Source organism: Fluctibacter corallii, assembly GCF_025751585.1.
Taxonomy (GTDB): Bacteria; Pseudomonadota; Gammaproteobacteria; order Enterobacterales; family Alteromonadaceae; genus Fluctibacter_A; species Fluctibacter_A corallii.
The window spans coordinates 57,672-115,342 of the sequence record NZ_JAOWKX010000003.1; the positions used below are offsets into that span (position 1 = coordinate 57,672).

Annotated in this window: 52 protein-coding genes (2 of these 52 cut by a window edge); 20 read left to right on the forward strand and 32 right to left on the reverse strand. The window is 44.5% G+C overall.

Annotated features, from left to right (window positions below):
- From glsB to OE749_RS06515, 4 genes are all read left to right on the forward strand, one after another.
- Positions 1–774: the 3' portion of a glutaminase B gene (gene glsB, locus OE749_RS06500; RefSeq protein WP_404828138.1), read on the forward strand. Its footprint begins 135 nt before the window's first position; only the last 774 of its 909 coding nucleotides appear in the window; its start codon lies beyond the left edge, outside the window; the stop codon is at positions 772–774.
- 155 nt (positions 775–929) lie between these two features.
- On the forward strand, positions 930–2,459 hold the full coding sequence (locus OE749_RS06505) for a S10 family peptidase (RefSeq protein WP_263711574.1): 1,530 nt from the start codon (positions 930–932) through the stop codon (positions 2,457–2,459).
- A gap of 167 nt (positions 2,460–2,626) precedes the next feature.
- Positions 2,627–3,937: a GGDEF domain-containing response regulator gene (locus OE749_RS06510; RefSeq protein ID WP_263711575.1), complete on the forward strand. Its 1,311-nt coding sequence runs from the start codon at positions 2,627–2,629 to the stop codon at positions 3,935–3,937.
- A 143-nt stretch (positions 3,938–4,080) separates the two neighbouring features.
- Positions 4,081–4,662: a hypothetical protein gene (locus tag OE749_RS06515; protein ID WP_263711576.1), complete on the forward strand. Its 582-nt coding sequence runs from the start codon at positions 4,081–4,083 to the stop codon at positions 4,660–4,662.
- Here OE749_RS06515 and purU read toward each other — a convergent pair.
- Positions 4,659–5,513: a formyltetrahydrofolate deformylase gene (gene purU, locus OE749_RS06520; protein ID WP_263711577.1), complete on the reverse strand. Its 855-nt coding sequence runs from the start codon at positions 5,511–5,513 to the stop codon at positions 4,659–4,661. The two genes, OE749_RS06515 and purU, sit on opposite strands and share 4 nt — an antisense overlap.
- Positions 5,514–5,700: 187 nt before the next feature.
- Positions 5,701–6,213: an RNA 2',3'-cyclic phosphodiesterase gene (gene thpR / locus OE749_RS06525; protein WP_263711579.1), complete on the reverse strand. Its 513-nt coding sequence runs from the start codon at positions 6,211–6,213 to the stop codon at positions 5,701–5,703.
- Positions 6,214–6,272: 59 nt separating this feature from the next.
- Here thpR and hrpB point away from each other — a divergent pair, with 59 nt between their 5' ends.
- On the forward strand, positions 6,273–8,735 hold the full coding sequence (gene hrpB / locus OE749_RS06530; RefSeq protein WP_263711580.1) for an ATP-dependent helicase HrpB: 2,463 nt from the start codon (positions 6,273–6,275) through the stop codon (positions 8,733–8,735).
- Positions 8,736–8,879: 144 nt separating this feature from the next.
- Here the strand turns inward: hrpB and OE749_RS06535 are convergent, their stop codons facing one another.
- On the reverse strand, positions 8,880–9,995 hold the full coding sequence (locus tag OE749_RS06535) for a serine hydrolase domain-containing protein (protein ID WP_263711581.1): 1,116 nt from the start codon (positions 9,993–9,995) through the stop codon (positions 8,880–8,882).
- Positions 9,996–10,229: 234 nt separating this feature from the next.
- Here OE749_RS06535 and mrcB point away from each other — a divergent pair, with 234 nt between their 5' ends.
- From mrcB to OE749_RS06550, 3 genes are all read left to right on the forward strand, one after another.
- Complete coding sequence (gene mrcB / locus OE749_RS06540; RefSeq protein WP_263711582.1) at positions 10,230–12,542, forward strand: penicillin-binding protein 1B; 2,313 nt, start codon at positions 10,230–10,232, stop codon at positions 12,540–12,542.
- A 58-nt stretch (positions 12,543–12,600) separates the two neighbouring features.
- The gene (locus OE749_RS06545) at positions 12,601–12,831 is read left to right on the forward strand and encodes a hypothetical protein (protein ID WP_263711583.1); all 231 of its coding nucleotides are present in this window, start codon (positions 12,601–12,603) and stop codon (positions 12,829–12,831) included.
- A gap of 224 nt (positions 12,832–13,055) precedes the next feature.
- Positions 13,056–13,532, forward strand: coding sequence for a restriction endonuclease (locus OE749_RS06550; protein ID WP_263711585.1), 477 nt, complete (start codon positions 13,056–13,058; stop codon positions 13,530–13,532).
- Positions 13,533–13,701: 169 nt separating this feature from the next.
- Here OE749_RS06550 and OE749_RS06555 read toward each other — a convergent pair whose 3' ends face one another.
- Positions 13,702–13,980, reverse strand: a complete 279-nt coding sequence (locus OE749_RS06555) for a peptidylprolyl isomerase (protein WP_263711586.1) — start codon at positions 13,978–13,980, stop codon at positions 13,702–13,704.
- A 341-nt stretch (positions 13,981–14,321) separates the two neighbouring features.
- Between OE749_RS06555 and OE749_RS06560 the strand changes: the two genes are divergently transcribed.
- Positions 14,322–14,858, forward strand: coding sequence for a dihydrofolate reductase family protein (locus OE749_RS06560; protein WP_263711587.1), 537 nt, complete (start codon positions 14,322–14,324; stop codon positions 14,856–14,858).
- A gap of 93 nt (positions 14,859–14,951) precedes the next feature.
- Here OE749_RS06560 and OE749_RS06565 read toward each other — a convergent pair whose 3' ends face one another.
- Positions 14,952–15,731 (reverse strand): hypothetical protein, encoded by a 780-nt coding sequence (locus OE749_RS06565; protein ID WP_263711588.1) that lies wholly within the window; start codon positions 15,729–15,731, stop codon positions 14,952–14,954.
- Positions 15,732–15,957: 226 nt separating this feature from the next.
- Between OE749_RS06565 and glnK the strand changes: the two genes are divergently transcribed.
- The 5 genes from glnK (at position 15,958) to OE749_RS06590 (ending at position 22,432) form a co-directional block, all read left to right on the forward strand.
- Complete coding sequence (glnK, locus tag OE749_RS06570; protein ID WP_263711589.1) at positions 15,958–16,296, forward strand: P-II family nitrogen regulator; 339 nt, start codon at positions 15,958–15,960, stop codon at positions 16,294–16,296.
- Positions 16,297–16,319: 23 nt separating this feature from the next.
- Positions 16,320–17,579 carry an ammonium transporter gene (locus OE749_RS06575; protein ID WP_263711590.1) on the forward strand — a complete coding sequence of 420 codons (1,260 nt, stop codon included), beginning with the start codon at positions 16,320–16,322 and terminating at the stop codon, positions 17,577–17,579.
- A 257-nt stretch (positions 17,580–17,836) separates the two neighbouring features.
- Positions 17,837–19,534 carry a gamma-glutamyltransferase gene (gene ggt, locus OE749_RS06580; RefSeq protein ID WP_404828139.1) on the forward strand — a complete coding sequence of 566 codons (1,698 nt, stop codon included), beginning with the start codon at positions 17,837–17,839 and terminating at the stop codon, positions 19,532–19,534.
- Between the two features lie 27 nt (positions 19,535–19,561).
- The gene (locus OE749_RS06585) at positions 19,562–20,488 is read left to right on the forward strand and encodes a Dyp-type peroxidase (RefSeq protein ID WP_263711593.1); all 927 of its coding nucleotides are present in this window, start codon (positions 19,562–19,564) and stop codon (positions 20,486–20,488) included.
- Positions 20,489–20,539: 51 nt separating this feature from the next.
- Positions 20,540–22,432 (forward strand): diguanylate cyclase domain-containing protein, encoded by a 1,893-nt coding sequence (locus OE749_RS06590; RefSeq protein ID WP_263711594.1) that lies wholly within the window; start codon positions 20,540–20,542, stop codon positions 22,430–22,432.
- A 21-nt stretch (positions 22,433–22,453) separates the two neighbouring features.
- Here OE749_RS06590 and OE749_RS06595 read toward each other — a convergent pair whose 3' ends face one another.
- From OE749_RS06595 to rpe, 9 genes are all read right to left on the reverse strand, one after another.
- A complete protein-coding gene (locus OE749_RS06595; RefSeq protein WP_263711596.1) occupies positions 22,454–23,212 on the reverse strand; it encodes a substrate-binding periplasmic protein in 759 nt (252 codons plus the stop codon).
- Between the two features lie 119 nt (positions 23,213–23,331).
- Entirely contained in the window at positions 23,332–24,138 is an 807-nt protein-coding gene (locus OE749_RS06600; protein WP_263711598.1) for a DUF1338 domain-containing protein, read from the reverse strand.
- A gap of 105 nt (positions 24,139–24,243) precedes the next feature.
- The gene (gene astD / locus OE749_RS06605; RefSeq protein WP_263711600.1) at positions 24,244–25,722 is read right to left on the reverse strand and encodes a succinylglutamate-semialdehyde dehydrogenase; all 1,479 of its coding nucleotides are present in this window, start codon (positions 25,720–25,722) and stop codon (positions 24,244–24,246) included.
- Positions 25,723–25,840: 118 nt separating this feature from the next.
- The gene (gene astA, locus OE749_RS06610; RefSeq protein WP_263711601.1) at positions 25,841–26,878 is read right to left on the reverse strand and encodes an arginine N-succinyltransferase; all 1,038 of its coding nucleotides are present in this window, start codon (positions 26,876–26,878) and stop codon (positions 25,841–25,843) included.
- 29 nt (positions 26,879–26,907) lie between these two features.
- Complete coding sequence (locus OE749_RS06615; RefSeq protein WP_263711602.1) at positions 26,908–28,113, reverse strand: aspartate aminotransferase family protein; 1,206 nt, start codon at positions 28,111–28,113, stop codon at positions 26,908–26,910.
- Positions 28,114–28,418: 305 nt separating this feature from the next.
- A complete protein-coding gene (locus tag OE749_RS06620; RefSeq protein ID WP_263711603.1) occupies positions 28,419–29,576 on the reverse strand; it encodes an HDOD domain-containing protein in 1,158 nt (385 codons plus the stop codon).
- Positions 29,577–29,673: 97 nt separating this feature from the next.
- Complete coding sequence (locus tag OE749_RS06625; protein WP_263711604.1) at positions 29,674–30,249, reverse strand: anthranilate synthase component II; 576 nt, start codon at positions 30,247–30,249, stop codon at positions 29,674–29,676.
- A 15-nt stretch (positions 30,250–30,264) separates the two neighbouring features.
- Positions 30,265–31,272: a tryptophan--tRNA ligase gene (gene trpS, locus OE749_RS06630; RefSeq protein ID WP_263711605.1), complete on the reverse strand. Its 1,008-nt coding sequence runs from the start codon at positions 31,270–31,272 to the stop codon at positions 30,265–30,267.
- A gap of 36 nt (positions 31,273–31,308) precedes the next feature.
- A complete protein-coding gene (gene rpe, locus OE749_RS06635; RefSeq protein ID WP_263711607.1) occupies positions 31,309–31,986 on the reverse strand; it encodes a ribulose-phosphate 3-epimerase in 678 nt (225 codons plus the stop codon).
- A 507-nt stretch (positions 31,987–32,493) separates the two neighbouring features.
- On the opposite strand from rpe, the gene OE749_RS06640 reads away from it, so the two are divergent.
- The 3 genes from OE749_RS06640 (at position 32,494) to OE749_RS06650 (ending at position 33,875) form a co-directional block, all read left to right on the forward strand.
- Positions 32,494–33,123, forward strand: a complete 630-nt coding sequence (locus OE749_RS06640) for a TorF family putative porin (RefSeq protein WP_263711608.1) — start codon at positions 32,494–32,496, stop codon at positions 33,121–33,123.
- A 240-nt stretch (positions 33,124–33,363) separates the two neighbouring features.
- A complete protein-coding gene (locus tag OE749_RS06645; protein ID WP_263711610.1) occupies positions 33,364–33,660 on the forward strand; it encodes a hypothetical protein in 297 nt (98 codons plus the stop codon).
- Positions 33,661–33,692: 32 nt separating this feature from the next.
- A complete protein-coding gene (locus OE749_RS06650; RefSeq protein ID WP_263711611.1) occupies positions 33,693–33,875 on the forward strand; it encodes a DUF2970 domain-containing protein in 183 nt (60 codons plus the stop codon).
- Positions 33,876–33,955: 80 nt separating this feature from the next.
- On the opposite strand, the gene OE749_RS06655 is transcribed toward OE749_RS06650, so the two are convergent.
- From OE749_RS06655 to pilM, 11 genes are all read right to left on the reverse strand, one after another.
- A complete protein-coding gene (locus OE749_RS06655; protein WP_263711613.1) occupies positions 33,956–34,804 on the reverse strand; it encodes a Dam family site-specific DNA-(adenine-N6)-methyltransferase in 849 nt (282 codons plus the stop codon).
- A gap of 208 nt (positions 34,805–35,012) precedes the next feature.
- The gene (locus tag OE749_RS06660) at positions 35,013–35,765 is read right to left on the reverse strand and encodes a zinc-dependent metalloprotease family protein (RefSeq protein WP_263711614.1); all 753 of its coding nucleotides are present in this window, start codon (positions 35,763–35,765) and stop codon (positions 35,013–35,015) included.
- A 35-nt stretch (positions 35,766–35,800) separates the two neighbouring features.
- A complete protein-coding gene (locus OE749_RS06665) occupies positions 35,801–36,520 on the reverse strand; it encodes a hypothetical protein (RefSeq protein WP_263711615.1) in 720 nt (239 codons plus the stop codon).
- Positions 36,521–36,755: 235 nt separating this feature from the next.
- On the reverse strand, positions 36,756–38,507 hold the full coding sequence (locus tag OE749_RS06670) for an SPOR domain-containing protein (protein WP_263711617.1): 1,752 nt from the start codon (positions 38,505–38,507) through the stop codon (positions 36,756–36,758).
- 26 nt (positions 38,508–38,533) lie between these two features.
- On the reverse strand, positions 38,534–39,610 hold the full coding sequence (gene aroB, locus OE749_RS06675) for a 3-dehydroquinate synthase (RefSeq protein ID WP_263711618.1): 1,077 nt from the start codon (positions 39,608–39,610) through the stop codon (positions 38,534–38,536).
- Between the two features lie 36 nt (positions 39,611–39,646).
- Positions 39,647–40,162 (reverse strand): shikimate kinase AroK, encoded by a 516-nt coding sequence (gene aroK, locus OE749_RS06680; protein ID WP_263711619.1) that lies wholly within the window; start codon positions 40,160–40,162, stop codon positions 39,647–39,649.
- A gap of 395 nt (positions 40,163–40,557) precedes the next feature.
- Positions 40,558–42,318, reverse strand: coding sequence for a type IV pilus secretin PilQ (locus tag OE749_RS06685; RefSeq protein ID WP_263711620.1), 1,761 nt, complete (start codon positions 42,316–42,318; stop codon positions 40,558–40,560).
- Positions 42,311–42,853 (reverse strand): pilus assembly protein PilP, encoded by a 543-nt coding sequence (locus tag OE749_RS06690; protein ID WP_263711621.1) that lies wholly within the window; start codon positions 42,851–42,853, stop codon positions 42,311–42,313. Before OE749_RS06690 ends, OE749_RS06685 begins: the two co-directional genes overlap by 8 nt.
- Complete coding sequence (gene pilO, locus OE749_RS06695; RefSeq protein ID WP_263711622.1) at positions 42,850–43,461, reverse strand: type IV pilus inner membrane component PilO; 612 nt, start codon at positions 43,459–43,461, stop codon at positions 42,850–42,852. Before pilO ends, OE749_RS06690 begins: the two co-directional genes overlap by 4 nt.
- Positions 43,458–44,042 carry a PilN domain-containing protein gene (locus OE749_RS06700; protein WP_263711623.1) on the reverse strand — a complete coding sequence of 195 codons (585 nt, stop codon included), beginning with the start codon at positions 44,040–44,042 and terminating at the stop codon, positions 43,458–43,460. The genes pilO and OE749_RS06700 overlap by 4 nt, the downstream gene beginning before the upstream one ends.
- On the reverse strand, positions 44,030–45,094 hold the full coding sequence (gene pilM, locus OE749_RS06705) for a type IV pilus biogenesis protein PilM (RefSeq protein WP_263712003.1): 1,065 nt from the start codon (positions 45,092–45,094) through the stop codon (positions 44,030–44,032). Before pilM ends, OE749_RS06700 begins: the two co-directional genes overlap by 13 nt.
- 136 nt (positions 45,095–45,230) lie before the next feature.
- Between pilM and OE749_RS06710 the strand changes: the two genes are divergently transcribed.
- Both OE749_RS06710 and OE749_RS06715 read left to right on the forward strand, forming a co-directional pair.
- Positions 45,231–47,867: a penicillin-binding protein 1A gene (locus OE749_RS06710; protein WP_263711624.1), complete on the forward strand. Its 2,637-nt coding sequence runs from the start codon at positions 45,231–45,233 to the stop codon at positions 47,865–47,867.
- Positions 47,868–47,954: 87 nt separating this feature from the next.
- Positions 47,955–49,643 (forward strand): NAD-dependent malic enzyme, encoded by a 1,689-nt coding sequence (locus tag OE749_RS06715; protein WP_263711625.1) that lies wholly within the window; start codon positions 47,955–47,957, stop codon positions 49,641–49,643.
- 193 nt (positions 49,644–49,836) lie between these two features.
- Here the strand turns inward: OE749_RS06715 and OE749_RS06720 are convergent, their stop codons facing one another.
- From OE749_RS06720 to argC, 7 genes are all read right to left on the reverse strand, one after another.
- Positions 49,837–49,980 carry a hypothetical protein gene (locus OE749_RS06720; protein WP_263711626.1) on the reverse strand — a complete coding sequence of 48 codons (144 nt, stop codon included), beginning with the start codon at positions 49,978–49,980 and terminating at the stop codon, positions 49,837–49,839.
- 266 nt (positions 49,981–50,246) lie between these two features.
- Positions 50,247–51,569, reverse strand: a complete 1,323-nt coding sequence (gene argA / locus OE749_RS06725; protein WP_263711627.1) for an amino-acid N-acetyltransferase — start codon at positions 51,567–51,569, stop codon at positions 50,247–50,249.
- Positions 51,562–52,938, reverse strand: a complete 1,377-nt coding sequence (gene argH, locus OE749_RS06730) for an argininosuccinate lyase (RefSeq protein WP_263711628.1) — start codon at positions 52,936–52,938, stop codon at positions 51,562–51,564. The genes argA and argH overlap by 8 nt, the downstream gene beginning before the upstream one ends.
- A complete protein-coding gene (locus tag OE749_RS06735) occupies positions 52,935–54,152 on the reverse strand; it encodes an argininosuccinate synthase (RefSeq protein ID WP_263711629.1) in 1,218 nt (405 codons plus the stop codon). The genes argH and OE749_RS06735 overlap by 4 nt, the downstream gene beginning before the upstream one ends.
- On the reverse strand, positions 54,145–55,080 hold the full coding sequence (locus OE749_RS06740) for an ornithine carbamoyltransferase (RefSeq protein WP_263711630.1): 936 nt from the start codon (positions 55,078–55,080) through the stop codon (positions 54,145–54,147). Before OE749_RS06740 ends, OE749_RS06735 begins: the two co-directional genes overlap by 8 nt.
- A gap of 17 nt (positions 55,081–55,097) precedes the next feature.
- Positions 55,098–55,910: an acetylglutamate kinase gene (gene argB, locus OE749_RS06745; RefSeq protein WP_263711632.1), complete on the reverse strand. Its 813-nt coding sequence runs from the start codon at positions 55,908–55,910 to the stop codon at positions 55,098–55,100.
- Entirely contained in the window at positions 55,901–56,941 is a 1,041-nt protein-coding gene (argC, locus tag OE749_RS06750) for an N-acetyl-gamma-glutamyl-phosphate reductase (protein ID WP_263711633.1), read from the reverse strand. Before argC ends, argB begins: the two co-directional genes overlap by 10 nt.
- 291 nt (positions 56,942–57,232) lie before the next feature.
- On the opposite strand from argC, the gene argE reads away from it, so the two are divergent.
- A protein-coding gene (gene argE, locus OE749_RS06755; protein WP_263711634.1) for an acetylornithine deacetylase crosses the window boundary here: on the forward strand, positions 57,233–57,671 show its beginning. Its footprint extends 707 nt past the window's final position; the window shows 439 of its 1,146 coding nt (coding positions 1–439); it begins with the start codon at positions 57,233–57,235; the stop codon falls past the right edge of the window.

Below are 57,671 nucleotides of genomic sequence, written 5' to 3' on the forward strand. Positions count from 1 at the left end.
AATACCTACACAGCCGGAGATGCAAATACTGCGTTTTCTATTCAGAGTATTTCTAAGTTGCTCACTCTTGTATTGGGAATGGAAATCTATGGCGATGCACTTTGGAAGTGTGTTGATAAGGAACCATCAGGGCAGGCTTTTAATTCTCTTATTCAGTTAGAAATGGAGCATGGTATACCCCGTAACCCGTTTATCAACGCGGGTGCACTGAAGGTGTGCGATATGCTCTATAGCCGCTTAGCTACGCCGAAACAGCGTATGAAAGAAATGATGTGCAAGTTAAGTGGCAATGCTCACGTGACATGTAATCATACGGTAGCCGACTCTGAACGCATGCACGGAGCACGAAGTGCGGCAATGGCCTACCTGATGAAAGCGTTTAAAAACTTTGATAACGATGTAGATGACGTACTTGATGCTTATTATTTTGCTTGTGCATTAGAGATGAACTGTGTTGATTTAGCTAAGGCCTTTTTGTTTTTGGCGAATCAAGGTAAAACGTTGGATGCTAAACATACGATTTTAACCACTACGCAAACCAAGCAGGTTAATGCGCTAATGGCGACGTGTGGTATGTACAATCAGGCTGGAGACTTTGCTTATCGTGTGGGATTACCAGGTAAAAGCGGAGTAGGCGGTGGAATAGTTGCCATTATTCCGAATCACCTTTCTATTTGTGTATGGTCACCAGAGTTAAATGACACAGGTAATTCGTTGATCGGTATTGAGATATTAGAGCGATTTACCGCGCGCATTGGTAAATCAATCTATTAGTCATTGAGAAAAGCCATTATCTTAGTAACCTGAAACGTCACGTAACAAAAGATTCGGGCTAGCTGTATGTGTAAGCGAATGCCGTTTCTGGGAAATGGCTTTAGGCGTGTGGTGTCAGCTTGCCCAAGCGACCAGCTCACAACAAGGATACATTTATGAAGGCCAAAGCAGGCAAACTCTTAACATTGGCAATTAGCTTTGCTGCTATTGCTCTTATCTTTCCGTCACAAGCAGAACAATTACGCGAGGTCGAAGCGAAAAGTCAGGTTGTGACTAAACACAAGTCTACCATCAATGGTGACAGAATTGAGTATTCAGCCACAGCTGGCACACAACCTGTATGGAACGAAGAAGGCGAGGCCATCGCTACCCTTTTTTACACTTACTACCAGCGCACAGATGTGAAAGAAGGACACAAACGCCCATTAGTGTTTTCTTTTAATGGAGGGCCTGGCTCGGCATCGGTGTGGATGCATATAGCTTACACGGGGCCAAAAATACTGAATATTGATGAAGAGGGATATCCGATCCAGCCTTATGGCGTGAAGTCTAATCCCTATTCGATCTTAGATGTGGCAGATATCGTCTACGTTAATCCCGTTAATACGGGCTATAGTCGAGTGCTGAAAGACAAAGATGGCAAGTTGCCAGATAAAGAACAGCAGAAATCATCATTTTTTGGGGTGAATGCAGATGTTAAGTATTTGGCAGAATGGATCAGTGATTTTGTCTCTCAAAACAATCGTTGGTTATCACCCAAATACCTGATTGGTGAGAGTTACGGTACAACGCGGGTATCGGGTTTGGCCAAAGCACTTCAAAGCCAGCAGTGGATGTATCTTAACGGTGTCATTTTAGTGTCGCCAACCGATATTGGCATTAAACGAGATGGCATTGTAAAAGCGGCCAACCGTCTTCCTTATTTTGCAGCTACCGCATGGCACCACAAAAAATTGCCTGAATCATTGCAAAGTAAAGATTTGGTTGACGTTTTGCCAGAAGTGGAAACCTTTACATTACGTGAGTATCTACCTGCGTTGGCGCGGGGCGGTTTTATTGCGCCTGAACGTAAACGAGAGATTGCAAAACGTGTTGCGTATTACTCTGGGTTAACGGAACAAGAAGTGCTTCAAAACAACCTTGAGATTAGCGATCCTTACTTTTGGAAGTCGTTATTGCGTGATGAAGGGAAAATTCTCGGTCGATTAGATAGTCGTTATTTGGGTATAGATAAAAAAGAAGTCGGTGACTCACCCGATTACTGGCCTGAGCTTTCATCGTGGATTCACGCTTTTACGCCCGCAATTAATTACTACCTGCGTGAAGAATTAAATTATAAAACGGATGTGAAATATAACATTTTTGGCTCTGTACATCCGTGGGACAGAAGTAAAAACAATACGGGTGAAAATTTACGAGAAGCCATGGCTGAAAATCCATTCTTACAGGTTCTTATTCAGGCTGGCTACTATGATGGTGGCACCAATTATTTTGATGCGAAGTATACGATGTGGCAGTTGGACCAAAGCGGTAAGATGCGTGATCGCGTGTCGTTTAAAGGCTACCGCAGTGGTCATATGATGTATTTGAGAAAACCAGACTTGAAAGCATCCAACGAGGATGTTCGAGCATTCATTCTGCGTACGTTACCTGCTGAAAATTCACCAGCCCGTTACCCTCGCTAAGCGCCACACAAGACAAACAACGCGGAGGGATTTGTTCGGCCGTGTTGTTTGTTCCTTGTTGCCAGTATTTATATGCATTAAACGCGGTAAAAGACGGCTCTTTGTTTGAAGAGTTGCACGCAATGACCTACGTTTAAAGCAGTCAAATTGCTTTGGAAACGCATTGTGTGAGAAGAGTCAGGCGTAAATATCGGCAATCTCCCTTTGACATGCACACGCCGCTTAATCGGCCAATTTTACTGGTAGAAGACAGCGCGATCGTCAGCGAGTATCTGTCAGCACATATTACTGAGCGTTGGCATGCAGATGTGCATATTGCCAAAACATATGAAGAAGCAAAAAAGCTGCTTCAAGCACACCGTCATCAATACCACTTAGCGATTTGTGATTTAACATTGCCCGATGCGCCATCGGGAGAAGTGGTGGACTTAACTGGAAAAGCCAACCTTAAAACCATTGTGATTACAGGCAGTCAGCCAGAACAATACGAAACCATTGTCAAAAGCGCGCATGTGATTGATTTTGTGATTAAGCAAGAAACGGATTCGCTCGATTACGTTGTAGATTTGGTTGGCAGAATTGCCAGAAATGCCGCGATAAATATTATGATCGTAGAAGACTCATCGCTAATGCGTTCGATTATTGTGTCTCATTTACAACGTCACTGCTATCAGGTGTATGAAGCGCAAGATGCATCAGAGTGTCTCGCCCTGCTTGAAAAAGACATCAATATCAAACTGATCATTACTGACTACACTATGCCCGATATGAATGGTGTCGATTTGACAGCGAAAATCCGAAAGACTTTACCCAAAACCAAGATGGCGATAGTGGGTATTTCTGCGCAATCCCAATCTGACCTTGGTGTGCAATTTATTAAGCGTGGTGCCAACGATTTTTTATCTAAACCCTTTTCTGGGGAAGAGCTATTATGCCGCGTCAATCAGAATATTGAGATGATGCACTACTTAGATACCATCTATCAATTAGCACACCAAGACTCATTAACGGGCTTATCCAATCGACGACACTTTTTCACTCATGGTGAAGCGATGGTAGAGGATGCGCATGTTAAGTCTTTGCCCATTGGCGTCGCCCTACTCGATATTGATCACTTCAAGCGCATTAACGACGATTTTGGCCATGAAGCAGGAGACAAAGTACTTGAAGTTTTTGCTCATTATTTTAAAGAACACTTTCGCGAACACCTAACCGCCAGAATGGGGGGCGAAGAGTTTACGGTGCTATTTGTTGAGCTAGACATAGACCAGATTAAAGATGCACTCGTGGCGTTTATGGAAATGTTCGCGGAACATGTGGTGGATTACAACGGACAAGTGCTACGTGTAACCATCAGTATTGGCCTATGCTTTGGTGAGAAGACCCATTTAGATGGCATGCTAAGGTTAGCTGATGATGCATTGTACTCCGCAAAACAAGCTGGCCGAAACCGATTGAAATTGGCATCAGAACTGTAATCTTTCTGAGATTATGCATGCATGGTTTCTCCCACTCTTCCCTCAGGTATTCATGATAATACGCGTTAATAGACTTAACTACGGAACATTACTTCACATTTGCGTAGAATTTAACCACTGTCGATTGAGTAGCGGAGTCAGTTATGTTTTTACGCACACACACACTTTTCGTTTTGCTGTCTGCATACTCAGTCGGCAGTACAGCATCAGACATTAATTGGGTCGACAACAGTGTTAAGTGGCTTAAAAGTTCACTGCCTGACTCAACGCAATTAGAGTTTCAAAAAAATCGTTTTAAGGGCATTGGTTGTTTGCATGAAGAATATGAACTGACCTTTACCCAGCCCCTTCATTCAGACTGGGATATTGAATTCTCAGTTTCACAGGCTAAAGGCGAGCTGAACTGGGGAATGTACTCTCAAAAAGTGCGCACAGAGCGATTTGGCGTAATGCCTACGTATTCATTAACCGACAGCGTTAAGCTCGGTATTGGATATATCTACCAATCAGCGCCAGATTTTCGTTCGATGCAAGGTGAAGACACGCAACTGGCTGCCAGTCGTCATTGGGTGATAAAAACCGAAATGCCAGGATTTCAGAATGACCATACAATGAATGTCAGTGTGGTATCGTCGTCATGGAATGCGCAAAATTCAGCGGGTAACTGGATGGAGCGTGGTGCGGTAGACACCAAGCTCATGTTGACCTACGAAGTAAAATTTTAAGCGAATACGACCGTTTTATTCTGATGAATAATCACGCGGTCTTCCAGATGGTATCTGACGCCATTTGCTAATGCAGTTTTTTCGCAATCTTTGCCTTTTCTCACCATGTCGGCGGCGCTGTCACTATGACTGATGCGAATAACCTGTTGCTCAATGATGGGGCCTTCGTCTAAATCTTGCGTGACATAATGGCATGTCGCGCCAATCAATTTAACGCCGCGTTCGTAAGCTTGTTGATAGGGCTTTGCACCCGCAAACGAGGGTAAAAAGCTGTGATGAATATTTATTGCTTTGCCAGCCAGTTCATCGCATAGCCAATCAGGCAAGATTTGCATAAAGCGGGCAAGCACGGTGAGATCTGCATCATAATGCGCAAGGAGCTCAGACACTTTCTTAAATGCAGCATTTTTGCCTAGTGCTTTGAAATCAACAAAATGAAAGGGAACTTGATACCATTCGGCAAATTTTTCCATGTGCGCATGATTTGCAATGATGCATGGGATCTCGCAATTAAGTTCGCCAGTGTGCCAGCGATGAAGCAAATCAATAAGGCAATGAGATTCGTGACTGGCCAATATCGCCATTTTGGGTTTTTCAGCCGACGCAGTAAGGTGCCAATTCATTGAAAATTGTTGTGCAATGGGCTCAAATGCGTCGATAAAACTGGCTTTTGTTAAAGCCAAAGAATCGGCATTGATCTCATGTCGCATGAAAAAGTGGCCGAGTTGGAGGTCGGTATGGTGACTTGCTTCGACAATCGTCGCATCGTGTTCAGCCAAGAATTGACTCACCGCTGCGACTAGCCCAACCTGATCTGGGCAGTCGATCACCAATTTAAACGTTTGTTGCATAAATTTCCCTGAAACTTGTCATTGAGTCGCGTGTTGGATGCAGTTAATTGAGTGTAGTTAAATCGCAAGGGCCTGCTATTACTCAGTTGCATCCACTAACGTGAGGGCGTGTTATTGTTATTTTTGTTGAGCCCTCGACAATATCGAATCTGAAGAATGTATGCAACGCTCTCTTTAAACAGATTGTCTAAACGAGCGGCCACGTTTTTAAAATTGGATAACGAACGCCTTTTTCTGTGGAGCAAGATTCAAAAAGGTGGATCGCATCAAATTGGCATGTAAAGTCTGGTGCAATAATGGGCGCGGGCGGCGCATGGGAAGCTTTTCTTTGTATAGTAACATGAGGGATGTAACGTCTATCTTCCACCCTGACAGACAGGCGTTTAGCGATATGGCTTAGTTTGGTCGCAATGTGGGTCAATTCGGAAGACGGTGAAGTTGACGTGAGAAATGTCACTCGTGGTTTCGACCAATAACCCATTTCATTGAGTAGGATCTCAGCCTTTGGTAGAGAAAGGTGATCCACTTCACTACAAATAGCATCCAATACGGGCATGCTCACATCGCCCAAAAACACCGATGTAATATGAAAATTACAAGCAGGAATCTGGCTACGTGTAACAGGCAGCGCTTTGTCACGCCATTGCTCGATGGCGAGTTTTGTCTGTGGTGAAAGATCTAATCCTAAAAAGCAACGCATAAAATGAAAACTCCCGTTAAAATAACCCGCATGTACAGCCTAACGTAGTTTGGATTGCTTTGTCTTTACCTGTTGAATCTATTGTTCCTGACCTTTTAAATGCTCTGCCTGAAGGGAATGTTATTCTTGCTGCACCGCCTGGAGCGGGAAAGTCTACTTATTTGCCGCTGGCTTTACTGAATAGTGATGTTGACTGCACAAAGAAAAAAATCATTATGCTGCAACCTCGTCGCGTGGCGGTAAGAAGCATCGCAGAGTACTTAGCCTCTCAGTTAGGTGAACCTGTTGGGCAAACCGTGGGTTACCGTATTCGTTCAGAACAACGGGTGAGTGATAGTACGCGACTAGAAATTGTAACAGAAGGGCTACTAACTCGGCTTATTCAACATGATCCTGAACTCACCGATATCGGGTTGATCATTTTTGATGAGTTTCATGAACGCAATGTGCATTCTGATTTTTCCTTAGCGCTGAGTATCGATGTTCAGCAAGGGTTGCGGGAAGACCTACGGCTGTTAGTTATGTCAGCTACCCTCGATATTCAGGGCGTGCAGCGTGTATTGCCTCAGGCTAAAGTGATTGAGTCACAAGGGCGAAGCTTTCCCATTGATTACCAATATAGACCTTATTCTCATCAACACTCATTGTCTACTCACGTCGTCAAGGTTATCAATGAAGCGATATCAGCTGATAACGGTAGTATCTTAGTCTTTTTACCTGGCGTAGGGGATATTGAGCAGGTTGCTGAGGGTGTATCTCAAACATTGCCTGCCAATATGTCGTTACATAAATTACATGGCAGCTTGAGCAAAGAGCAGCAGAAAGCGGCGATAATGCCTGCAAAAGCGGGTCATCGTAAAATTGTATTGGCTACCAACGTAGCAGAAACCTCACTCACTATCGAAGGTATCTCCGTTGTTATTGATAGTGGCTTAGAAAAGGTCGCGCAGTTTGACGTTAAACGCGGAATGACTCAGCTTCAAACGCAAATGATTTCACAAGCGTCTGCCACGCAACGAGCAGGGCGTGCCGGACGCACGCAAGCGGGCACATGTATACGTTTGTGGTCGCAAGAACAACAACAACGGTTGATTAAGCAAGCGATACCAGATATTCAGCGTGTGGATGCGGCTCCGTATCTATTAGAATCGCTGGCATGGGGAACCGAACTCGCTTCATTGCCCCTCATTGATATGCCTTCTCAGGCGAACTATCAGGGAGGTATGACGTTACTTGAACGTTTAGGTGCAATTAAAGGCGGAAAGTTAACAGAGCGAGGACAACACATAGCGCAATGGGGTTGTCACCCTCGTTTAGCCAACATGTTGTGTGATGCGAAGGAACGTGCACAAAACAATGACGCGGCCTATTTACAACATGCCGCGATGCTGGTGGCATTATTAGAGTCTAATCAGCCTCTTTTACGTCATGGAGCGTCAGTGACACAGCAGTTGCATGAAATGCAGCGAACACCGGGGCATCCTGTGTCAAAGCAGATGATGCGATGGTGTCGTCGCTTGAATATTTCGTATAACAAGCAAAGTCCCATTTTACCCGAAACCGTCAACTCACTGCTTGCTATCGCCTTTCCCGATTTTTTAGCGAAATCTCGTGGCAATGGCGGATTTTTATTGGCCAATGGCTCTGGTGCTTATCTAGATGAAGCGCATCCTTTGGCACATGTACCTTGGTTGTTAGTGGCTGACGTTATTGTCGGTAAACGGGCAGATGCACGAATTACATTGGCTGAAGCCATACCTCAGTCTGACGTCGACGTATTGTTTGTAAAGCATATATCGACAGATGTTGATTATCAGTGGAATAAACAAACTGAGAGCATACAGGCGAAATCCCGCACGCGAATCGGGGCGATCGAATTAAAAGCTGAAGCGTTACCGAATCCCAATGGTGATGAAATGCGCCGTGTATGGAATCAGTTGTTAGAAAAAGAAGGTTTGCCATTATTAGGTGAGCAACCACAGCTCACAACTCTGCTTAACACGACTCAATTGGCGACGCAGCTTATTGACGATACATTTACATCGCTTAACACCGACGTACTCATGGCAAGACGTGATGAATGGTTTGCGCCTTATCTCGACAATGTAAAAACGTTATCTCAATTACAACAACAAGATTGGTTTAACAGGGTAAAAGGGCTGTTAACTTGGGATGAACAGCACGCGTTGGCGGGCTGGTTTCCGTCTCATTTGCGCGTGCCAACGGGAAATAAACACAAGTTACAGTACCACGCAGACGGGCGCGTAACCCTGTCAGTGCGCATACAGGAAATGTATGGGTTGTCTGACACGCCGACCATTGCTAACGGGCGCATTCCTATTTCAATTGAACTCTTGTCTCCAGCTCAGCGCCCAATTCAGACAACGAAAGACCTCAAAGGATTTTGGAAAGGCAGTTATAAGGAGGTTCAAAAAGAAATGAAAGGACGCTATCCCAAACATTTCTGGCCAGATGACCCCGCTACGGCGGTCGCAACCACAAGAACAAAGAAGGCCATGTAAAACAAGCCGTTTAGCAATCACCTAATTGCAATCAATATTGAGCCGCACGGCGTGTGAATGACCTGATGTGTTAGATACTGTGCATTGCACTTTCGTATTTACTCCTGCGGCTCTTGTTTTTGAATCAAAAAACGTGTGATTGTGCTAGAAGTCTTCCCACTTTTCTGCCTTGCCAATCGCGACTATGATTTCACTGATTATGGCTGGCTGTTCTGCGCTGGTGAGCACCGCAATGCCATATCCTGCGCTATCGTGACCAAGCATCATTGACACATATCCATTGTTGTGGCCCGTGTGGCTGAAATACATGTCGTCAATCACCAGCCCCAATCCTGACATCGAATCTTCAAAAGGCGTCAGCATTTTTTTCGTGGTTTCTGGCGTGAGTATACCTTTCATGCCTTGTTTGGCAGATGTCTGTATACCCACTACTAAACGTGCGACATCAGCCGCATTTGACCACATTCCCGCAGCGGCAAGCTCTGGATAGTTAAAGTATCCTCCAGACTCAGGTAAGCGGCCTGAAGATCCTAGCGCAATTTGTTCTTTCAAATCGCTATCAAGAGGTTGCGCAAAGTGACTCGAATGCATTCCCAGTGGCTTTAATATTGAAGCCTCGACATAGTCCGTGAAGGATTGCTTACTGACATCTTCGATTAGCATCTCAAGAACGGTGTAGCCGCCACCAGAGTATTGATATTGCTGCTTTGGCGCAGAAGTAATATTCACTTTGGGAGAATTAGAGGGCGACTCTCCGTTGAGTATTTGCTCTGTAGTTGGCAGTGGAGTACCCACAGCGTACCCAGCGAAAGAAGGAACATTAATGCCTGCTGTGTGGTTAAGCACATCGGTAATGGCAACGTGGGTATTACCCGTGTTTGACGGTTCTAACTTCCAGCGCGTTAAGTATTTGTTTGGTGAATTTGTTAATTCAATTTGCCCCTCCTCTGCCAATTTTAGCACGGCTAAGGCGGTTATCGGTTTAGAAATAGACGCAACTTGAAACAGCGTAGACGGGTCTACATGACGATTTCTCGTATCTTTGTTGCCGGCTGCAAAAGTGCATGCGACAGAAAAGTCTTTTACCAGCGCTACGCTTAATCCGTTAATGCCTAAATCGTGCATTCTCTCTTTTATGGTCATATTGCCTTTAGGCGTACTTAACGTGAGGTGAGTAAGTGCGTCGCACGTTGGGTATGCGGCGAATCCAGAGAATGGCACTAATAAAACGAGTAAACATCCGATGATATGTTTGTACATACATAATCCCTATGAAATGAAGCTCAATTTGTTGGAGGGTAGTGTGCGTTAAAAATTTATGAAAGTCATGAACAAATATGAACGACCTGTGTCTTATTCACCCCGACTTACTATCGTGGTGGCAGTCGCGAGAACCGTGAGTGGGTGTAAAACAAATAACAAGCCGTACTTTCGTCTTTTCGTTTAATGTTTTAAAGTGCGGCTTCTTCAGGTAATTGAGGTAAATACAGTCTTATGGCGAATAAAGCGAAATCAGCGTCAAAAAATCCGTTCAAATGGCTTTGGCGAAACAAGTGGAAGCTTGGGCTTGCGCTGTTTACTTTGTTTGCAGTGTATTTATTGTATTTGAATATCATCATTCAAAATCGCTTTGAAGGAAATAAATGGCAAGTACCAGCGCAAATTTATGCGCGCCACTTAGTGCTTGAACCTAAACAGCAAATGACAGCGAAAGAGATTAAAGAAGAGCTGTCACTGCTAAATTATCGGAAAGTGAAAAAGGCCTCTAATACAGGCGAGTACCAACAAAATGGTAATAGCTTTATCATCATGCGCAGAGCATTTCATTTTCCTGATGGTTTCCAGCGAGAAGGCGGTTTTAACATTGTGCTCGAAAATAATCGGGTCAAATCCATTGTCTCATTAGCCACGAACACGCCAATTTCTGAGTTTCGCATGGAGCCTTGGCTGGTAACTCGCTTAATTAATAGCGGGCGAGAAGACCGAATGCTGGTGTCGTACGGTGAAGTGCCGCAAGCGCTTAAAGATGCTCTAGTCTTGGTGGAAGACCGCGATTTTTATCAGCATCATGGTGTTGCGCCACTTTCCATTGCCAGAGCATTAATGGCAAATATTGCTGCGGGTAAAGCGGTTCAGGGCGGTAGTACCTTAACTCAGCAGCTAGTGAAGAACTTGTTTCTAACGCGCGAAAAAACCATTACGCGTAAAATTAACGAAGCGCTAATGGCGCTCATTATCGATGCACGCTATACGAAAGAAGACATCCTTGAAGCGTATATCAATGAGGTTTTTCTCGGTCAAAATGGTGCTACGGGCGTACATGGATTTGGTTTAGCGGCACAATTTTATTTTGATCGTCCACTTAGAGAGTTGAATACAGCTGAAGTTGCCACGCTGGTGGGCATGGTAAAAGGGCCGTCGTTTTATAATCCTAGGCGGAATACAGCACGTGCTGAAGAACGACGTAATCTCGTGCTACGTATTTTGTTTGAAGCGAACAAACTCAGTCGCCAACAGTTTGAGCATTATGTGAATACGCCCTTAAAGGTGGTAAATGGTAAGACGCTTCTTTCTGGAAAACATCCGGCCTTCATGGATAGAGTGCGCCGCGAGTTAAGCGATATTCTTGATAATCCTGATATTCGTCAGTCAGGCGTAAAAGTATTTACAACGCTAGATACCACCGCACAACGTAAAGCCGAGAAGACGGTTAGCCAACAACTCTCACGACTAGAAAAAGCAAAAAAAGTCGAAGCGTTAGAGGCTGCTATGGTTGTTACCGATATTCGTAGTGGTGAAGTTCGTGCGATTGTCGGGAGTAAAGAGACTCAATACAGCGGTTTTAACCGGGCCTTAGATGCCAAGCGTTCTATTGGCTCGCTGATCAAGCCTGCCATTTATTTAACGGCGTTAGAGCAAGCCGCTTCTTACAACTTGGCAACGCCGTTGAGAGATCAGCCTATTCGCCTAAAAAGCAGCAAAGGCGCGGTTTGGGAACCAAAAAATAACGATAAGGCATTCCGTGGGCAAGTGCCACTTTATACCGCGCTTACACGCTCTCTTAACGTGCCAACGGTTTCATTAGGTATGGAGTTGGGGCTGTCTACTATTGTTGATAGCATGCGTCGGTTGGGTGTAACGTCTGACATTAAAAGCTACCCAGCGTTAACGCTGGGGGCGGTAGAGCTAGCACCAATTGAAGTCAATCAGATGTATCAGACGATTGCCAACAATGGCAAGCTAATGCCTATTCATACGGTACAAACGATTTTGTCAGCTGATAATGCCCCTATTTGGCAGTTCTCTTCACAAGGACGTCAGCGGTTTGATGAAGATGCAGCCTATCTTTTAAATTACGCGCTGCACAAAGTCACGCTGGAAGGTACGGCCAAATCTTTAAGTAAACGGTTTCCTAATGTGAATATGGCGGGCAAAACAGGTACAACAGACGACTATCGCGATAGCTGGTTCAGTGGCTTTGATAACAACCTCTTGATTACGACATGGATCGGTAAAGACAATAATACACCTACTGGACTAACGGGAACCTCTGGTGCGCTGGCGTTGTTTAGTGATTTTCAGTCTAAACAGTCTCCGAAATCATTAGTCAGACGCTTCCCTGAGGGCTTGGGGATCGCGCATTTTCGGGTAAAAGACGGCATGCAAACCACCGCTGGCTGCAAAGGCGCATTGAGTGTTCCTGCCATACTGGATGCACTGCCGCTTCAAACCGTACCGTGTGATTCAGCTCCTCCTGCGCAACAAAAACAAAAAGCAAAAAGTTGGTGGGAGCGAATATTTGGGTAGTAGAGCCTTGTAGGGTAAACGAATAAGCAGACAGTATAAAACAACATAGGATCGTATTATGGAAGGAATTTTAGAGGGGGTTGGCAGCGGAATAATGCGTTTTCTGCGATGGTTATTCATCGGAGTCGTGTTGGAGTATTTGCTATATTGGCTTGGGCGAATTGTACTGAAAATGGTGTCTTTCGGAAAATATCCAACGTCTTCTGATGAAGCTGATATGCCTTGCGTCCTAGCTGGTCTTGTAACTGTTATAGCAATTCTTGTGATGCTTGCAATTCACTTTAATTAAGTGGAATTAGACATCATTTGAGTTGATGTTTTTAATCTTCACCTCTGTAACTTTAATATCATCCAGTAATTGCTAATACGCTATCAGCGTTTTGGCTACGCAGTATATGTTACCTTCTACATATACTTATTTTATTGAACATTCTAGTGTCCGGAAAAGTTGCGCAAAACATGAAAGGTCTCGGTCGAAAATTGAGATATGGCAAGTTGAGCCTAGATTCTACTATGGAGCTAATAAAAATTGGTTTATCTGATAGTGAATTGGCTATTCGTTATGCTGACCTCAAGCCGTCAGACTGGGGATATATTTATGAGAAATATGTTTCACAATCACTGGCTGAAGACGGTTACACGGTTGCTGAGCATGGGTTAGAGAAGGGCTTCAATGATGGAGGTATTGATTTGATTGCTGAGAAGGGAGGTGAATCGATCTTTATTCAATGCAAATACGCTTATTCATCTAAATTTAGTCGCCAGAAGATTGAGTGGATATTGTACAAGGCATCAAGCTATCTTGCTAAAGTATACACTGGCGAGAAGCTAAATTTTTGGTTGGTAATTCCCTCATTAAACAAGGCGTTTTCTTCCCGAAAAAATAAGTCAGGCAAGAAAGTGTACCCAATGGCAGAATATTTCTTGTCACACAATTTTACGCAATCCAAAGTTCGGCTATGCATTAAAGAAATAGATATGCATCGCTGAGCAACGAGTGAAGGCGAATATCAAACTATGTAACCGAAATTTACGTTAATCGGAGGTTGTCACTCTAGAGAATATATCGCACTGGCCTCTGAATTTCAGTCATTCTCGAAACTGTGCCGGTGTTTACTCTTGTCGATTGTCGTCCGTCAAGTGCGAAAATGCCCCTAAATCAACTTCGATAAATAGTCTTAATCAAATGAAAACCAAATTTGGTTTTTACTGGACCATGTACTTCAAGCAGGTTTTTTTTAAATACAACATCGTCAAAGGCTTTGACCATATCACCGCGGTTAAACTCACCTAAATCCCCTCCGCGTTTACCCGAAGGGCAGATAGAGTGCTTTTTAGCTAACTGTTGAAAGTTAGCGCCTTTGGCCAATTTTTGCTTGAGGTTTTCTGCTTCTTCTTTTGTCTTTACCAGAATGTGGTATGCGCTGGCTCGTGGCATGAGTTTCTCTTTTGACTGTGATTTTGTAAAGTATAAATGAAGCGCCAGCCATACCAAAGCAATACAATTGTAATAAAGGCTTCGGAGTCAATGAAGCCAAAGACGCCGCCGCTACATACGAGAAGGAAACATGCTAAATGAAGCTCGTATGTTTATGTCCACTTCCCCTAAGACTTAATGAATTAATAATTATATGTGCTAATAAATGCATCAGCCGAGCTGTTTTTTCTTTGGAGGAGCGACTTCTTTTTGCTTCGGGTATGCTTCATATACATCTATATACTTTACCTTGTGATTCTACGCTGCTGAATAAAGACAGACTAAGTTAATAGGGGGGAATTATGTCCAATAAAGTATTTATAGCTACAAGCCTTGATGGTTACATTGCTGGAAAGAATCATGAAATCGATTGGCTCGACACTATTCCCAATCCAGATAAAATCGATATGGGTTATCAGGCTCATATGGAAAGTATCGATGCGTTAGTTATGGGGCGTAACACGATGGAGTTGGTGACTGGTATGGATATCGAATGGCCCTACAGCAAACCTGTTTTCGTTTTAAGTAAATCATTGAAGAACGTGCCAGAAAAATTAGAAGGAAAGGTATTTCTAGCGAAAGGGGATATAAAAAGTATCAATAACGAGCTAAAGGAAAAAGGATACAACAACTTATATATAGATGGAGGGTTGACTATTCAGAGCTTTTTAAAAGAAGACTTGGTTGACGAGCTGATAATTACAACAATACCAATATTACTTGGTAGTGGAATCCGATTATTCGGTGAATTAGATCGCGCGTTAGAATTTAGATGCACAAAATCCGAAAGATACTCAAATGGTATTTGTCAAAATCACTTTGAGCGTTACTCTGGTTAAAAATTGGAGAAGTGGACACTATGCTAATGTTAAGGACCTTTTTTGGCACAAACCAGTTTCACAAACATGCAATCAAGAATTTCCGTTTATTGTCTAGCGTTGCCCGTCGGACGGAGCCTTCTTTACGCGTTGATTGATAAATTTATCCACATCAGGGGGATCGGTGCACCTTAGTGTTCCCCCTACAAACGATGAGAGTGACGCTAAGGTTTTGTTAACGCCAGATTCGCAATTGACCCGTGTTTGTACTCTTTTTCGGAGTTTTTCGTCTTCAGTTGTAAAGGTATCATACTCCTGCTTTGGTAATGTCGGTGAGTCCTTGCTTACCTGAAAGTCTTTTGATGCCTGAGTTGCATCGTGTTGATATTGTTGTCGGAAATACTGTTCTAGATGCTGCCTGGCAAGGTTGCGAGAGGACGAATGGTCACCTGTCTGTTTCGTTGACGGTGTTATGGCTTGTTGCGTGCTAGGAATCGGGTTTTCTGACGGGGTTGTCTGCAATTCTGCAGCGGTTTCTTCACTTGGCTTTTCGCTAGGTTGCTCCTCTACTTTTGGCGTTTCGGGTTCGGATTGCTCAGCTTGCACGGAAAGCGCTGCGTTATTTTCTATTTCTGCTACGGGCGGTTCTTTCTTTTCTGCTTCAACAGACGTTGAGGCTTCAGGTATTTGCCACTGCGTTAAATCAATATTCACTAATGTTGCTTTGAGCGGCTCAGTCTTTGGCAGTGGTGCTAATGTAGGCTTACTGTCATGGTGCAGCGATACTAGCCAGACAATCAACACATGAATACCAATGGACACAACTACAAAGCGCCATACTGATTGGGGTGTTTTGGTGTGATTGTTGAAAGAATGACGAGCGTCCAATCTCAAAAAGCTCCTTAGTTTTCCTCCGAGTAAGAACATCAAGCTTAGCTAAAGTTCAATGCACCTAGTTGGTGCATTGTGTGTGCATAGCACCAATCTGGTGCGACCAAATTGTGCATATTAATGGGTGTGGTGAATAAATAACTGAAAATTAAAGATAAATATTTATGGCATGGCTTTTGTTATGTCGATATATCAGCGCAAATAATGATAAGAGATTGGGAGCAATGCGATGAAATTAGTAACGGCAATCATCAAGCCTTTCAAGCTCGATGACGTGAGAGAAGCCATTTCAGATATTGGAATCGATGGCCTTACGGTTACCGAGGTAAAAGGATTTGGTAGACAAAAGGGGCACACCGAATTGTATCGGGGAGCTGAATATCAGGTTGACTTTTTACCTAAGGTAAAGCTTGAAATAGCGGTTCAGGAAGATCAAGTTGATCGGCTTGTTGAAGCCATCGTTGGCGCTGCAAAAACAGGCAAAATTGGTGACGGCAAAGTCTTTGTTTATGACCTAGAGCACGCAGTTCGTATTCGTACGGGTGAAACTGACAGTGAAGCAATTTAGAAGATGTACGGGAGAGTAGGATAATGGAAACAACGTTTCAGCTAAGTTATGCCCTAGATACGTTTTACTTTTTGATGTGCGGAGCGCTAGTCATGTGGATGGCTGCGGGTTTCGCTATGTTGGAAGCCGGTCTAGTAAGAGCAAAAAATACTACCGAAATTTTAACCAAGAACGTCGCTTTATACGCAATTTCATGCACCATGTACATGATCTGTGGGTACGGCATCATGTATGGTGGTGAAGATTTTAGTTTCTTCTTAAAAGATATCGTGGGAGATGGTGCGACTGGGCAAGATGAACCCGCAAGTTATGCTCCCTCTGCTGACTTTTTCTTCCAGGTTGTATTCGTAGCTACTGCGATGTCGATTGTTTCAGGTGCAGTGGCTGAGCGCATGAAGCTGTGGGCATTTCTGAGTTTTGCTGTGATTATGACAGCCTTTATCTACCCTATGGAAGGCGCATGGACATGGGGCGGACAACCCGTGTTTGGCATGTACACCTTGGGTGAATTAGGCTTCTCAGACTTCGCAGGTTCAGGCATTGTGCATATGGCAGGTGCAGCGGCAGCGCTTGCAGGTGTATTAGTACTTGGCCCGCGCAAGGGAAAGTACAGTGCAGACGGACGCATTAACGCGATTCCAGGCTCTAACTTACCCTTGGCGACACTAGGCACTTTCATTTTATGGATGGGCTGGTTTGGATTTAACGGCGGCTCGGTATTGGCAACCGCGTCTGTCGAAAGTGCAAACAGTGTGGCCGTGGTATTTATGAATACTAATGCGGCAGCAGCAGGCGGATTAATCGCTGCGTTATTGCTCGCTAGAGTGATGTTCGGCAAAGCTGATTTGACGATGGCGTTGAATGGCGCGCTTGCTGGTCTGGTTGCGATTACCGCTGAGCCTTCGACACCAACGCCTGCGATTGCAACATTATTCGGAGCGATTGGCGGTATTCTGGTTGTGTTTAGCATTGTCACCTTTGATAAGCTGAAAATTGATGATCCGGTTGGCGCAATCTCTGTTCACGGTGTGGTTGGATTGCTCGGTTTATTGCTTGTGCCAATCACTAATCCACTGACAGAAGATGGTGGTGCATCGTTCGTCGGACAGCTAATTGGTGCAGCCACCATTTTTGTTTGGGTATTCGTGACTAGCATCATTGTTTGGCTAGCATTGAAAACCATTATGGGTATTCGCGTAAGTGAAGAGGAAGAGTTTGAAGGCGTTGATATGAGTGAGTGCGGCCTTGAAGCTTACCCAGACTTCACTGGTGGACGCCAGTAATAACGACAGAGCAAAGGGAAAGACGTACCACTAACAAAAGAATAAAGGTATGTTGATGGAGCCCCAGCATTGCTGGGGTTTCTTTTATGGTTCGTCTTGCTTTACGTGAGCAAGAGTGGTTTTTTCGAACGTAAGCCAGAGTGACAAGCTTAGCTTTATTGGAGCTTCGACGGTAACCAAAGATCCACTTTCTTATTTTACTTCAATGAATTATATAGTCGGGTTATGCTTGTCATCTCACTCGCTTAATCGGTTCAATGACAATGAAAATCTACAGACTTTGTTTCCTGTTCTTATGTGCAATTCACACTTCTGCAGTACATAGCTATGACCGCATTACGGGCGAGATGTTTGCTAGCCGTTCTGAGGTGATAGCAGCAAATGGCATGGCTGCTACTAGCCAACCATTGGCGACTCAGGTAGCGCTCGATATTTTAAAGCAAGGCGGAAATGCAATAGATGCTGCCATTGCAGCGAATGCCATGCTAGGGCTCGTTGAACCCACGGGAAATGGTATTGGTGGTGATCTGTTTGCCATGGTCTGGGATGCTGAAACACAAAAGCTCTATGGTCTCAATGCGTCAGGTCGTTCTCCTAAATCACTCACGATAGATTACTTCAAAGAAAATGGATTATCGCGAATACCCGCATACGGCCCATTGCCGGTTTCTGTACCGGGCGCTGTAGATGGCTGGTTCGAACTTCATAAGAAGTTTGGTAGCTTACCTATGTCGGCTTTACTTGCGCCCGCCATTCAGTATGCAAAGGAAGGGTTTCCGGTGAGTGAACTTATCGCCTACTATATGCAGCGCAGTGTGCCCAAGTTGAGTCAATATAAAGGTTTCAAAGAAACCTTTATGCCAAATGGTAGAGCGCCTGAAAAAGGCCAAATATTCAAAAATCCAGATTTAGCCGCTACCTACGAAAAGATTGCCACGGGCGGGCGAGATGCATTTTATAAAGGCGATATAGCACGCACTATCGCTGCGTATATGAAAGAGCAAGGCGGCTTTTTAACCTACGAAGACTTAGCCTCACACACATCGGATTGGGTTGACCCAGTTTCAGCCAATTATCGAGGTTATGATGTTTGGGAGCTTCCGCCAAACGGCCAGGGTATTGCTGCACTACAAATTCTGAATATTCTTGAACAGTTTGATATAGAAGGCATGGGGTTTGGTTCACCTGAATATGTCCACACCTTTGTTGAGGCCAAAAAGCTGGCGTTCGAAGACAGAGCCAAATATTACGCTGATCCCGAATTTAATAAGATTCCAGTCGATTGGCTAATTTCTAAAGAGTACGCCAAGTCGCGCCGTGCACTGATTGAGCCGAATAAAGCGCTAAAAAGAATTGATGCTGGTATTCATCACGGCGATACGATTTACCTGACGGTGGCTGACAAAGCGGGCAACATGGTGTCACTGATTCAATCAAATTTTCGAGGTATGGGCTCAGGCATGACGCCAGATGGTCTCGGTTTTATCCTGCAAGACAGAGGTGAATTGTTTTCTCTTGAAGAAGGGCATGCGAATCAATATGCGCCAAACAAACGTCCATTTCACACTATTATTCCCGCTTTTGTTACCCGTAATGGAAAGCCTTGGCTGAGCTTTGGCGTGATGGGCGGTGGTGCACAGCCACAAATGCATGCACAGATCATTGTGAATTTGATCGACTTTGGAATGAATCTTCAGGAAGCTGGCGATGCACCGCGTATTCTTCATTCAGGCTCGAGCCAACCAACCGGCGAGCATATGGAGGACGGTGGCTTTGTGAGCTTAGAGAGTGGGTACTCTAAACAGGTTCGCCGAGCATTATTAGAAAAGGGGCACACCATTAAAGATGTGTCTGGTTGGTTTGGTGGTTATCAGGCGATTATGCGAGATACCAAAACAGGTGTATATTACGGCGCATCCGAATCCAGAAAAGATGGTCAGGCTGCGGGTTATTAATGCAGCGTGAAATACAGAGATAGACGTATGGCTCAGCCGCAAAAAGGCATATGCGCAGAACCCAATTTGCACGCTCAATATTTGATGTTCAATGTCGTTGATGATGACGATCAAGCTATTCGCGCAAAACTAGCGCGTATCCTTGATATCTTTGAGTATTACGATAACGAGCACTATGAGGCTATGGTGACCGGGGTTGTCGCAGTAGGTAATAATTATTGGATGGAATTGTACCCTGGGCTGTTACCGATTGAGTTGGCCCCGTTTCCTGATATGCAATGTGATGATCGCTGCGCGCCTGTTGTTGCTTGTGATTTATTTATTCAAATTCGCGCTGATCGTGCTGATATTTGTCATGCTATTGGTATAGAGGTTTATGAGCTTTTACGTCTACATGTTGAATTAGTAGAAGAAGTTCGAGGATTCCGATATCTGGATGGCAGAGATTTAACGGGTTTTATTTATGCGCCAGATAATCCAAGAGGGATGAAAAAACTGGATGCGGCCATCGTTGGTGACAATGATCCTGATTTTTCGGGTGGCAGTTATTTACATGTGCAGCGTTTTCGCTATGACATCGCTAGCTGGAATCGATTATCGCAACAACAGCAAGAGATGATCATGGGGCGAAATAAAGAAACGGGTATGCCGTTAGCGTCGGAATTACTTTTGCCTTCTGCACATCTTGCGCGCACGCAGCTAAAAAATGAGCGTGGAGATCTTATTCCCTTACTTAAACAAAGTATGCCTTATGGTGATATGGCGACACAGGGCTTATATTTTGTTTCCTGCTGTTCGAGCCCTAAGCCGTTTAAAAATATGCTATACAGTATGATTTATGGTGATGAATCGGGTCAATATGATGCCTTCCTAGATTATGCAACAGTTGAAACGGGTGCGGCATTTTTCGCTCCATCTGTTACTTTTATAAAACAACAAGCATTAATAGATTAAGAAAAATATGATTTGGTCTGAAAACAGCAACCTTAAGGTTGTAGGCGTATAGTGTCTCACCCCCTTCCACCTTTCGAACGTGCACTTCCCATTGCATCTGGTGTATTGCTATTTGCTTTATTGGCATTGCTGTTTGTGTCTATTTCTGTGGTGTTGGTTGATGATGTGTTTGAAACACAACATATTAGTGCCAAAAAAGGGCAACTCACTCTTAGTGAATCGATGTTTTCGAATTACCATACGATTCCTTTAAAGGGAGAATGGGAGTTTCATTGGGGGGAAACATTAACACCCGAGAGCTATCACATATATCAAGAGCGATTGTATACGGCGGTACCTCACTCATGGGAAAAAAGCACCTATGGCGATCAGCCTATTCCACAATACGGTGTTGCCTCCTATGTATTGCATGTCAATCTGCCAGATTCTCCTGCTGAATACGGCATGTTGCTTCCACAAATAGGCAATAGCTATCGATTGTTTGTTGATAACCAAGAAATTGCATCTGCCGGAAAAGTGGGGGCGACTGCTGACACTTCTGAACCTGCCTATCGCGCGGGGGTGGTAACCTTTAAGGCGTCAACGCAAGCGCGTATTATTTTGCAAGTTGCGAACTTTGATTATTATTGGGGTGGTATTTGGCATAATATTCACTTTGGCAAACGCAGTGATATTGAGCGTAAAAATCTGTTTGGTGTACTTCGCTCTACCATCATTGTAAGTAGTTTCCTTATACTCGCTATTATAAACTTGATTCATTATTCGCTTCGCCCGTCGGTTTTATTACCGTTCGTGATTGCTCTTAGCTGTTTGTTGCTAGGCGGGAGAGAGTTAGAAGATAGCCAGCTGCTGGGAAGAATTGGCTACCACGATATTGATTGGCACACACATGCACGAGCGAGCTTTCTGACCTTTATACTGGCCACTGCGACGTTGACGGCTTCATTCCACTTAATGTTCAAAGACTCTTTCCAGCGCTGGGTAATGCTCGCTATTTATGCGTTCTGCACTTTCTTTGCCTTGCTCACTGTGTTTTTTGAGCCATTGTTTGCAAGCCAGTATATGTATATTTTTCAGTTTGGCGTACTAATCGGCATCGTTTACGTATTGGCCAGATTAATGGTGAATGTTAGAAAAAGGCAACGAGCAGCGGGCATATTATTGGTCGGAACACTCTTTTTATTTGTGCTGGTCGCGAATGATATCCTGTATAACCTGGGATGGGTGAAAACGGGGCATACCGTGAGTTTTGGCTTGCTCGCTTTCGTATTGTGTCAGTTGTATGTTACCTACACGAAATTTATTCACGCTACGGAAGAAAACCAAACCCTGTATACAGTGCTTGAGACCAGAAATCGGGCGCTTGAAGAGCTCAGCCAAAACCTTGAAGCGAAAGTAGAAAAGCGTACAGAGGAGCTTGCCAGCGCGAACAAGAAGTTGAAAAATTTGGCAAATCAAGACCCACTCACATCGTTACCAAATCGAAGAGGGTTGTTGCAGTATATCAATGAATTTATGTCTGGAAATTTATACACAGCCACACCGATGACACTGCTCGTACTCGATTTTGATAACTTCAAACAATTAAACGACGTGCACGGGCATGATGCTGGCGACAAGGTGCTTTTGATGGGAGCGCAGCTAATGCGCGCAGCGCTGAGAAAAAGCGACAGTATTGCCCGTTGGGGAGGAGAGGAGTTTTTAATCTTTCTTCCTGACACAACGCTTGAAGGCGCGAAAATCTTAGCAGATAAACTCAATCAGCTTGCACAAAATGAATTGAGCGAACGGATCAACATTCCTGTTACCGTAACGATTGGCATTGCTGAGTTTCGGCTAGGAGAAACCTTTGACGAGTGCTTCAAACGTGCTGATGATGCGCTGTATCAAGGTAAATCAGCAGGACGAAATACCGTTGTTTTGGCAAAAAGTGCACTGCGTTAACACTACACGTATTACGTTTGCTTATTCAGCCAACGCCAATTTACGGTGATAGTCGATTAGACGATGCATTTTTCCGCTTTTTATCAATTCGTCGATAATGCGGTTAATCTCTGGCATCAGCGGTGCGCAAGGGCTTTTTTGCGAAAGACTCAAGTGAATACCAAAGCGCTTGAGAGGAGTGTTATGAAGTGACAGCGTCTTATCTTGATTTAGGTGTGGTTGAGCTGCTTCTAACGGTGTAATGAGATAATCTACACGACCTAGCCTGAGCATTTCATACATCTGCGCGTGCTCCCGAACTTCTACCACATCTAATTGCGGACGGAGCGCGTCAAATGCTCGTCCCATTTCCATTCCCATTGGCATAACGCCTCTAAGGGGGATAAGGTCTTCAAGCGATTCGTATTTGAATGATGCGTTTTTTAACGCCAACACATGTACTGATTCGAAAGCAAAGGGGGCCGATATGAGCCACCGTTTTTCTCGCTCTTCGCTCCAGTAGTGCCCTGCTACCATATCAATATCGCCAGTTTCTAATAGGATTTCTAACCTTTTCCAAGGCATTTTGGGAATGCGAGTGACGGGAATATGTAATTCATGCGAGATAATATCGATCAAAGAGTGTGCCACACCTCTTACTTGAGGCCGAGGCGTGTAAGCTACGTAGGAATAAGGACGCCATTGTTCTGCCCCAGCAATAATTAGTTGAGAGCAGGTGTCTGCCTTAGCAGGCGAATGGGAAAAAAAGGCTAACAGCGAGAATAAAAAAAATAACTTCAAAATACTAAAGTACAGCGTAGAAGGTTAACTGCATCATAACGAATTTTAGGAGCAGATCAAATCTGCTCCTAATGGGTTGGCGAGATTTGAGGGCTAGCTTCGAATGCCAACCCCGATCACTACCCTTTAGCGTTAGTGCTCTCAAAGATTTTGTCAGCTGATGCTGCAACAAAGCCTTGATATAGTTCACCGCTAGGCGTATTAAAACGTTGAGCGAATTCATAGAAACAACTAGGAATCACTTTTTTCACGTCTTTGAATTGTACTTCGACTTTGTCGGCCATCGTGGAAGATTGTGCTAAATGCACTTCTTCACCACCTTTAATTTCACCGCCAGACGTATTCAGCACAAAGCCTGCATCTTTCAATTTCTGATTTACATCAGCCAACACTTGGAAGTGCTCCATATGGTTCACACTAACGGTAAAGTGGTTTGCTCTGAAGCCCCATGCGCTCATCCATGCTGCGTATTCAGATGCTGCAAGCAATGTTTCATACTCGTCACTTGTGACTTCCCAATGCGTACCCGAGTACAAGAAGTCACGGTGTTGTGCTGCATCGTCAGCAATGCTATCGACCATTTTGTGAATGATCGTTTGAACTTCATCAGAGAATTCTTCAACAAGTAACTCACTGATAAACACCTTCGGCTTGCTGGTGTCAGCGTGTTCGAAATGCTTTGCAGCAAGCTTTTTAGCTTCAAAGTTGTAGCTGCCTTTTTCCTCATAGCCCAGTGCCAAAAAGTGTGCAGCCAGCTTATCAAGGTTTACTTTTTCAATGTTAAACGTGCGAAACGCTACGTGGTCATTGATGATTTCGTCACCAGAATTGCTGCTTAAAAGCTCATGAACTTTTTCTGCTGACGGAGTAATAGAGATGTAATTCTGCCAAAGGTTGGCAAAAAGCGTGTCGATATTGGTATGCATACTGCCTCTCACTGCACAAACTTGTCGAAGTTGACAAGGTTTGTATTCGCTTACATAAAAACCGCGCGCGTATTATACAAAATACGCGCAAAAAGTGAACAAATATTATTCAGAAAAATCCAACCCTGGACTCAATTGCTCGGGCAGAATTGATGTGTCGAGTTCAACTGACGCAACTGGATACGCGCAGTAATCAGCTGCATAGTAGGCACTCGCTCTGTGGTTACCGCTATCCCCTATGCCACCAAATGGTGCCGCGCTGCTTGCGCCAGTAATAGGACGGTTCCAGTTAACGATTCCTGCACGAATACGCTTAAAGAAGTGATTGTACAGGTCTTCGCTGTCAGACAGTAACCCGGCTGACAAGCCGAAGCTGGTGTTATTTGCCATGCGAATAGCGTCATCAAAATCCGTATAGCGAATGATCTTAAGCAAAGGACCGAAGTGCTCTTCATCAGGCATGGTGTCAGCAATTGCAGTAACATCCAAAATGCCTGGTGTGACGAAGCCTGATTCAGTGTCAGTATGCGTGAGCTCTACTAGCGCTTCTGCACCCATGTCCAACAATTGCTTCTGAGCAGAGGCCATCATTGCCGCTGCGTTTTTAGAAATCATAGCGCCCATAAACGGCTGCTTTTCTGCGTCATATTGACCGACTTCAATACGCTTAGTGACATCAACAAGACGTTGAATCAGCGCATCGCCTTGGCTACCAGCTTCAATAAACAGACGTCTAGCACAGGTACAGCGCTGTCCTGAAGTGATAAATGCCGACTGAACAATATCGTGTACAGCAGCATCAATATTTTGAATATCTTTGACGATAAGCGGATTGTTACCCCCCATTTCCAACGCAAGAATTTTGCCGGGATGCCCTGCAAACTGCTCGTGAAGAATTTTTCCTGTACGCGAACTTCCTGTGAAGAATAAGCCATCTAAATCGGCATGAGAGGCAAGGGCTTTGCCGGTTTCCACTTCACCTTGAACTAGGTTTAGTACGCCTTTAGGAAGGCCGGCTTTTTCCCATAGTTGAACGGTTTTCTCTGCTACTAGCGGCGTTAAGTCGCTTGGCTTAAAGATGATGGTGTTGCCAGCTAATAATGCAGGTACAATGTGACCATTGGGTAAGTGACCTGGGAAGTTATAAGGGCCAAATACAGCCACCACACCATGCGCTTTGTGGCGAATGAATGCCTTGCCTACTGGCATTGGGTTTTCAACTAACCCAGTTCGTTCATGGTAGGCACGCTCTGAAATCGCAATTTTACCAATCATTGCGCCCACTTCAGTGGCCGTTTCCCATAACGGCTTGCCAGTTTCTTGAGCAATGGTTTCAGCCAGTGCTTGTTTATTTTCACCGAGCAATTCAGCGAAGCGCTTTACGATGGCTAAACGCGCATTGAATTCAAGATCACTCCAAGCAATAAATGCATCACGGGCTGCGCGTACAGCTTGATCAACTTGCTCAGACGAAGCTGAGTTTGCTTGCCAAATTACTGCTTTTTTAGCGGGGTCAACAGATTCAATCGGATGGCCATTGCCAGCAACCCAATTGCCACCTATAAAATGTGTATGCGTACTCAAGATATTAACTCCTGATATGTGAGGAAGCTGGGCATGCCCAGCTTCTTGTTCACTAAACTTTCTAAAAACGTGTTACTTGCTTTCTATTGCCAAGTGTAAACACATTAAACGACATGATTTACATGTTACTTAACTTTGCTGGCGAAAATCGAATCGGTTCGCCCTCTTTCACGTTTAATGCTTCAGCTGTTGACGAAGAGATAATTGCAATATGGGATTGCTCTTCTATCACAACAGGTGCAGCTGTAGCTCGGAAATTCTGTACTTCAGTGTTAATAATGTAATGGGTTTCACCTTGTAGTGCCATAGCATCATCAATGTGTACATTCATTTTCAAGCTAGCTTGTGCCGTGCGAATGTGTTGAAGATTAGCTTCGACCGTTGGGCCTGCATCAAAAATATCCACGTAGCCTCGGCTACAAAAGCCTTCTTGTTCTAAAAGCTGCAATGCTGGCTTCGTTTTTTCATGGACTTTGCCAATAACAGCTTGTGCTTCTTTACTCAGTAAACTGACATAAATTGGATATTTCGGCATAAGCTCAGCAATAAATACTTTATTACCAATACCCGTTAAATAATCTGCCGTTGGGAAATCCAGTGAGAAAAAGTGTTCTTCGAGCCATTTCCAAAATGGAGACTCGCCATTTTCGTCACTCACACCGCGCATTTCTGCAATGACGGTTTCTGCAAATCTTTCTTGATGTTCCATCATGAACAAGAAGCGAAACTTTGATAGCAGTTTGCCATTGGTGCCTTCACGGGCTTTTTCTTTTAGAAACAACGTACAGATTTCTGATACCCCAGTGTAATCGTTACACAGGGTGAGAATGTCGACGGTGTTGTGAATGTTAAGTTCACGGGATGCGTGTACAACCGTACCTAAATGGTAATGGTAAAACGCATCGTCCATACCAACTGTAGATTCAATACCGCTGGTGCCCACCACTTCTTTTGTCTCTGTATCTTCCATGACAAACAAGTAGCTCTCAGAACCAGGGGCAGTGACACTTGATTGGAAAGACGCTTCCGCAGAAGCAATCTTTCGTTTCAATAGGTCTTCATTGACAGGCAGTGAAGTGAAGCCGATGCCAGACTCCACTGCAATGGTATGAAGCGCAGAATAGTCACTAGAGCGGATTGGGCGAATGATCTTCATACTCGCTTACTCTCGTTATTTAGTGGCGATTAACCGTTTACGACTTTCTCTACTGCACGCTCAAAACGTGCTAAACCTTCTTTGATGTCTTCATCGGTAACCACAAGAGAAGGTGCGAAGCGTACAACGTTAGCGCCCGCGACTAGACACATCAATTTTTGTTCAGTTGCCGCAACTAGGAAGTCGCGCGCGCGGCCTTTGTACTCTTCTTTAAGGGCTGCGCCTAAAAGCAAACCTTTACCGCGAACCTCTTCAAATACATTGTACTTTTCGTTAATAGCTGCAAGGCCGTCACGGAATAGTTGTTCTTTATGTTTTACGCCGTCTAACACTTCTTTTGTGTTAACGATGTCGAAACAACGTTCTGCTACAGCACAGGCTAGCGGGTTACCGCCGTAAGTACTGCCGTGAGTGCCCGGTTTCAGGCTTTCAGCAATTTTCGCTGTAGTCAGCATTGCACCAATAGGGAAACCGCCGCCTAACGCTTTTGCTGTAGACAAAATGTCAGGAGCAACACCTAAACCCATATAAGCATATAGCTCACCTGTACGGCCAATACCTGACTGTACTTCGTCGAAAATAAGGAGTGCGTTGTATTGATCGCAAAGCTCGCGAACACCTTTAACGAACTCAGGTGTTGGGCTGATAATACCGCCTTCACCCTGTAGTGGCTCCATCATGACTGCACATGTTCTGTCAGACATGATCGCTTTTAGGCCTTCTAAGTCATTGTATTCAGCGTGATCAACCGCGCCTGGCTTAGGGCCGAAACCGTCTGAGTATGCAGTTTGACCACCAACAGTAACTGTAAAGAATGTGCGACCGTGGAAACCTTGCTTGAACGAAATAATTTGGTCTTTGTTCTCACCAAAATGATCAAGAGCATAGCGACGGGCAAGTTTTAGTGCCGCTTCGTTAGATTCTGCGCCTGAGTTGGCGAAATAAACACGATCAGCAAAGGTGGCATCTGTTAGTTTTTTCGCTAAACGAATAGCTGGCTCGTTTGTAAATACATTACTTAGGTGCCACAGTTTCTCGCCTTGCTCTTTAAGCGCAGCAACCAGTTCAGGATGGCAATGGCCAAGTGCGTTTACTGCAATACCGCCAGCTAGGTCGATGTATTCATCACCTTTTTGATCCCAAACGCGAGAGCCTTGGCCCTTCACAGGAATAAAAGCCGCAGGATTGTAATTGGGAACCATTACATCATTAAACATTTCGCGAGTAACTTGCATAGTTGCTACCTCAAAATCAGTCAAAATTTGTACATTTAAGGAGAAAGATTATCCCAGAATTCATTGCGAATGTCTTCTATTTGAGACGCGTGAAGCCTTTAATTTCAAGGGGTTCAAGTAAATTTGCAGTTAAAGTGAATAAGTATGTTTAATGTGAAAAATCCAGTAAACTGAGTAAATACGTGGATTAAGTCAGGGTTTATGCGCGAATAAAAATCATCTTATTTGCGCATAATGTATGCATGTTTATGTGAAAAAAAGTTGTAGAAAAGTTGTTAATTTGAGTGAAGTGAAGCGAAAAGTGCTCAACTTTCCTCCATTTTTAGATTCAGATGCTTCAAATCAATCGACTTTAGGGCTGCCAAAGAGCCGTCTGGAAATCTGAAGTGGCGCAAGTAACTTTTGGCTTCATCCATTGAAATCAGACGATGATTTTTTAACACGCGGTAATTTGTGTAAGCGCGAGCTTGGGTGAGCGTTTGCGCAAGTGGAGACATGTCTTTAAACGATATCTTCTTCGCAAACTCTTCCATAGCATTGGCAATAAATACACGTTCAAAGCCCATTCTTCGAATCAAAGCAAGGGTTAATGGATTACCATATTTTTCAATTAATGAAACTAAAAACGCACACGAAGGCTGAATTTTCGATAACGCGGCATGTTCTTCGCGTTTTTTATCGTTGTGGGCTTCGATTAAGGCTTCTTGCTGAACTTGGTCAAAGATTCTGAAGTACAAACGCATTAATACGATGTGTCCGATGTTGTGAAACAGTCCCAATGTAAACGCATGACCACCATCCACCTTATTATGCTCGGCAATTTTTTTACTGGAAATAGCTGTGCCTAATGCAAACTCCCAAATGCGACTTTTTATTTCAGGATAGGGATCGGTAATTTGAGGTATCCAGCGCCTAAATGCGAGCGAAGGTACGACCATTTTCAAGTTTTCGATACCGAAAAAGCCTAGGGCAACCCGCAATGTGTCAACCGTAATCGCCTTGCCCTTGGCATCAGTGCGTCGGTATTTAGGCATATTAACCATCCGCATCATGTCATCGTATAGCCAAGGCATACTGGCTGCGAGAGGTTCAATTTTAGAGATAGAGCTGGCTCTTACAGACAATGCATCAAGTAAAGGAGACAAATTTGCGTCGTAATTTAGTATCTTGGTGAAAATATGTTCCTGATCGCCAAGGGCCTCGGCAATGCGTTGAGAAATCGCTTCTTCAACCATATCGCGTATGCTGTTTACAAATGTTTGTTCAGATCGCTTATTCAATTCTTTGTCGCGTACGGCCTGTTTTTCAACGCGAAGAAGTTGTCGGTTATCTGATTGGGATACACTAGCAACGTCATCTTGTTGTTCATTGCTAAGTATTAAGGTTTGCGCCTCAGACAAACTGATAGTGAGCGTATCAGCCCGGTGCTGAATAATGTGTGAGAGAGGCTGCGTTAAAGGCATTAGGGTACTCGTTAATTGTTATAGTTTATTTATCGTTTAAAAAACGCAATTAAACAGGAATTCTCACAAAAATAACACGATAAAGAGGTATGACTTATTACCGCGTGACCTTAAGAAAGTTATTCAGTACTTCATAGCCATGTGAGGTGAGCAATGACTCTGGATGAAATTGTACGCCCATAACGGGCAGGGTTTGATGTTCAATTGCCATGATTTCTCTTACACCGTCTTCCTCACACCATGCCGTGACTGCAAATTCCTTTGGCAGCGAATTCTCGTTTAAAACTAATGAATGGTAACGCGTTGCAGTAAAAGGGTCGGGAATATCCTTAAACAACAGAGAGTGGTTGTGACGAATCTCAGACGTTTTGCCGTGTAATACCCGCTGTGCGCGAATGACGTCTGCACCGAATGTCTGCCCAATAGCCTGATAGCCTAAGCAGACACCTAAAATCGGTATTTTACCCGCGAAATGCCGAATTGCAGACAAGGTCACTCCCGCTTCATCAGGTGTGCATGGGCCAGGAGAAAATACTAAGTAATCTGGATCAAGCCCTTCAATGTCTTGGCAGGTAAGGGTGTTTCTTTTTACACATACATCTTGGCCCAGCTCAATAAAGTAGCGGGCCAAGTTGTGGGTAAAAGAATCAAAGTTATCAATCAATAACAGCATGTTGATAACATATCGTTACGGTTTTGGAATAAAACCAACAGCCTTATAAACATTGGATAATGTGACGCTCGCTTTTGCGCTTGCCTTTTCCGCTCCTGCTCGCATTACGCTGTCTAAGTACGCTTTGTCATCGCGAATAGCACGATATTTTTCCTGCATTGGCTCTAGAAAGCTAACAACCGCGTCAGCAACATCTGTTTTTAAATGACCGTACATTTTGTCTTCATATTCTGGAACCAACTCGTCAATGCTACGCCCCGTTGCGCATGAAAGAAGCGTTAGTAAATTAGAGACGCCCGGTTTTTCCTCACGATCAAAGTATATGCGCGCTTGCTCATCAGAGTCGGTAACGGCGCGTTTGATTTTCTTAGCGACTTTTTTCGGCTCTTCTAATAAGCCCACAAAATTATTTGGGTTATCGTCAGATTTTGACATCTTCTTGGTGGGATCTTGAAGGCTCATGATACGGGCACCAAACTCGGGAATAAAAGGATCGGGGATGGTGAACAGGTCGTTGCCATAAATATTGTTCATTCGAGTGGCAATATCACGGGTTAGCTCAAGGTGCTGTTTCTGGTCGTCGCCCACAGGTACTTGGTTCGCCTGATACAACAAGATATCTGCCGCCATCAATGTGGGGTATGCGAATAAGCCAACATTGATATTCGAGACATTTTTCGCAGACTTATCTTTGAATTGCGTCATGCGGTTTAGCTCACCCATTTGGGCGTAGCAATTGAGTATCCATGCTAATTGAGCGTGCTCTGGGACGTGAGATTGTACAAATAGGGTACTTTTCTCAGGATCAATACCGCACGCAATATAGAGTGCTAAACCATCTAAACAAGCTTCATAAAGCGCTTTAGGATCTTGTCTTACGGTAATGGCATGAAGATCAACCAGCATATATAAACAGTCGTGGTCATCTTGCATGTTAACCCATTGGCGAAGTGCTCCCATGTAGTTACCAATGGTGAGTTGTCCTGATGGCTGACAGCCACTTAATACAATGGGTTTAGTCATAATTATGTGTGTCCAATAATGCTTATGTATTGAGAATTAAATTTTCTGCGACGCTGCAAGTTCGTTGCGCATTTGCGTGATGACATCACGATAGTTTTGTTGTCCAAAAATCGCTGAGCCTGCTACAAACATGTCTGCGCCAGCTTCGGCAATGGCGCGAATATTATCGACTTTTACGCCACCGTCAATTTCTATTCGGATATCGCGGCCTGATTCTAAGATTTTTTGTTTAGTTTGACGAATTTTATCCAGCGTGGCTGGAATGAATGACTGTCCGCCAAAACCAGGATTCACTGACATGAGTAGCACATAGTCTAAATTATCTAGGGTGTAGTCTAGATAATGAAGGGGCGTAGCTGGATTAAGAACCAAGCCTGCTTTACATCCATTTTGCTTGATAAGCTGAATACTTCTGTCGATATGTTCTGACGCTTCTGGGTGAAAACTGATATAGCTAGCCCCTGCGTCTGCAAAGCGCTGAATGAGATCGTCAACGGGCTTTACCATTAAATGCACATCAATATCTGCTTTAATGCCATATTTACGTAATGACTCACAAATCATCGGGCCAAAGGTCAGATTAGGTACGTAATGGTTATCCATTACGTCAAAATGTATGACATCTGCGCCAGCACTCAGCACATTTTCAACTTCTTCTCCAAGGCGGGCGAAGTCAGCAGATAGAATTGATGGTGCGATTAAATAAGGTTGCATGGTCATCCTCTTTGTTGGCGAATGCTTTGCGCGTCCTAGCAAAGATCAAGTCTTAACGAAACGCAATCCGGCTATTGTAACAAAGTTGGGCATAATTGGTATGTGAAAGCGATGTTGGTTTTCCGAGTAAAATGCGAGTCAGTCGCGCCAAGCCGACAGCTTAACAAACGAATGTAGCGGTAAGTCTCGTTCATTTATCTGATGAACAACAACGTTAAGCTAGATAATTCGTGCATTCCTCACCAAAACGGTGAGGCTGCTCCAATTTAGTGCGTTCATGCTGCACCAATTCTGTCCAAGCGATAAAAGTAAACACACTTTTGAAATTAAAATAGTGATAAAAAACAATTTGTTAGATTAATTTTTTTATGGTTTTACCGCTTTGGTAAATATCGGCATCTGTTTTGCGTATTATTCGAACAATACGGCAAGTCGATCTAGCCATTGGAACACAATAATAACAACGCATATTGCACATAATAACAAAGCGATTCTAGGGAGAGTCATATGAAAAAATCGGTAAAACTTGGCTTAATCGGCCTTTCGTTTATTGCATGCTCAGGCTCGGTTATGGCTGAACTGAGTGCAAACATTGGCTACGTTTCACAGTACCACTTTCGTGGCATTGAACAAACCTCAAGTGGCTCGGCAAGCGCTGGACTAGACCTAGAAAATCAGGGATTTTACTTAGGTACGTGGGCGGCTGATGTAAAGGATGGATTAGAAGTGGATGTCTATGGGGGCTATGGTTTTGAGCTAGAGAATGGACTTTCTCTAGGAATAGGTGCCACTACTTATCAATATACTGGGGATTTTGATTCTGCCTACAATGAAGTGAACCTTTACGCGGGATTTGGCATGTTTAGCCTTGAATACTCTGTGGGTAAACAAGAAGATGACGCGGATTTAGGTATTACTGAAACCGATTATACCTTTCTTGCGTTGACGCTCGAGCATGAAGGGTTTTCTGCTACGGTGGGAAGTTGGGGGGATGAAACCGACGGCGAGTACTTTGAACTTGGTTATGCTACTGAAGTCGGTGGATTTGATGTGGGTATAGGAGTGCTATTTAGCGGCAGCGACTTAGACGATGATGAGTCGATGTTTTTGTCGATTAGTAAAACCTTTGATCTCTAAAGTGTGTATCTTAGCAAGAGAGTGCCTGCTCTCTTGCTGATTATTTGAAACTAGTAGCGCCCTACATGCTAGGTGTTTTAGCGTACTGATCTAAAATTGAATAGAAGATTTCTGCACAAAATTTTTGCAAAACTAGGTACAGATTGTAGATTAATGCCACAAAAATTACGTTAATCTGTACTTGTTGATTTTTCGTCCAGCTGTATAATCAACCATGTGTTCAACGTGGTGGATTGTTAAATGAACAGGGTATCAAAAGGATTGGTAACAACATGCTTTAGCGCATTTCTTGTGGCGGGAATTTATGCAATGGTTCCGACGTCACAAACATATCCGTTTTGTACGGCACACAATCCCGTTGAGTTTGATAAATCACTCCCTATTAGCCACCCGCATAATGTGTGTGCTCTGCAAACTGAGCACTCCGTAAGTTGGGTCTCTTGGATTTCTGGGTCTACTACCCAATCTGGCTTCCACTACCTAGACTTGCTTGAGCTGCTTACTCGTGGCGTAGAAGACGCATCTAAAAGAGGGTAGGCGTTTCTTAATACACGCAATAAGGCGTTACTATGTCTAATTTGGGTCGAGTATTAAAAAGTGTCGCTGCTAGCGCCTTTGGGGTTCAAAGCCAATCGAATTACGAACGTGATTTTAAAGATACTTCTGTAGTGCCTTATGTTGTCGTTGGCGTACTGTTTGTTGCGATATTTGTGATTGGTTTAGCATTATTGGTAAACTGGCTCGTCGCTTAGATTTTATTGTCTATTTTGGCTTGTTTCGCCTTTGTATACCGCAGACAAATGCACCACCGCTAACTGAGATAGTAAGCAGTTTAAAATCGAGAATGTGCGTTATGACCTCGATAAAGGGCGAATAGCTCGCTTACCTTTTTTCTGGTGTGTCCTTTTTGGCTGATGCTTCGGGTTACTTGCAATTCAGATATTTCAGCACCGTGGTAAAACTCCCTCGTATCAGGCGTATCATGGTTACTGACCAACACGGTAATGCCTCTTTTCTTTGCTGTAGATAAAGCGTGTTCGGCTAGCTCCCTTTGATCGTTTAGACCAAACAGATTCCCCGCATATTGGGTGAAATTGGCGGTTTTGCTGATAGGGGCATAAGGCGGATCGCAGTAAATGACATTGTTTGCTCGTGCGCGCGCAAACGTGCTCTTGTAGTTTTCACACGTAAACACTGCCCGTTGCGCTTTCTCCGCGAAATGATAAAGCTCAGCCTTAGGGAAATAGGGTGCTTTATAACGACCAAAGGGAACGTTAAATTCGCCAGACAAGTTATAGCGACATAGCCCATTGTAGCCATGACGATTCAAATATAGAAACAACAAAGAACGGTGATAGATATCTACCGTCTGATTAAACTCTTTGCGAAGCGCATAGTAGGCTTCAGGCGCATTATTCATTGCGTTGAAATAAGCCTGAGCATCATTTATGTATGTGTCGGGCGCGTCGCGTAAAACGGTATATAAATTGATAAGATCAGCATTTATATCGTTTAGAACGTATTTGGGGTAGTCAGTATTCAAAAACACTGATCCAGCACCCACAAAAGGCTCAAGAAGTTTATTCCCTTCAGGTAGGTGTGCTTTGATTTGCTCAATCAAGCTATATTTGCCGCCAGCCCATTTTAAAAAGGCGCGATGTTTATTTTTGTTCTTTCTCATGAAGGCGACAAAAGCTTCTCAATACCGACCAAAGCGTGAAATTGTAACGCTGACTCAGCATATTACCAAGCGAAAAAGCGATATTGTGGCGTAATTTGTCCTGAATGAAGCATTTATGGTTCAGGCTTTAATTGAGAAAAGCGTCTCTGTTCTACCAATAAGAAAGGCGTCCATTTGGACGCCTTATCCCCCGGAATTTATATTATTATTAGTAGAAAGATGCGATCTTGTCTTTTACGGCCATTACCGTTTTATAAGAGTTAGATACGCCTTGAACACCACATGGGTAGCCAGAACACGCATTCCAATCTGGATCTGAGAAGTAGTCTAGGCGTGTAGCACTACCAAATGCTTGTGGGTAAGCCATGATAGTCGAGAATACGTTGTTTACGCCGTGACCAATACCGTCAGTATATACGCCACCTGTAGAGCCTTGCTTTTGAGAGTGACCAAGGCCCATATTATGGCCTAGCTCATGAACAAATGTCGTTGATGCGCAGTCTACGGCTGTGATGCTGTACATCAATTCTTTAGAAGAGCTGTACATGGTACCGTTGTTACCTTGCCCTACATAGCCAATACCACAAACCGTGCCGTCAGGCATTCTGTCAGCAGTACCTAAGAATACCACCATGTCTGCTTTATAAGTACCTCGACGAGAGTTGATACCACTAGAGTTTTTTACTGCTTCTAAATAGCCTTCAGATGGAACCACTGAACTGCTGGTGTAAGAAGAAGATTGTGTACCTACTTCTCGTAGTTGCAATTCTGCGTAGTTGTTCGCATAAATGCGGTTTGAGTGGTCGATATAGTGATCGATTTTGCCCTGAATATCAGACGTAGCGCTTGCTGCGTTGTCAGAGTAAAGAATCATTACATCAATCACTGTATCGGCTGCTGTAGCTGAGAATGCAATAGCTGTTGTCAATGCAAGTGTGCTTAGTTTTAACACTTTTTTCATTTTATTTTCTCCTGTTTTTACTTCATTTTGGGGGATTAGTTGTCAGCAGGTTCCAAAAAGATGGGCTCTGCTTCAGCACTGTGTGAGTTATTGTTATCAGTGCCAGGGATGATTTCGACGTGGTTTGATTCGAGATCACTTCTGGAGGCAATCCATGCATAGTTGCCTACGCCCTCCATAGAATATGTGTCAGACTGCGTGCCTAAAGTGGCATATATTGCGTTGTCTGTTATGGTTATCACCGCGCTGTATAGACGCCCTGCGCCAGGAATTGCCGCTTCTACAGTACGGTTACCGTTTGGTCGAACGCGTACAGCATCTACTTCGCCAGTGTAGCTGCCGCCAATTTGAGGGATATAGAGATCAATAAAGTCTCCTGCTTCCAACGCAACCAGCTCTGCTCGGTCAATTTCCACATAGGCTTCATTTTTGAGGTCTTTAGTGGTGACGCCGAGCTCCTTCAGAACGCGCTCTGCTTCATCGGATTCCTGCCAGACAATAGAGTCTTTTTCAGTTACCGATGCGATTTCTTCGACCTTTTCAGAAGGTGAATCTTCTTTAAACATGTCCACTCCTGTAGAGAGCGGGTCTTCAGGGTTCGGACCGGGTATATAACGTAGTTCTTGCTTTTGGTGATTGTGTGTTTTGTGCTCAGGCTGTTGCGCAGTTTTAGCGGTATCGTCTTGCAAAAATGACCATGCTATTACACCTGCGAAAAAAGTAATAATTATTAAAATTAGGTACGTCTTATTCATTTACTTCCCACTACGTTTACTTGCTCAATGCTTATCTTAAATGCTTTACTTCTGATCGTTTATTATTCAGAGGGAAATGCAATTTAACCTATTTTTGTGGGATAGGCGAATAAATATTACCTATGGTTAATATTTTCTTTACAACTATCTTATTCCAATAAGGAATTGACTAAATGGTCAAGTTTATAGTTCAGTGGGAAAATATTCTGTAAAGCTGAATAAATATTGGGTTTGGTTATTGAAGCTGAGAGACTTTTTTCGCAAAAGGTGGGCTTTGTGTCATCGTGGCTGGCAGAGATTTTATTGCTTCTCTAGCCTCGATAATTGAAGAGAATTCCTGATTAAGTAACACAAGAAACCATAAGTTCCCATTTCGTTGTGTTGGGTAGATCCAAACCTTATCAATTAAATCATTGTCAATTAAATATTCGTGCAATAATTGTTCATTACTAATGCCAGATATTTGAACAATAAATGAGCTGCTTTTTAATTCTGGCATCAATTTCAAATCAGAATTTTTTAATTGTGGCAATGCATTAGCACGATTTTGTGGCGAAAGCAGAGTCGATGGAACCTCGTCGCCTAGTTGTTCAATTGATACCACATCCTCAACAGGATAATCATCGACTTGTTGGTTAATCGTGTCGTTGCTTACATCTGGTAGAGCTGGAGAGGCAATTTTATCCTGAGTTGAGGAAGGTGATGTAGTCGCTGTCGCGGACGCAGTCGGGGTCGAAGACGCGGTAATATTGTTGCTACCTTGGGAATCGGAACCGGCTTTTGTTATGTTTTCTACTGAAATCGGTGTGTCAGGCAACTTTATATGTGCAACCGCCTCTTCCCAACTTCTGACAAGCCCCTGATTTTCTTGATATTCTGCGGCTAAACGGGGCGTTTCTTTAGAGCTTACCTTTTCTAATGCTTGGTCGTTTAACCTTTCACCCTGTTGAGATTGAGATAAGGTCGGCATGTCTACAGTAGGTGATTGGGTCATCTCTTTTGTTGAATCAGGCTGAACCGTTGATAACGCCGCAAAAGAAGCGACGACAGGTACTGTCGATTCAGGTTTTAAAGCGCCACTATTGATCGCTGTACCAGCCGCCGCACTGGCCGTTGCACTGGCCGCCGCACTGGCCGTCGCACTAGCTGCCGCACTAGCCGTCGCACTGGCCGCCGCACTACCCGTTGAATCTGCTACTAATTCGGCTGCATCCGCTTCCAAATGTGTTGATGTACCTTCTTCGTCGTGCACCGTGTCATCTGCCTGCAATGTTTGGTGGTAGAACGCGATTAGAGCGTCCTTGTATAGCATTGCCAAGCCACCGCCAAATAGGCCAATAAAAAGAAATGAGAAGAGAACAATCACCCATATACGTTTCAGTGGGTTACCTGAGGTGACTGCGTCATTTGCCTGAGCTTTCCTTGCTTCTATACGCGCTTCAAATGCCTTGCGCTTTTCTGCAATCACAGCCTCTAACTCCGAAGCAGGAGCTTGCTTCACTACTGATTCAGAGCTAAGTAATAGAGGCTTATTTTTGTTGTTTGCGGGTAACCACGCTTTGGCTTCATCTGTCCACTGTGAATCTCCAAACAAAAGTACATTTAAATGTTTTTGTTTGTTGGCCATGCGACTTTGCAATACCAGTTCCCACAACTCTTGCAATACTGGCCGAGGCAAAAATTCCGCCTGACATACAATAATGAGCACGGGACCCTGCTGTTGTTCGATGGAGGATAGCAGCTCAAAAAGTGGACGAGATGTTCTGGCGCGATTAGGGCCGAGCAATTGAGTCGCAATTTGTTGTCGGTAATCTGCCTGGCTCATCCTCGCTTCTGCGTTGATGAAGGCAATTTCAGCATTGTCTGATTGACGAGATATAAAGGCTTGAAGCGATTGTTGTTGCTCACCTACAGAGTCACCGCTCACAAAAATTAATTGTGAGGAATAGGTAACTAAATGTTCAAGCCTTGATTGTAATTCTGACATTGTCAGCCACGCGATTACTCGTTATGTTAGCGACATTCACCAATTGCTTTATTGATTTCCGATTCATCAACTTCATCTGTTACAACTGCCGAGCCCAAGCTATTTGGAATAATGAAACGTATTTTTCCTGCCTGTACCTTTTTATCATGTTGCATATGCTGCATAAAGGTGTGCAATGACATATTTTTGGGTACGGTAACGGGCAATGAAAATGTTTCAAGCAATGCTTTTACGCGACAAACTTCTGACGCAGTAAGCCAACCTTTAGATTCCGCAATCAGCGAAGCAAGAAGCATACCTGTTGCCACTGCCTCACCATGTAGCCACGTGCCATAGCCCATTTCTGTCTCTATTGCGTGTCCGAAAGTATGGCCTAAATTTAGTAGAGCGCGAATGCCAGATTCCCTCTCGTCTTTGGCTACAATCTCGGCTTTAATCTCGCAGCAACGCGTTATTGCGTACTGTAGTGCTTCGGGAGACAATTGACGAAGTGCTTGATGGTTTGCTTCAAGCCACTCGAAAAAATCTTTGTCGTAAATGATGCCGTATTTAATCACCTCCGCCATACCTGCAGAGAACTCTCTTGCCGGTAAGGTTGATAGCGTATCGATATCAATGAAAACCGCGTTAGGCTGATAAAACGCGCCAATCATATTTTTACCTTTCGGATGATTAACGGCTGTTTTTCCACCTACCGAAGAATCTACTTGCGACAACAAGGTAGTGGGGACTTGAATAAAAGGAATGCCGCGTTGGTAACAGGCTGCTACAAACCCGCATAAATCACCTACCACACCGCCGCCTAAGGCTATCAACGTAGTGTCTCTTCCTGCGTGCATGTCAAGCAACTGGCTGATGACCAAATCGAAAGTGGCAAGAGTTTTAAATGCTTCCCCATCATTGATAGTAATAACTTGTGTGTCAAAAGACACAAGCGCATCTAATAGTGGTTTGATATAAAGAGGCGCGATGGTGTCGTTAGTCACCACAACCACTTTTGAAGTGGTAATAGCACCGCCGACATGACCGGGATTAGATAAGAGGCTAGAACCAATAGTGATGGGATAGCTACGCTCACCCAACTCTACGTTAACTGTTGACATGAGCGAAGTCTCTCCACACTAATTTTGGGGGTCGGATTAAAGTCCGATTTTACTGATTATTTGGTTTGCAACCGCCCGAGCGCTTTGCTCGTCGGTGTCAATAACATAATCTGCAACCTCTTCGTACAAAGGATTGCGGGTGTCTGCAAGTTCTCTCAATACCGCTTCAGGATCATCGTTCTGAAGAAGCGGGCGACGTTTATCACGCTGCGTACGAGCCACTTGTTTGTCGATGGTTGTTTGTAGATAAACCACGATACCTCTTGCAGATAGTCGATTACGAACAGCTTTATTGATCACTGAACCGCCACCAGTAGCAAGCACGATACCTTGTTTATCGGTCAATTCATGAATGACATCTTCTTCGCGTTTGCGGAAACCGTCTTCACCCTCAAGATCAAAAATCCAAGAAATATCTGCACCAGTACGGCGTTCGATTTCTTGATCAGAATCATAAAATTCTAGGTGAAGTTCGTCGGCTAGATGTCTACCGATTGTACTTTTGCCGGCACCCATTGGGCCAACAAGGAAAATATTACGTTTTTCAGCCATTTTTGCTTAATTCACAACTTTTTTAATTTAGGGTGAGCCACCCATTTCTCACAAATGCCAGACCTCGTCGAAATTTCGAGAGCGGGATTATCTCAGTTAATCGACGCGATATGCAAGTTTTGATCGCAGTCAATGCCAGCTTTGTCTAAAAATTAGGGAAGACTCAACGATTTAGGTGTTGAGATTCAATGACGTTTCCCCACAAAATCGTGGCGAAGTCGGCAGGTTATCATACTCATTTGAAAAAATGCTAGCGCAAGTTGCACGATTTTACGCCAGCTCCATTCAGGTAACACGCTATATAATGCGAAATATAGGTTAATGTGTCTCTGATCAGACCAGTGGTGCAGCATCGCTGGTGCACCAATCTCAATGTACTCATCTTATCTCTACTTTTACAAAGCTTCAGTTAATACTTTTGGTGTTACGAAGATAAGTAGCTCGCGCTTTTCACTGACTTCCTGACTTTTCTTAAACATTCGGCCTAAAATAGGCAAATCTCCAAGCAGCGGAACCTTGTTCACATCATCAGTGGACGTTTGTTGAAAAATGCCTCCTAATACGATGGTTTCGCCATTTTCGACCAGAACCTGTGTGCTAATTTCTTGCGTATCGATGGCTACCGCAGGGCCGGTTGAGGTTGAAACAGTTTCACCGCGGGTATCTTGAGTAACAACCAAATCCAAAATAATGCGGTTGTCAGGGGTAATATGTGGTGTAACTTTAAGGCTCAGTACCGCTTTTTTAAATTCTACCGATGTTGCACCGCTAGATGTGGCCTGTACATATGGAATTTCAGTCCCTTGTTCTATATAGGCTTCGCGCTGGTTGGCGACTGTGATGCGCGGGCTAGCGATAATTTCGCCTTTATTTTCCGTTTCTAGGGCAGATAACTCCAAGTCTAGAATTGTCCCGTCGACCAACCGTGCTATCTGGATGCCAATACTGCCTGCCGGATTCGTAACGGGTAAATTAACGTTAAGCCGATCATTTATTACGGGAATGTTGCCGCTGGCGATCGTGTTTGCGCCTTCAAGTGAGCCAGAGATACCATCGGTATCTTGTTGGTCACTGAATCCCCATCTCACACCAAGTTGCTCACCGTAGTTGTCTCTTACCGTTACCATACGAGATTCAATGAGTACTTGACGGATAGGAATATCTAGTTCGGTAATCACCTTACGGGCTTCTTCGATAGATTCGTAAGTGTCTTTAACCAACAGTGTATTTGTACGTTCATCCACTGTTACCGTGCCACGTGTAGTTAAAATGCTTGCGTCACCATTTTTTAGAATATTGGCCATTTCTGCGGCTTTGGCGTAATTGATCTGAATGCTTTGAGAGAGAAGCGGTGCTAAATCGGCTACCTGCTTCTGCGATTGCAGCGTTTGAGTTTCTCTGGCGGTCAACTCTTCACTGGGCGCGATCAAAAGAATGTTACCTTCTACTCGCTTATCTAGGCCTTTAATACGCAAAATCATGTCTAATGCTTGATCCCACGGCACATCGGTCAGGCTAATGGTAACGTTGCCGCTAACGGTGTCGGTGGTGACGAGGTTAAAGCCGTTCACCTGCGCAATAATTTGTAATACTTGGCGAACAGGGACGTCTTGAAAGTCGAGTGAGATAGGCTTTCCCTCGTACTCTTTAGCTTGGTTCTCGGCGTTTTCTTCAGAGGTTGCTGGCTTTTCTGACAATGAAACCACAAGGTGCTCATTGTTGCGCGCATGAGAGACAATGCTAGGTTGATTGACTTCAATAACAATACGGCTGCGATTGTTTTCTGCAAATGATTCAATGGTTTTAACCATCGTGCCAAATTCGGTGACATCAAGCTCTACGAGTTGATCTTCTCCTAACTTTACGTTTGGCAGAATAATTTCGATAATGGCGTCTTTGTTTTCTACATGTAACTGATACTTCTCGTTTGAGAAAAGAAACTGAACCTGAGCTTCATTTTCGGTTCGCGTAAAGTCGATATTCTCTAAGACAGAACCGTTTTGTAGATCAGCCATGTGCATTGGAGCGTTGCTCAGATCGACTTTTGACTGAGCCATACTCTCGTGCCCAAACACTGCAATAGCCAGCATACCAAGCAAGTACCAAACACGGTTGGTGCGGTTTAATTTTTTATTAAATATGTAACGTTCAGACATTGTCGTTTTCTCCTGCCTGGCTAGATTTGCTCAGCTTTGCCTGTTTAGGCTGCCAGCAACCCGCTCCATCCGGCACCATCTCTTTTATCGTTATTCCGTCTGCGGTAATCGACGTAATTTCTCCGAAAAATAAACCAATGCGGTCACCTACTTGTGCTTTGTGGAGTGAACCGTCATTCGCTGTAATGAGTACCCATGTTTGGTTATTTCGGTTGATGGTGCCTGATATAGACAGTGCATCTAATCCGTATTTTTCCAATGCATGGCGCTTACCAGCGAGGTTAGGTTGCTGGCAGTTAGGTTTTGATTCTTGCTTGCGCGCCGTGAGCGATTGCTTAGGACGCTGAAAGGGGCTTCTCATAGACGTCGCGCTGTAGTCGAAAGCCGGTTGCGTTTCAAACGTCGGTAATGGCTCTATGCTCACAGATGTCGACGCTTTGACCTCTGCTGTAAAGCGTTGTAAATCTGAAATGTCGGGTTGACATGCAACTAAGCACGATGTCAGTAAAACAAGTACAGCACTGCGGCGTTTCATGGCTGCGCCCCCTTCTGGTCTGCACTTGTGGCGGTTCGATACGTTTTAGCTTGTAACTTCAACGATAAAGCATCGTTTTCGCGCTGGATTTCAAAATCATGCAGAGTCACGATACGTGGCAGGGCTGCAATACTTGAGACAAATTCACCAAATTCGTGGTAATCGCCACTCACATCCATTTGGATGGGGAGTTCGGTGTAAAATTCTTTGGGAATTTCTTTTTGCCAGTTAATTAACTTAAATGTCAATCCTGCGGTGGTTCCAACAAAGGTAATATCATCTAACAGCCCTGGGGTTTCGTTACTCGTGGGCAACGATTTGAGCATTGAGGAGAATTGATCTTGCAACTGGGCGAGTTGCGCTTCATATGCTTCAAGGTTGACCGCAATGGCGTATTTAGCACGAAACGTTTGCTTCAATTCATTTTCTTTATTTTGAGAGCGTTCGAGTTGAGGTAGTTTATCTTTTACTACAACGTAATAACCTAGAACTAAAACGAGTATTGATGTCACTAATGCAACCACTACTTTGACTTCAAAGGGCCAAATAGCCACTTGCTCAAAGTCTAAATCATTCATTTCTTTGAGTTTATTAACGTCGAATTTCATTTGGCTTTTTCGCTTTCAATGGGGGTAAATTCAGGCGCCACACTTGGGCTGATATTGAATGTGATTTTGAAATCACTAACGGCGTCTGAGGCGCTTGTATCTGCGACGATTGATGACAACTCTTCATTAATAAACACCGGAGATTGCTGAATATTCCGCATAAAGTCAGACAAGCGATTGTTTGATTCACTCGTACCTTCAAGTTCTATTCTGTTACCTTTTCGGCTTAATGAGCGGAAAGAAACACCCGGCGGTACAATCTTTGCCAACTCGTCAAATACTTTAGGTGCAACATTGCGGCTTGCCTGAAGTTGCTCTATCAGTGCCATACGTTGCTCAATGGCATCTTTCTTCTCACGAATATCACGTATTTGCTCTATTTGCTTATCGAGGACCAGAATTTCTCGGCTCAAATAAGCATTACGCTCTTCTTGGTTGATGATGAGCGTGTCAATGATTTCACTCACAGCAAACATTAAGCCGAAAGAGGATAGGGCCACTAAGCCTAAAATAAGCAAATAGTGTTGTTTCTGTCTCGCCCGAAGTTGCTCACGCCACGACAGTAAATTTATATGTGACATGGGTTAAAACTCCTGCTCGCAAGACCGACGGCTACCGCGAATTCTGTTCCATTGGCAGCAAGTGTGGTGTTAATGGTGTCGGCTTTGTCCATATTGGAAAATGGGTCAAATACAACGATTTCAACTGCAAGATCATGTGCCAATTCTTCTGCCAAGCCGTTTAACTTCGCACCGCCACCGGTGAGAACAATTTTTTCTGGTCGGGGAGCGTGTGTTGCGGAAATGTATAACTGCATCGCGCGGGAAATTTGTTGCTGCAAGTTAGCTAAAAAAACTGGGTAGGTTGTGTCTCGCCACGTTTCGGGCAATGCATCTGATAACAGTTGTTTTTCTACGTCATTTCTTTCAATCGAGAAGCCAACGCTAAGATCATCCATCAGAGCATCGAAACCAAAGCTGTGCTCTTTGGCATAGACCACTCTCTCTTTATCTCGCACACACACTTGAAGCATAGAAGCACCTAGGTTTATGCACACCAAATGGTGATCAGACGATGTAGTATAAAAATGTGATAGCGCATTGCTTAACGCGTAGGTTTCGATATCGACGATTTTCGGGTCAAACTCGACTTCACGAAGAAGGGTAATGCGCCCGTCTACCATATCTCTGTGGGCGGCGCTAAGCAGCACGTCTACTTGTCCCGGATGTGTGCGGCTTTGGCCTAATTCTTCAAAGTCTAAATACACCTCTTCAAGTGGATATGGGATAAGTGAATCGGCTTCGATTTCTATTTGACCTTCTAACTCGTGGTCAGTGAGCCCCGGTTCCATTTGAATAATTTTTGAGATAACAGAGCCGCCGGCAATGGCTGTTGCGACGGTTTTAGTTTTAGTCTTTAAGGCTAATACCACTTTTTTAAGTGCGTTACTGACTGCATCAAAGTCTTTAATCTCGCGCTCAGCAAATGCATTTCCAGCTATCGCCTCTTTAGCAATACCTGATAAGGTGACAGCCTCACCTTGTTTCTCAAGCAGCACCGCTTTAACATAGCGTGTACCTATGTCCAAACCGATGTATTGCTGTGTTTTAGGGCGTAATAGTTTACTTAGCACAGTTTTCACTAAACCTTTAATTCCTATCGTTAAAATTCATTATTACGTATTTTTTTAACGATTTTGGTTCTAATAACGGTACATAGGTATAAAATATAAGCCATTTCCTGTTAATTGCTCTGGTATCATTCTGTCTGTGAAGTACATAAAGCATTTATTTATCATTATTTTTTTAGGGCTTACTGTCGGTGCGTCGGCAGTAATTGGTACTTATTTCTATATCAAGCCTGATCTACCCAGTGTAGACGTTCTTAAGGATGTTCGCCTGCAAACACCTATGCGGATTTTTACATCTGACGGGAAGCTGATCTCGCAATATGGTGTGAAACGCCGTATTCCGCTTACCTTAGAGGATGCACCGGAACAATTGATTCAGGCTGTTCTTGCAACAGAAGACAGTCGCTTTTATGAGCACCCAGGTATCGACCCAATCGGTATGACGCGGGCTGTAATGAATCTGATTCTGACCGGTGAAAAAGGGCAAGGCGGTAGTACGCTGACCATGCAATTAGCACGAGGCTTCTTCCTTACGCGTGAGAAAACGTATATTCGTAAACTTCGTGAAATCTTTATCGCGTGGCATATGGAGCAGGTACTGTCTAAAGATGAAATTCTCGAACTGTATTTAAATAAAGTGGAGTTAGGGCATCGTGCTTTTGGCTTTGGTGCAGCCGCGCAGGTGTATTATGGTAAAGATATAAATGAACTCACGTTAGCGCAGATTGCGACTATTGCCGGATTACCAAAAGCGCCGTCTACGCTCAATCCAATTAGTCGACCTGAACGTTCGATCGATCGCCGTCGCGTGGTGTTGGCGCGTATGCTTGATGAAAATTACATCACGCCACAGCAATATCGAGAAGCGGCTGATGCCCCTGTTACTGCGTCTAAACATGGCGCTGAGATTGAATTGGACGCCCCTTATCTCGCTGACCTCATTTACAATGAAATGGTTGAATTGTACGGGAAAGAAGAAGCCGAAACGGGTGGGTATCGTATCTATGCTACTGCATCATCGGAACTACAATATGCAGCCCAACAAGCAGTTAGACAAAATTTACATGATTATGACGAGCGGCACGGATTTCGCGGACCAATAAAGCAGCTTTGGGATGCACCTAGCGCATCGCTTGACGGTGCTAGTCTTACCAATGAACAGAGTAAGTCTAACGATACTATTGCCTCCCCTGTTTGGTCGCATGCAGATATGCTTAATGCGTTAGCCGATATTGATGAGGTAGGTCCTCTTATTCCCGCCGTGGTAACGCGGGTTAGCGAACGTTCCATTATGGTGCTTGAAAAATCAGGTGACTACCGTGTCATTGATTGGGATGGACTGATGTGGGCACGTCCCTATATTAGCGATAGCAAGCAAGGAAAAGATCCTAAATCTGCTGGCGAGATAGTATCTGAAGGTGCTTTGATTTATGTACGTTTTAATGAACAAAAAGACATCTGGCAACTAGCTCAAAAACCAGAAGTCAGTGGTGCTTTTGTTGCGCTCAATCCGACCAATGGCGCTGTTGAAGCTGTGGTTGGCGGATACAGCTTCTATGAGAGTCAGTTTAATCGCGCAACACAGGCCAAACGCCAAGTAGGCTCGAATATAAAGCCATTTATTTATTCAGCAGCATTAGAGCATGGATATACCATTGCAAGTGTTATTAACGATGCGCCAATTAACCAGTGGGATGCGAGATCGGGAGTGGCATGGCGACCGCAAAACTCTCCGCCTCAGTACGACGGCCCTATTCGTATGCGTGTAGCATTGGGTAAATCAAAGAACGTGGTGTCTGTGAGGTTGCTAAGAGCTGTAGGTATCGACAATATGGTTGAGCACCTTATGCAGTTTGGATTTGAGAAAGATGATATTCCCAGAGATGAAACCTTGTCATTGGGTTCTGGCTCTCATACGCCATTAGAAATCGTGACGGCTATGTCTACCATTGCCAATGGTGGTTATGCAATTACGCCTTATTTTATCCAACGCATCGAAGATGAGTTTGGCGACGTATTGTGGCAAGCCAACCCGCCGACTGCATGTGACACTTGCCAGCTGTTTGCGGACGCGTCGGCACAACAGTCTCGTTCAGATGATGCGTTCGCCCCAGTAGCGATGGAAGAACCACCTCAATTAAGTCCGCCAGCTCAACGGGTGATTTCTGCCGAAAACGCGTTTTTAGTGAAAGAAATGATGCGAACTGCCGTACGTGGAAATGGTCGCTGGAGTGACGACAAAGAGCGAAATACGTATTGGCTAGGTACTGGGTGGCGTGCACGAAATATTTTGCAGCGTACAGATCTAGCAGGAAAAACTGGTACTACGAACGATTCTAGAGACGCCTGGTTTAGTGGGTTTGCGCCAGGGTTGGTTGCAACCTCCTGGGTTGGTTTTGATAATATGAGCCGAATGCTTGGGCGTGCGTCAAGAAATCAGAATCTGATTAATGAAAATCCGGAAAAATTCAACTGGATAGGGAATGCCATGATAGGCTCAGAGGATGGTGCAAAAGCTGCCCAGCCTGCTTGGATTCGATTTATGGATAAGGCTTTGGGTGAATTGCCAGAATCGCATCCGCCGATTCCTGAAGGTATTGTAACTGTTAGAATTGATCGTAAGAGCGGTAAATTAACAAAGCGTACCGACAATTCATCTATGTTCGAATATTTTGCAACGGGTACGGAGCCCACAGTGTTTGAAGATAACACTGATTGGATCGATCCATTTGCGACAGAAGACACGCAGCAAGTCAAAGAAGAAGACATTTTCTAGCAAATCTGACCACAAGTGTCGTGAAACTTGGCTAAACTTGCGAGCAAATTAATGTAAAAAGCACAAATTGTGCTGGAAAAGGATTACATGAGTAACAACCAGAACCCACTTTACATCCCCCATGCGGGACCGGCCCTTCTTGAAACGCCGCTATTGAATAAAGGCAGTGCATTTTCTGCAAAAGAACGTGAAACGTTCAACTTAACAGGGCTTCTACCCCCGCGCTACGAAACGATCGAAGAGCAGGTTGAACGTTGTTATATGCAGTATTCGAGTTTTACTGCACCGATCAATAAGCACATTTACTTGCGTTCTATACAAGACAATAACGAAACGCTTTATTACCGTTTGGTTCAGGCGCACATTGATGAAATGATGCCAATCATTTATACGCCTACTGTCGGCGATGCGTGTGAGCAATTCTCAGACATTTATCGTAGTTCGCGCGGCCTGTTCCTGTCTTATACAGACCGTGACCAAATGGATGATATTTTGCGTAATGCCACTAAGCGTAAAGTGAAAGTGATTGTGGTGACTGATGGTGAGCGTATTTTAGGCTTAGGTGACCAAGGCATTGGCGGTATGGGGATTCCTATTGGAAAACTCTCTTTGTACACGGCGTGTGGTGGGATCAGCCCCGCATATACCTTGCCCGTCATGCTTGATGTGGGTACCAACAATGAGAAGTTGCTCAACGACCCAATGTATATGGGCGCACGCCACAAGCGTATTAATCAGCAAGAATATAATGAGTTTGTGAATACTTTTATGGAGTCAGCACAAAAACGTTGGCCGGGTGTCATGATTCAGTTTGAAGATTTCGCGCAACCCAACGCGATGCCATTGCTGAACCGTTATCGTGACAAGGTCTGCTGCTTCAATGATGACATTCAAGGCACGGCTGCTGTGACGGTTGGCTCTATATTGGCTGCCTGTCGCATCAAAGGTGAAAGATTACGAGATCAGAAAGTGGCCTTTGTCGGCGCTGGTTCTGCGGGTTGTGGTATCGCTGAAATGATCATTAAGCAAATGTGCAATGAAGGTTTGTCTGATGAAGAAGCCCGCAAACAGGTCTTCATGGTCGATCGCTTTGGCATGTTAAGTGAAGGCATGGAAGGGCTTCGTGACTTCCAACAAGCTCTGGTGCAAAAACGTGCCGATACTTCGACTTGGCGAATCGCGGGCGAGTATGCGTCGTTATTGGACGTCGTTAGTAATGGAAAGCCTGACATTCTTATTGGTGTTTCTGGCGTGCCGGGGCTATTTACCGAAGACGTTGTGCGTACAATGAAGCAGAACACCACGACGCCAATTATCTTCCCTTTGAGCAACCCTTCCAGACACGTAGAAGCGCGTCCTGAGCAAGTTATTGAGTGGACAGATGGTGACGTTATCATTGCAACGGGCAGTCCATTTAAGCCAGTTGAGTTTGAAGGTAAGGTGTATCCCATCGCGCAGTGCAACAATAGTTATATTTTCCCCGGAATTGGTTTAGGTGTTATTGCGAGTCGTGCCAATCTGATAACGGATGAAATGCTTATGGCAGCCAGTCAGGCATTGGCTGACGCATCACCGTTAGCGAATACAGGTCAAGGTGAACTGCTGCCACCACTAAAAGACATTGCCTCACTTAGCAAAAAGATCGCGTTTGCGGTTGGCAAGATGGCTGAAAAGCAAGGTTTAACGCTAGAGTTACCGGATGACGTATTGCGTGACAGTATAGAAAAGAATTTCTGGACGCCAGATTACCGTCCTTATAAACGCGTTAGTATATAGCCAAGGCTGACTTGATTATCGACAGGGCGCTTTATGCGTCCTTTTTTGTTATCGGGTTTAACTTGTGTATTGCTATGGTTGTGTGTATCACTAGAACGTATCTGTGAGTACGATCCATAGTGTTCAAAACGTGCGTCTTTCATCTACATGAAGGTGAAGCGGTAGTGCTTCACCCAATTTTGTTTTTCACCTTTTAGAAAAGAATGAGTGGGCATTTATAAATGGTACCGTCGCTGGCGACACACTCGTCGAAAAATGCACCGGAATACGCTTGAGAGGTGAAACCCAATAGTGAGATTGCTGCTACAGAAAAAATAACTAACTTCATTTTTTTCATAATTTATTATCCTTAATAAAATGTTATGTCTATTTTTGTTTCTGCATAAAATATGCTCAATCAGATTAGCATTTGAATTTTTATTTAACAATATATTTTGGTGTGAAAATTAACCGGTTTGGTGTTTGGAAAAAGTGAGGAGAGTTGAATGGGGAAGGCTACACTTAACCAACCCTCCTCTAACATCTGTAACGTTAAGTGCAGGAGTGTCATGAAGACCAGAGCATATTACCCTGATAAATTGTTTGATATAACTGACCGAACGTCTAGGTTTTGAGGGGCAATACAAATACCTTTGAGTTACGTTGAAAGTTATAAAGTTGTTGCTTACTTTGAGGAAGTACCGACAGCGGTGCGTCTTCAAAGCCATATTCAATAAACCAATGCGCGGTGACGGTGGTTAGCACAAAAATAGAATCAAGCGCTTGTTCCTGTGCGAGCGCTTTCAAGGCATCCATTAGGCGCTGTCCGCGATTTTTCCCTCGGTAGTCAGGATGCGTCGCGACACAGGCAATTTCACCACAGCGCTCTTCTTTGTAGGGGTACAACGCCGCACAGGCAACAATGGTTCCGTCTCTTTCTATAACGGTAAAGTAGTCTATCTCGGCCTCTAGTCTTTCTCGCGAACGTTTGACTAATACGCCTTGTTCTTCAAGAGGTTTAATTAATTTAAGTATGCCACCGACATCGTCAATGCGAGCCTGACGAAGTTGTTCGTAGTGGCGCTGTGATATCAATGTGCCAGAGCCATCACGACTAAAGAGTTCCTGCAATAGTGCACCATCTTCCTGATAACTCACGTAGTGACAGCGTTCAACGCCTGAGGTTAAGCTAGCTTGAATGGCCTCCAGCAGTAACTGTTGATGTTGCACATGAGGTGAAGCCATAAGCGTATTCAGGCGATAGAAATCGATATTTCTGAGCATTTGCCCTTTTTCGTCGAATAGGCCTTTTTGCTCCCCAAAGAAAATTAATTTATCAGCGTTCAATGCAATGGCGGTTTCCATTGCGACTTCTTCATGTGACAGATTAAACACCTCACCTGTGGGCGAGTAGCCAATGGGGGAAAGCAGTACAATCGAACCATCGTTAAGGTGATCATTTAACCCTGCAACATCGACTCGCCTCACTCGGCCTGTATGCTCATGATCAATGCCATCTTTTACACCAATGGGCCTGGCGACAACCAAATTACCCGAGCACACTCGAATTTGCGCGCCATGCATGGGAGAATTTGCTAACCCCATTGTTAGCAAAGCTTCTACTTGAGAGCGCACCGAACCCGCCGCATCTTTTACAGATTCAAGCGTGTCTTTATTGGTTAATCGCACGCCTTCATGAAAGCGTCCTTCTAACCCTCGTAACGCTATGCGGTGATCGATCTGGGGTCTAGCGCCGTGAACTAGCACCAGACGTACGCCCAAACTATTTAACAAGGCGATGTCGTGGATGATATTGGCAAAATTATCGCACTCCACTGCTTCACCGCTGCATACTAAAACAAAGGTTTTGCCTCTATGTGCATTAATATATGGCGCGGAGTGCCGAAATAACCTGATACTATCGGAGTGAGCCCAGCTACTAACCATTGATTGCGTCCTTAAATACGCGCAGCGCATTTTCGACAGCTGATAACCCCGTGCCACCTAGAATCTTGCGTTTGTTAACAAGAAAATCAAGGTCAAGAATGTCGTAAACATCATCGGCAATCTCAGGGCTGTGAGATTGCAATTCAGTGAGAGACAGTGATTCAATTGCACAGCCTTTTTCGAGCGCGCAAAGCACTACTTTGCCAGTAATATCGTGTGCCGTTCTAAATGGAATTCCTTTCGCCACTAAATAATCTGCCAGCTCTGTTGCATTGGCATAGCCCTGTTGTGCCGCTTCTCGACAGCGCGCTTTATTAAGGGTCATGCTTTCAATCACTTCTTTGGCTATACAAAGACAAATGTGCCATTGATTCATGGTATCAAATAGGCCCTCTTTATCCTCCTGCATGTCTTTGTTATAAGCGAGTGGAAGCCCTTTCATCGTGACTAATAAACTCTGTAAATGACCAAACACACGTCCGCATTTACCCCGCATGAGTTCGAGGGCATCGGGATTTTTCTTTTGCGGCATAAGAGATGAGCCTGAAGTGACGGCGTCTCCTAATTGAATAAACCCAGCCTCGCCTGAATTAAAGAAAATTAGGTCTTCTGCCATACGCGACATGTGCATCATGCTGGTGCTGGCGATAAACAACGTCTCGAGCACATAATCCCGATCTGAGACTGCATCTAAACTGTTTGCGCAAGGCTGGGAAAAGCCAAGGGCATCTGCAATATCGTGTCTGTCGACTGGAAATGTTGTACCTGCCAGCGCGCCCACACCGAGTGGGCAGTGATTGACACGATTAAGCGTATCGTCGATGCGGCTCATATCTCGTAACAGCATCTCGCCATAGGCTAAACACCAGTGTGCATAACGCACTGGTTGCGCACGTTGAAGGTGCGTGTAGCCTGGCATAATCACATCAATATTAGTGTGAGCAGAGTGTGCCAGAGCATGCGCCAATTGTTGTAAATCTTCACGTATCTTTTTCAAGTGTAACCGACACCAAAGGCGAAGGTCTGTTGCCACCTGATCGTTGCGGCTGCGGCCCGTGTGCAGTTTCTTACCTAATTCCCCGATGGCGGCAATCAATTCGGTTTCTACGAAACTATGGATGTCTTCTTCACTTCGCTGGTGGAAGTCAATCTCACCTGCTTTCACCCGAGATAATATCTGTTCTAAGCCGTGCTCAATATGCGACTGCTCCTGCTCTGTTAATACGCCCGCTTTGTGAAGAGCCTGACTCCACACGATGGAGCCACTAATATCTTGCTCTGCCAAGATATGATCAAAGGGTAACGAGTCATTCACTTGCTTGAACATGCTGCTTGTGCCACCGGTAAACCGTCCACCCCAAAGGCTCATGCTTTGTCTCCTTTTTGCATAGCGGCAATGCGGCTAGACAGGCTATACAAACGAATAAACCCTTCTGCATGGCGTTGGTCGTATACATCGTCTGCGCCAAAGGTTGCAAAGTCTTCAGAATATAAGCTGTTGGGCGAACGGCGCTGTGTGACGGTGGCTTGTCCTTTATATAGTTTGACGACAATGTCGCCGGTCACTTGCTTGGCAAATACTTCTGCGCCGGCCAATAGTGACTGTGCCAGCGGCGTAAACCAACGGCCGTCATACATCACATGAGAAAACTCTAACCCTAATTGCTCACGATGTTTGAGTGAGGCTTTATCTAATATCAGGCTTTCAAGTGCCTTATAAGCAGACATTATAACGGTGCCCCCTGGCGTTTCATAACACCCTCTGGATTTCATGCCAACAAGGCGGTTTTCGACAATATCGATGCGACCTACACCGTGCTTTGCCGCGACAGTATTTAGGGTGACAAGCGCCTGATAGGGAGATAGTGATTCGTTGTTTACCTGTTTGAGCTCGCCAGCTTGAAAAGACAGAGTGACATATTCTGGTTTGTCTGGTGCTTGCTCAGGCGATACGGTCATTGTCCAGACCGCTTCGGTAGGCTCGCACCAAGGGTCTTCTAACTCGCCTCCCTCGTGGGAGATGTGCCAGGCATTGGCATCTCGACTGTAGATTTTTGTTGCCGATGCGGTGGTGGGGATGTCTCTTTCAGCTAAGTAGCTCAATAGATCTTCACGAGACACCATGCTCCATTCACGCCACGGTGCGATAACGGTTAAATCAGGTGCAAGTGCGGCAAACGCACCTTCAAAGCGAACTTGGTCGTTCCCTTTGCCGGTACATCCATGGCATAACGCATCAGCGCCGACTTTTCTGGCAACCTCTACTTGCGCTTTTGCGATAATGGGGCGCGCCATTGATGTACCAAGCAAATATTGACCTTCGTACACTGCACCTGTTTTGATGGTGGGGTAAATGTATTCCTCAACGAATGCGTCCTTCAAATCGACAATGTGACACGCTGAGGCTCCTGAGCGAATCGCTTTGTCGTGCAGCCCTTCCAGCTCTTCCTCACCTTGCCCAACATCGGCAGCAAAGGCAATGACGTCGCAGTCATAATTTTCTTTTAACCAAGGGATAATGGCGGACGTATCTAAACCGCCAGAGTAGGCGAGTACTACTTTATTAATCGAAGATTTAGCCATGAGCAAGTTCCTTAAATTCGTTGTTGAGTAAGTGTAGTAGTACAGCATTTTGGCCATGCATGCGGTTTTCGGCCTGTTGCATTATTCGTGATGCTGGGCTGTCGATTAGCGTGCCTGTGATTTCCAGATCGCGATGGGCGGGTTGGCAATGCATCACAATCGACGCGCCACTATCGCTCATAAGGGCTTCGTTTACCTGAAATGGCATAAACATAGACTTGATTTGTTCTAAAGGTGTGTCGTCGCCCATCGAAATCCATGTGTCGGTGTAAATAGCATCGACGTGTTTTACGTCATGTATATTGTGTGTAACTGTAAGGTGCCCGCCTTTGGTGGCGAGTATGTCTTGCGCCCAATCTACGAGGCGTTTATCAGGCGCACGACCTTCTGGTGTGGCGATAATCATATTAACGCCCATGTGTGCTGCAACGATCATCAATGAATGTGTGACGTTATTACCATCTCCCACATACGCGAGCGTTTTGCCGTGAAGTTCGCCGATACTTTCTTTTAGGGTGATAAAATCTGCCAGTGCCTGACAAGGATGGTATTGATCGCACAGTGCGTTAATTACTGGCACATGAGTATGGCTAGCAAGGGTTTCTAAGGTGCTATGGCGATTTACTCTGGCAATGATACCTTGTGCCCAGCAGCCGAAGTTGGCCGCCATATCTTGTATATCTTCTCGTCCCGCCAGTTTGCCGCCTTGGCTATCTAAATACACCATGTGCCCGCCGAGTTTTTGGATGCCAATATCGAAACTGACTCGCGTGCGCAAAGAGGGTTTTTCGAAAAAGGCAATTAATGCATTTCCCTCCAATGCGTTGGCGTATTTTTGTGGATGATGCTTGGTGTCGATGGCTAAATTAATCAGCCCTTTGACGGTGTCTGTCGACCAGTTTTTAAACGTCAGTAAATCTTGTTTCACGTTCTGTCCTGCTTACCTTAGTGAGGTGAAATGGTGGTACCGGCAGTCTTGTCGAGACTGCGAGAGATAATGTTTGGCGCTTGCCAACTGCCAATAGTGACGGGTTGCCCCAATTGTTTGGCTGCGTTGAGTGCTGCATTGACTTTGACAGCCATGCCATCGCGAATCACGCCTTGTTCAATTAACGTTTGAATATCCGCTTGATTTAATTTGCGTATAGGCATTTTCTGGTTGTCTAATACACCCTCTACATCTGAGAGCAGTAGCAAACGTGCATTGAGTACCGACGCGACAGCGACAGCGGCGTCATCGGCATTGACGTTCAGCAATGCACCATGAGCGCTGCACCCGATAGAGCTAACAATGGGGAAGAAATCGTCGCTACACAGCGTTTGAAGTAATTTCTTATTCCCCGACATAACGGTGCCTACCGCGCCATGTTTATTTGAAAACTGCTGACAGGTTGTCATGTTGCCGTCTGCTAAACTGATTCCAACTGCTGCCATACCCGATTGACGCGCCAATGCCACTAGGCTTTTGTTGGCTGTTCCCGCCAACGCACCCACCACATAAGGGAGGTGTTCTTGTGGGGTAACCCGTAAACCGTCAACCTTTTGTGTGTCTAAATTCAATTCGTCCATGAGTCGTTGCACATGATTACCGCCCCCATGTACCAGCACAATATGATGATCTTGCTGCTGCGCTTTGAGGGCATCAAAAAACAATGCGGCTTTATCAGGAGCATCTATAAATGCGCCGCCAACCTTCACCACAATAACGGGGCGTGAAGGTCGATTTTGTCGTGGTTTAGAGGTATGTGCTATGTCCATAATCCGGTTCCTACGTCAAAGCCAAAGCTATGGTTAGCGCATTGCAGCGCTTGGGTTGCCGCGCCCTTAAGAAGGTTGTCGATGGCGCTTGTTATTACTCCGTAACCCGCCTCTTCATCGATTTGCCAATGAAGCTGGCAAAATGGTGTATTTACAACGTCGTCGAGTCTGGGACTATGGGGCATGCACAATACACCGCGATTATGTTGGTAAGCGTCTTTAAAGGCTTGGTTGACGGCTTCTGAGGTGACGTTGTTGTTAAGCTTGACGGTTACAGTTGCCAATATGCCACGTTTGAAATTGCCCAAATGTGGCGTAAAAATCACATCTGTATGTAAGTGCTCGCTAATTTCGGGCTGATGACGATGGCTCAATATTCCATAAGCTTGCAAGCTGACTTCGCACACGCTGGTGTTTATGTTTGCTTTACGCCCTGCGCCACTCACTCCCGATGTCGCATTAATAATCGGCCTAAAGGCTGCGTCTAACAATTGCTGGTTTTGAAGTGGTTTTAATGCCAATAGTGAGGCTGTTGGGTAGCACCCTGGAACGGCAACAAGCTGACTTTGCGCAATCGCGTGTTGGTTCCAGTCAATGAGTCCGTAAGCCGCAGTTTGCTGAATCTGCTGATGAGCATGTGAAAATCCATAAGCCTGTTCGAAGGTATGCATATTTGAGAGTCTAAACGCGCCAGATAAATCAAACACCTTTGCTCTACCTGAGAGTAATAATGGCATCCAGTCATGGCTGGCTTCATGAGGGGTGGCTAAAAATATCGCATCCATCGTATCGCCAAGTTGACTAAGAAACGATGGAAGTTCTGACGCATCAGGAAGTGGCGTTAATGCCAGCGCGGTTTGCGCTATAAAAGAGGGATGAATGTCTGCCAGTGCCTTATTTGCGTCTTGGCTCCCGTGAGAGACAAATAAATCGGTAACGTCGAAATGAGGATGCAATAAAAGCCAACGAACTAATTCAGCTCCCGTATAGCCACTGGCGCCAATGACGCAGCAACGCATTTTTATCGTCATGTGTGTTATCTCTAATAAAAAAGATTAATAAAAAGATAGTCGAAATAAAAAGCACTCTCCGCCCATGAAAACCCAAATAGCATGAGCTGAGAGTGGGCTATGCAATAAAAATAGACTCGGTTCGTCGCTTTACTGCTTTTGCATAGCAAGGCAGGGAATTCGTGTGTACAGTTAATGAAACTCGGTGCATGTTTTCCAATTTGTGCATAGTGATAAAGTCATTGGTATCTAGCATGCCATGTGATATATAAATATGCAATAAAACTGAATAAATATATTTATTAAATTTTTATGAAAAATTTGTCTTTTATTGATTTGTATAAGCGTATCATTGCAGTCCCATCCATCAGTTCTGAAAAGGAATACTTGGATCAAAGTAATCTGGCAATCATTGATTTACTTAGCCAGCAATTTGCAGAGTATGGGTTTAACATAAGTATTCAAAAGGTGCCAGAGACACGAAGCAAGTACAATATGTTAGCGAGGATAGGAACGGGCGAGGGCGGCCTGTTGCTGTCAGGGCATTCAGACACAGTGCCATTTGATGAGGGCAAGTGGCTGCAAGATCCCTTCATGCTGCGCCACGCAGATAATCGTCTGTATGGATTGGGCGCGTGTGATATGAAAGGGTTCTTTGCATTTATACTTGAAGCGCTGAAAACGGTTCCTTTACATCAATTAAAAAAGCCGTTGTATATATTGGCCACAGCCGACGAAGAAACCTCAATGG

Excerpts from the sequence above, each read along its gene's own strand:
- pilO (WP_263711622.1), bottom strand. The coding sequence starts at position 43,461 with ATGAAATTCGACGTTAATAAACTCAAAGAAATGAATGATTTAGACTTT.
- OE749_RS06625 (WP_263711604.1), bottom strand. The coding sequence starts at position 30,249 with ATGCTGTTATTGATTGATAACTTTGATTCTTTTACCCACAACTTGGCC.
- OE749_RS06690 (WP_263711621.1), bottom strand. The coding sequence starts at position 42,853 with ATGAAACGCCGCAGTGCTGTACTTGTTTTACTGACATCGTGCTTAGTT.
- OE749_RS06535 (WP_263711581.1), bottom strand. The coding sequence starts at position 9,995 with ATGTACAAACATATCATCGGATGTTTACTCGTTTTATTAGTGCCATTC.
- OE749_RS06555 (WP_263711586.1), bottom strand. The coding sequence starts at position 13,980 with ATGCCACGAGCCAGCGCATACCACATTCTGGTAAAGACAAAAGAAGAA.
- aroK (WP_263711619.1), bottom strand. The coding sequence starts at position 40,162 with ATGGCTGAAAAACGTAATATTTTCCTTGTTGGCCCAATGGGTGCCGGC.
- ggt (WP_404828139.1), top strand. The coding sequence starts at position 17,837 with ATGACAATGAAAATCTACAGACTTTGTTTCCTGTTCTTATGTGCAATT.
- OE749_RS06650 (WP_263711611.1), top strand. The coding sequence starts at position 33,693 with ATGTCTAATTTGGGTCGAGTATTAAAAAGTGTCGCTGCTAGCGCCTTT.
- OE749_RS06620 (WP_263711603.1), bottom strand. The coding sequence starts at position 29,576 with ATGCCTTTAACGCAGCCTCTCTCACACATTATTCAGCACCGGGCTGAT.
- OE749_RS06550 (WP_263711585.1), top strand. The coding sequence starts at position 13,056 with ATGGAGCTAATAAAAATTGGTTTATCTGATAGTGAATTGGCTATTCGT.
- OE749_RS06700 (WP_263711623.1), bottom strand. The coding sequence starts at position 44,042 with ATGTCACATATAAATTTACTGTCGTGGCGTGAGCAACTTCGGGCGAGA.
- OE749_RS06655 (WP_263711613.1), bottom strand. The coding sequence starts at position 34,804 with ATGAGAAAGAACAAAAATAAACATCGCGCCTTTTTAAAATGGGCTGGC.
- purU (WP_263711577.1), bottom strand. The coding sequence starts at position 5,513 with ATGCAACAAACGTTTAAATTGGTGATCGACTGCCCAGATCAGGTTGGG.
- OE749_RS06560 (WP_263711587.1), top strand. The coding sequence starts at position 14,322 with ATGTCCAATAAAGTATTTATAGCTACAAGCCTTGATGGTTACATTGCT.
- argH (WP_263711628.1), bottom strand. The coding sequence starts at position 52,938 with ATGAGCCTTTGGGGTGGACGGTTTACCGGTGGCACAAGCAGCATGTTC.
- OE749_RS06670 (WP_263711617.1), bottom strand. The coding sequence starts at position 38,507 with ATGTCAGAATTACAATCAAGGCTTGAACATTTAGTTACCTATTCCTCA.
- OE749_RS06720 (WP_263711626.1), bottom strand. The coding sequence starts at position 49,980 with ATGAAAAAAATGAAGTTAGTTATTTTTTCTGTAGCAGCAATCTCACTA.
- OE749_RS06685 (WP_263711620.1), bottom strand. The coding sequence starts at position 42,318 with ATGTCTGAACGTTACATATTTAATAAAAAATTAAACCGCACCAACCGT.
- OE749_RS06600 (WP_263711598.1), bottom strand. The coding sequence starts at position 24,138 with ATGCATACCAATATCGACACGCTTTTTGCCAACCTTTGGCAGAATTAC.
- argA (WP_263711627.1), bottom strand. The coding sequence starts at position 51,569 with ATGGTTAGTAGCTGGGCTCACTCCGATAGTATCAGGTTATTTCGGCAC.
- OE749_RS06545 (WP_263711583.1), top strand. The coding sequence starts at position 12,601 with ATGGAAGGAATTTTAGAGGGGGTTGGCAGCGGAATAATGCGTTTTCTG.
- rpe (WP_263711607.1), bottom strand. The coding sequence starts at position 31,986 with ATGCAACCTTATTTAATCGCACCATCAATTCTATCTGCTGACTTCGCC.
- OE749_RS06645 (WP_263711610.1), top strand. The coding sequence starts at position 33,364 with ATGAACAGGGTATCAAAAGGATTGGTAACAACATGCTTTAGCGCATTT.
- OE749_RS06505 (WP_263711574.1), top strand. The coding sequence starts at position 930 with ATGAAGGCCAAAGCAGGCAAACTCTTAACATTGGCAATTAGCTTTGCT.
- astA (WP_263711601.1), bottom strand. The coding sequence starts at position 26,878 with ATGAAGATCATTCGCCCAATCCGCTCTAGTGACTATTCTGCGCTTCAT.
- OE749_RS06575 (WP_263711590.1), top strand. The coding sequence starts at position 16,320 with ATGGAAACAACGTTTCAGCTAAGTTATGCCCTAGATACGTTTTACTTT.
- OE749_RS06715 (WP_263711625.1), top strand. The coding sequence starts at position 47,955 with ATGAGTAACAACCAGAACCCACTTTACATCCCCCATGCGGGACCGGCC.
- aroB (WP_263711618.1), bottom strand. The coding sequence starts at position 39,610 with ATGTCAACAGTTAACGTAGAGTTGGGTGAGCGTAGCTATCCCATCACT.
- OE749_RS06665 (WP_263711615.1), bottom strand. The coding sequence starts at position 36,520 with ATGAATAAGACGTACCTAATTTTAATAATTATTACTTTTTTCGCAGGT.
- glnK (WP_263711589.1), top strand. The coding sequence starts at position 15,958 with ATGAAATTAGTAACGGCAATCATCAAGCCTTTCAAGCTCGATGACGTG.
- OE749_RS06660 (WP_263711614.1), bottom strand. The coding sequence starts at position 35,765 with ATGAAAAAAGTGTTAAAACTAAGCACACTTGCATTGACAACAGCTATT.
- trpS (WP_263711605.1), bottom strand. The coding sequence starts at position 31,272 with ATGACTAAACCCATTGTATTAAGTGGCTGTCAGCCATCAGGACAACTC.
- argC (WP_263711633.1), bottom strand. The coding sequence starts at position 56,941 with ATGACGATAAAAATGCGTTGCTGCGTCATTGGCGCCAGTGGCTATACG.
- OE749_RS06735 (WP_263711629.1), bottom strand. The coding sequence starts at position 54,152 with ATGGCTAAATCTTCGATTAATAAAGTAGTACTCGCCTACTCTGGCGGT.
- OE749_RS06640 (WP_263711608.1), top strand. The coding sequence starts at position 32,494 with ATGAAAAAATCGGTAAAACTTGGCTTAATCGGCCTTTCGTTTATTGCA.
- mrcB (WP_263711582.1), top strand. The coding sequence starts at position 10,230 with ATGGCGAATAAAGCGAAATCAGCGTCAAAAAATCCGTTCAAATGGCTT.
- argB (WP_263711632.1), bottom strand. The coding sequence starts at position 55,910 with ATGGACATAGCACATACCTCTAAACCACGACAAAATCGACCTTCACGC.
- OE749_RS06585 (WP_263711593.1), top strand. The coding sequence starts at position 19,562 with ATGGCTCAGCCGCAAAAAGGCATATGCGCAGAACCCAATTTGCACGCT.
- OE749_RS06615 (WP_263711602.1), bottom strand. The coding sequence starts at position 28,113 with ATGCAAGTTACTCGCGAAATGTTTAATGATGTAATGGTTCCCAATTAC.
- OE749_RS06515 (WP_263711576.1), top strand. The coding sequence starts at position 4,081 with ATGTTTTTACGCACACACACACTTTTCGTTTTGCTGTCTGCATACTCA.
- thpR (WP_263711579.1), bottom strand. The coding sequence starts at position 6,213 with ATGCGTTGCTTTTTAGGATTAGATCTTTCACCACAGACAAAACTCGCC.